At 48.4% G+C, this 57,671-nt stretch carries 55 protein-coding genes, 2 tRNA genes and 3 pseudogenes (2 of these 60 only partly in view); 35 read left to right on the forward strand and 25 right to left on the reverse strand.

Annotation, left to right across the window (positions count from 1 at the left end; all coding sequences use genetic code 11):
* The 3 genes and pseudogenes from HS1genome_RS05265 to HS1genome_RS05275 form a co-directional block, all read left to right on the forward strand.
* Positions 1–589 carry the 3' portion of an RNA-guided endonuclease InsQ/TnpB family protein gene (locus tag HS1genome_RS05265; protein ID WP_126449905.1) on the forward strand. The gene continues 617 nt to the left of window position 1, outside the view, so the window shows 589 of its 1,206 coding nt (coding positions 618–1,206); its start codon lies off the left edge, out of view; it ends in the stop codon at positions 587–589.
* 126 nt (positions 590–715) lie between these two features.
* Positions 716–956: pseudogene (locus tag HS1genome_RS12580) on the forward strand (zinc ribbon domain-containing protein); the annotation flags it as partial.
* 220 nt (positions 957–1,176) lie between these two features.
* Positions 1,177–1,743, forward strand: a complete 567-nt coding sequence (locus HS1genome_RS05275) for a TATA-box-binding protein (RefSeq protein WP_126451327.1) — start codon at positions 1,177–1,179, stop codon at positions 1,741–1,743.
* Here the strand turns inward: HS1genome_RS05275 and HS1genome_RS05280 are convergent.
* Positions 1,732–2,574: an N-acetylglucosamine kinase gene (locus HS1genome_RS05280; RefSeq protein ID WP_126449906.1), complete on the reverse strand. Its 843-nt coding sequence runs from the start codon at positions 2,572–2,574 to the stop codon at positions 1,732–1,734. The genes HS1genome_RS05275 and HS1genome_RS05280 overlap by 12 nt on opposite strands.
* A 149-nt stretch (positions 2,575–2,723) precedes the next feature.
* On the opposite strand from HS1genome_RS05280, the gene HS1genome_RS05285 reads away from it, so the two are divergent.
* Entirely contained in the window at positions 2,724–2,918 is a 195-nt protein-coding gene (locus HS1genome_RS05285; protein ID WP_126449907.1) for a DUF5622 domain-containing protein, read from the forward strand.
* A 414-nt stretch (positions 2,919–3,332) separates the two neighbouring features.
* Here HS1genome_RS05285 and HS1genome_RS05290 read toward each other — a convergent pair whose 3' ends face one another.
* From HS1genome_RS05290 to HS1genome_RS05300, 3 genes are read right to left on the reverse strand one after another with little or no spacing between them, the layout of a single operon-like run.
* Entirely contained in the window at positions 3,333–4,430 is a 1,098-nt protein-coding gene (locus HS1genome_RS05290; protein WP_126449908.1) for a tRNA pseudouridine(55) synthase, read from the reverse strand.
* Positions 4,396–5,739, reverse strand: a complete 1,344-nt coding sequence (locus HS1genome_RS05295) for a signal recognition particle protein Srp54 (RefSeq protein ID WP_126449909.1) — start codon at positions 5,737–5,739, stop codon at positions 4,396–4,398. Before HS1genome_RS05295 ends, HS1genome_RS05290 begins: the two co-directional genes overlap by 35 nt.
* A 1-nt stretch (position 5,740) precedes the next feature.
* Positions 5,741–6,136: a translation initiation factor IF-5A gene (locus HS1genome_RS05300; protein ID WP_126451328.1), complete on the reverse strand. Its 396-nt coding sequence runs from the start codon at positions 6,134–6,136 to the stop codon at positions 5,741–5,743.
* 133 nt (positions 6,137–6,269) lie between these two features.
* On the opposite strand from HS1genome_RS05300, the gene HS1genome_RS12245 reads away from it, so the two are divergent.
* Positions 6,270–6,416, forward strand: coding sequence for a hypothetical protein (locus HS1genome_RS12245; RefSeq protein WP_170166194.1), 147 nt, complete (start codon positions 6,270–6,272; stop codon positions 6,414–6,416).
* 49 nt (positions 6,417–6,465) lie between these two features.
* Here HS1genome_RS12245 and HS1genome_RS05305 read toward each other — a convergent pair whose 3' ends face one another.
* From HS1genome_RS05305 to HS1genome_RS05325, 5 genes are all read right to left on the reverse strand, one after another.
* Positions 6,466–7,635 (reverse strand): DNA topoisomerase IV subunit A, encoded by a 1,170-nt coding sequence (locus tag HS1genome_RS05305; RefSeq protein WP_126449910.1) that lies wholly within the window; start codon positions 7,633–7,635, stop codon positions 6,466–6,468.
* On the reverse strand, positions 7,632–9,224 hold the full coding sequence (locus HS1genome_RS05310) for a DNA topoisomerase VI subunit B (protein WP_126449911.1): 1,593 nt from the start codon (positions 9,222–9,224) through the stop codon (positions 7,632–7,634). The genes HS1genome_RS05305 and HS1genome_RS05310 overlap by 4 nt, the downstream gene beginning before the upstream one ends.
* 38 nt (positions 9,225–9,262) lie before the next feature.
* Complete coding sequence (locus HS1genome_RS05315; RefSeq protein WP_126449912.1) at positions 9,263–10,198, reverse strand: deoxyhypusine synthase; 936 nt, start codon at positions 10,196–10,198, stop codon at positions 9,263–9,265.
* The gene (locus tag HS1genome_RS05320) at positions 10,195–11,643 is read right to left on the reverse strand and encodes an RtcB family protein (protein WP_126449913.1); all 1,449 of its coding nucleotides are present in this window, start codon (positions 11,641–11,643) and stop codon (positions 10,195–10,197) included. Before HS1genome_RS05320 ends, HS1genome_RS05315 begins: the two co-directional genes overlap by 4 nt.
* 204 nt (positions 11,644–11,847) lie before the next feature.
* Positions 11,848–12,084 carry a hypothetical protein gene (locus tag HS1genome_RS05325; protein ID WP_126449914.1) on the reverse strand — a complete coding sequence of 79 codons (237 nt, stop codon included), beginning with the start codon at positions 12,082–12,084 and terminating at the stop codon, positions 11,848–11,850.
* Positions 12,085–12,170: 86 nt separating this feature from the next.
* Here HS1genome_RS05325 and HS1genome_RS05330 point away from each other — a divergent pair, with 86 nt between their 5' ends.
* Both HS1genome_RS05330 and HS1genome_RS05335 read left to right on the forward strand, forming a co-directional pair.
* Positions 12,171–14,927 carry a DEAD/DEAH box helicase gene (locus HS1genome_RS05330; RefSeq protein WP_126449915.1) on the forward strand — a complete coding sequence of 919 codons (2,757 nt, stop codon included), beginning with the start codon at positions 12,171–12,173 and terminating at the stop codon, positions 14,925–14,927.
* A 59-nt stretch (positions 14,928–14,986) separates the two neighbouring features.
* A complete protein-coding gene (locus HS1genome_RS05335; protein WP_126451329.1) occupies positions 14,987–15,307 on the forward strand; it encodes a ribonuclease P subunit p25 family protein in 321 nt (106 codons plus the stop codon).
* On the opposite strand, the gene rgy is transcribed toward HS1genome_RS05335, so the two are convergent.
* Positions 15,290–18,802, reverse strand: coding sequence for a reverse gyrase (gene rgy, locus HS1genome_RS05340; protein ID WP_126449916.1), 3,513 nt, complete (start codon positions 18,800–18,802; stop codon positions 15,290–15,292). The two genes, HS1genome_RS05335 and rgy, sit on opposite strands and share 18 nt — an antisense overlap.
* A gap of 416 nt (positions 18,803–19,218) precedes the next feature.
* Here rgy and HS1genome_RS05345 point away from each other — a divergent pair, with 416 nt between their 5' ends.
* From HS1genome_RS05345 to HS1genome_RS05355, 3 genes are read left to right on the forward strand one after another with little or no spacing between them, the layout of a single operon-like run.
* Positions 19,219–19,620: a DUF61 family protein gene (locus HS1genome_RS05345; RefSeq protein WP_126449917.1), complete on the forward strand. Its 402-nt coding sequence runs from the start codon at positions 19,219–19,221 to the stop codon at positions 19,618–19,620.
* 9 nt (positions 19,621–19,629) lie between these two features.
* Positions 19,630–20,532, forward strand: a complete 903-nt coding sequence (locus HS1genome_RS05350; RefSeq protein WP_126449918.1) for a helix-turn-helix domain-containing protein — start codon at positions 19,630–19,632, stop codon at positions 20,530–20,532.
* On the forward strand, positions 20,513–21,634 hold the full coding sequence (locus tag HS1genome_RS05355; protein ID WP_126449919.1) for a tRNA (guanine(10)-N(2))-dimethyltransferase: 1,122 nt from the start codon (positions 20,513–20,515) through the stop codon (positions 21,632–21,634). The genes HS1genome_RS05350 and HS1genome_RS05355 overlap by 20 nt, the downstream gene beginning before the upstream one ends.
* Here the strand turns inward: HS1genome_RS05355 and HS1genome_RS05360 are convergent.
* Positions 21,625–21,990 carry an RPC34 RNA polymerase subunit family protein gene (locus tag HS1genome_RS05360; RefSeq protein ID WP_126449920.1) on the reverse strand — a complete coding sequence of 122 codons (366 nt, stop codon included), beginning with the start codon at positions 21,988–21,990 and terminating at the stop codon, positions 21,625–21,627. The genes HS1genome_RS05355 and HS1genome_RS05360 overlap by 10 nt on opposite strands.
* 345 nt (positions 21,991–22,335) lie before the next feature.
* Here HS1genome_RS05360 and HS1genome_RS05365 point away from each other — a divergent pair, with 345 nt between their 5' ends.
* From HS1genome_RS05365 to HS1genome_RS05390, 6 genes are all read left to right on the forward strand, one after another.
* The gene (locus HS1genome_RS05365; RefSeq protein ID WP_478219190.1) at positions 22,336–23,109 is read left to right on the forward strand and encodes a DUF7121 family protein; all 774 of its coding nucleotides are present in this window, start codon (positions 22,336–22,338) and stop codon (positions 23,107–23,109) included.
* The gene (locus tag HS1genome_RS05370; RefSeq protein ID WP_126449922.1) at positions 23,099–24,154 is read left to right on the forward strand and encodes a DUF373 family protein; all 1,056 of its coding nucleotides are present in this window, start codon (positions 23,099–23,101) and stop codon (positions 24,152–24,154) included. Before HS1genome_RS05365 ends, HS1genome_RS05370 begins: the two co-directional genes overlap by 11 nt.
* A 151-nt stretch (positions 24,155–24,305) precedes the next feature.
* A complete protein-coding gene (locus HS1genome_RS05375; RefSeq protein WP_126449923.1) occupies positions 24,306–24,557 on the forward strand; it encodes an H/ACA ribonucleoprotein complex subunit GAR1/NAF1 in 252 nt (83 codons plus the stop codon).
* Positions 24,550–25,461, forward strand: coding sequence for a transcription initiation factor IIB (locus HS1genome_RS05380; protein WP_229768184.1), 912 nt, complete (start codon positions 24,550–24,552; stop codon positions 25,459–25,461). The genes HS1genome_RS05375 and HS1genome_RS05380 overlap by 8 nt, the downstream gene beginning before the upstream one ends.
* A gap of 92 nt (positions 25,462–25,553) precedes the next feature.
* Entirely contained in the window at positions 25,554–25,850 is a 297-nt protein-coding gene (gene albA / locus HS1genome_RS05385) for a DNA-binding protein Alba (protein WP_126449924.1), read from the forward strand.
* Between the two features lie 78 nt (positions 25,851–25,928).
* Positions 25,929–26,252 carry a hypothetical protein gene (locus tag HS1genome_RS05390; RefSeq protein WP_126449925.1) on the forward strand — a complete coding sequence of 108 codons (324 nt, stop codon included), beginning with the start codon at positions 25,929–25,931 and terminating at the stop codon, positions 26,250–26,252.
* On the opposite strand, the gene HS1genome_RS05395 is transcribed toward HS1genome_RS05390, so the two are convergent.
* Complete coding sequence (locus HS1genome_RS05395) at positions 26,224–26,505, reverse strand: hypothetical protein (protein ID WP_126449926.1); 282 nt, start codon at positions 26,503–26,505, stop codon at positions 26,224–26,226. The two genes, HS1genome_RS05390 and HS1genome_RS05395, sit on opposite strands and share 29 nt — an antisense overlap.
* Before the next feature lie 818 nt (positions 26,506–27,323).
* Here HS1genome_RS05395 and HS1genome_RS05400 point away from each other — a divergent pair.
* The gene (locus HS1genome_RS05400; RefSeq protein ID WP_126449927.1) at positions 27,324–27,833 is read left to right on the forward strand and encodes a hypothetical protein; all 510 of its coding nucleotides are present in this window, start codon (positions 27,324–27,326) and stop codon (positions 27,831–27,833) included.
* Here the strand turns inward: HS1genome_RS05400 and HS1genome_RS05405 are convergent.
* The 4 genes from HS1genome_RS05405 to cdvB1/B2 all read right to left on the reverse strand — a co-directional run bounded on the left by HS1genome_RS05405 (position 27,809) and on the right by cdvB1/B2 (position 33,900).
* Entirely contained in the window at positions 27,809–29,236 is a 1,428-nt protein-coding gene (locus HS1genome_RS05405) for an APC family permease (protein WP_126449928.1), read from the reverse strand. The two genes, HS1genome_RS05400 and HS1genome_RS05405, sit on opposite strands and share 25 nt — an antisense overlap.
* Before the next feature lie 632 nt (positions 29,237–29,868).
* Positions 29,869–29,953: transfer RNA gene (locus tag HS1genome_RS05410), tRNA-Leu, on the reverse strand.
* 865 nt (positions 29,954–30,818) lie between these two features.
* Entirely contained in the window at positions 30,819–33,158 is a 2,340-nt protein-coding gene (gene ppsA, locus HS1genome_RS05415) for a pyruvate, water dikinase (RefSeq protein ID WP_126449929.1), read from the reverse strand.
* 82 nt (positions 33,159–33,240) lie between these two features.
* Positions 33,241–33,900 carry a cell division protein CdvB1/B2 gene (gene cdvB1/B2 / locus HS1genome_RS05420; RefSeq protein WP_126449930.1) on the reverse strand — a complete coding sequence of 220 codons (660 nt, stop codon included), beginning with the start codon at positions 33,898–33,900 and terminating at the stop codon, positions 33,241–33,243.
* A 90-nt stretch (positions 33,901–33,990) separates the two neighbouring features.
* Between cdvB1/B2 and HS1genome_RS05425 the strand changes: the two genes are divergently transcribed.
* Positions 33,991–34,272, forward strand: a complete 282-nt coding sequence (locus tag HS1genome_RS05425) for a hypothetical protein (RefSeq protein WP_126449931.1) — start codon at positions 33,991–33,993, stop codon at positions 34,270–34,272.
* On the opposite strand, the gene HS1genome_RS05430 is transcribed toward HS1genome_RS05425, so the two are convergent.
* Entirely contained in the window at positions 34,261–35,706 is a 1,446-nt protein-coding gene (locus HS1genome_RS05430; RefSeq protein WP_126449932.1) for a UbiD family decarboxylase, read from the reverse strand. The genes HS1genome_RS05425 and HS1genome_RS05430 overlap by 12 nt on opposite strands.
* Positions 35,707–35,788: 82 nt before the next feature.
* Between HS1genome_RS05430 and thrC the strand changes: the two genes are divergently transcribed.
* From thrC to HS1genome_RS05455, 5 genes and pseudogenes are all read left to right on the forward strand, one after another.
* A complete protein-coding gene (thrC, locus tag HS1genome_RS05435; protein ID WP_126449933.1) occupies positions 35,789–36,976 on the forward strand; it encodes a threonine synthase in 1,188 nt (395 codons plus the stop codon).
* Positions 36,963–38,291: an aspartate kinase gene (locus tag HS1genome_RS05440; protein WP_126449934.1), complete on the forward strand. Its 1,329-nt coding sequence runs from the start codon at positions 36,963–36,965 to the stop codon at positions 38,289–38,291. Before thrC ends, HS1genome_RS05440 begins: the two co-directional genes overlap by 14 nt.
* Before the next feature lie 31 nt (positions 38,292–38,322).
* Positions 38,323–39,329 (forward strand): annotated as a pseudogene (gene asd, locus HS1genome_RS05445) (aspartate-semialdehyde dehydrogenase).
* Between the two features lie 2 nt (positions 39,330–39,331).
* A complete protein-coding gene (locus HS1genome_RS05450; RefSeq protein ID WP_126449935.1) occupies positions 39,332–39,994 on the forward strand; it encodes a CehA/McbA family metallohydrolase in 663 nt (220 codons plus the stop codon).
* Entirely contained in the window at positions 39,957–41,186 is a 1,230-nt protein-coding gene (locus tag HS1genome_RS05455) for an Nre family DNA repair protein (RefSeq protein WP_126449936.1), read from the forward strand. Before HS1genome_RS05450 ends, HS1genome_RS05455 begins: the two co-directional genes overlap by 38 nt.
* Here HS1genome_RS05455 and argF read toward each other — a convergent pair.
* Positions 41,176–42,095, reverse strand: a pseudogene (gene argF / locus HS1genome_RS05460) (ornithine carbamoyltransferase). The gene HS1genome_RS05455 and the pseudogene argF sit on opposite strands and share 11 nt — an antisense overlap.
* Between argF and HS1genome_RS05465 the strand changes: the two are divergent.
* From HS1genome_RS05465 to HS1genome_RS05490, 6 genes are all read left to right on the forward strand, one after another.
* A complete protein-coding gene (locus tag HS1genome_RS05465) occupies positions 42,013–42,741 on the forward strand; it encodes a helix-turn-helix domain-containing protein (RefSeq protein ID WP_162299807.1) in 729 nt (242 codons plus the stop codon). The pseudogene argF and the gene HS1genome_RS05465 overlap by 83 nt on opposite strands.
* Complete coding sequence (locus HS1genome_RS05470; protein WP_229768183.1) at positions 42,738–43,802, forward strand: ATP-NAD kinase family protein; 1,065 nt, start codon at positions 42,738–42,740, stop codon at positions 43,800–43,802. Before HS1genome_RS05465 ends, HS1genome_RS05470 begins: the two co-directional genes overlap by 4 nt.
* A gap of 87 nt (positions 43,803–43,889) precedes the next feature.
* Positions 43,890–44,657: a winged helix-turn-helix transcriptional regulator gene (locus HS1genome_RS05475; protein ID WP_126449938.1), complete on the forward strand. Its 768-nt coding sequence runs from the start codon at positions 43,890–43,892 to the stop codon at positions 44,655–44,657.
* 505 nt (positions 44,658–45,162) lie between these two features.
* Entirely contained in the window at positions 45,163–45,795 is a 633-nt protein-coding gene (locus HS1genome_RS05480) for a winged helix-turn-helix domain-containing protein (RefSeq protein ID WP_229768182.1), read from the forward strand.
* Between the two features lie 214 nt (positions 45,796–46,009).
* Positions 46,010–46,312, forward strand: a complete 303-nt coding sequence (locus tag HS1genome_RS05485) for a hypothetical protein (RefSeq protein ID WP_126451332.1) — start codon at positions 46,010–46,012, stop codon at positions 46,310–46,312.
* 11 nt (positions 46,313–46,323) lie between these two features.
* Positions 46,324–46,995, forward strand: coding sequence for a hypothetical protein (locus tag HS1genome_RS05490; RefSeq protein WP_126449940.1), 672 nt, complete (start codon positions 46,324–46,326; stop codon positions 46,993–46,995).
* Between the two features lie 8 nt (positions 46,996–47,003).
* On the opposite strand, the gene HS1genome_RS05495 is transcribed toward HS1genome_RS05490, so the two are convergent.
* The gene (locus HS1genome_RS05495) at positions 47,004–47,849 is read right to left on the reverse strand and encodes a DNA-methyltransferase (RefSeq protein WP_126449941.1); all 846 of its coding nucleotides are present in this window, start codon (positions 47,847–47,849) and stop codon (positions 47,004–47,006) included.
* Between the two features lie 404 nt (positions 47,850–48,253).
* Between HS1genome_RS05495 and HS1genome_RS05500 the strand changes: the two genes are divergently transcribed.
* Positions 48,254–48,838, forward strand: coding sequence for a CRISPR-associated protein Cas4 (locus tag HS1genome_RS05500; protein WP_338067370.1), 585 nt, complete (start codon positions 48,254–48,256; stop codon positions 48,836–48,838).
* A gap of 801 nt (positions 48,839–49,639) precedes the next feature.
* Here HS1genome_RS05500 and HS1genome_RS05505 read toward each other — a convergent pair.
* The 3 genes from HS1genome_RS05505 to HS1genome_RS05515 all read right to left on the reverse strand — a co-directional run bounded on the left by HS1genome_RS05505 (position 49,640) and on the right by HS1genome_RS05515 (position 51,149).
* Positions 49,640–50,128, reverse strand: a complete 489-nt coding sequence (locus tag HS1genome_RS05505; protein WP_158613724.1) for a tetratricopeptide repeat protein — start codon at positions 50,126–50,128, stop codon at positions 49,640–49,642.
* 585 nt (positions 50,129–50,713) lie between these two features.
* A tRNA-Glu gene (locus HS1genome_RS05510) sits at positions 50,714–50,802 on the reverse strand.
* 32 nt (positions 50,803–50,834) lie between these two features.
* Positions 50,835–51,149 (reverse strand): 4Fe-4S dicluster domain-containing protein, encoded by a 315-nt coding sequence (locus HS1genome_RS05515; RefSeq protein WP_126449943.1) that lies wholly within the window; start codon positions 51,147–51,149, stop codon positions 50,835–50,837.
* Positions 51,150–51,191: 42 nt separating this feature from the next.
* Here HS1genome_RS05515 and HS1genome_RS05520 point away from each other — a divergent pair, with 42 nt between their 5' ends.
* Positions 51,192–51,770: a helix-turn-helix domain-containing protein gene (locus tag HS1genome_RS05520; protein ID WP_126449944.1), complete on the forward strand. Its 579-nt coding sequence runs from the start codon at positions 51,192–51,194 to the stop codon at positions 51,768–51,770.
* Between the two features lie 42 nt (positions 51,771–51,812).
* Positions 51,813–52,727, forward strand: coding sequence for an aminotransferase class I/II-fold pyridoxal phosphate-dependent enzyme (locus HS1genome_RS05525; RefSeq protein ID WP_229768181.1), 915 nt, complete (start codon positions 51,813–51,815; stop codon positions 52,725–52,727).
* Here HS1genome_RS05525 and HS1genome_RS05530 read toward each other — a convergent pair.
* The 3 genes from HS1genome_RS05530 to HS1genome_RS05540 are packed head-to-tail and all read right to left on the reverse strand — an operon-like array spanning position 52,708 to position 54,749.
* Positions 52,708–53,784, reverse strand: coding sequence for a hypothetical protein (locus HS1genome_RS05530; RefSeq protein WP_126449946.1), 1,077 nt, complete (start codon positions 53,782–53,784; stop codon positions 52,708–52,710). The genes HS1genome_RS05525 and HS1genome_RS05530 overlap by 20 nt on opposite strands.
* Complete coding sequence (gene alaXM, locus HS1genome_RS05535) at positions 53,781–54,479, reverse strand: alanyl-tRNA editing protein AlaXM (protein WP_126449947.1); 699 nt, start codon at positions 54,477–54,479, stop codon at positions 53,781–53,783. Before alaXM ends, HS1genome_RS05530 begins: the two co-directional genes overlap by 4 nt.
* A 6-nt stretch (positions 54,480–54,485) precedes the next feature.
* A complete protein-coding gene (locus HS1genome_RS05540; RefSeq protein WP_126449948.1) occupies positions 54,486–54,749 on the reverse strand; it encodes an Hsp20/alpha crystallin family protein in 264 nt (87 codons plus the stop codon).
* A gap of 127 nt (positions 54,750–54,876) precedes the next feature.
* Between HS1genome_RS05540 and HS1genome_RS05545 the strand changes: the two genes are divergently transcribed.
* From HS1genome_RS05545 to prf1, 3 genes are all read left to right on the forward strand, one after another.
* Positions 54,877–56,202: an aminotransferase family protein gene (locus HS1genome_RS05545; protein WP_126449949.1), complete on the forward strand. Its 1,326-nt coding sequence runs from the start codon at positions 54,877–54,879 to the stop codon at positions 56,200–56,202.
* Positions 56,203–56,213: 11 nt separating this feature from the next.
* A complete protein-coding gene (locus HS1genome_RS05550; protein ID WP_126451334.1) occupies positions 56,214–57,209 on the forward strand; it encodes an acryloyl-coenzyme A reductase in 996 nt (331 codons plus the stop codon).
* Positions 57,210–57,457: 248 nt separating this feature from the next.
* Positions 57,458–57,671 carry the start of a peptide chain release factor aRF-1 gene (gene prf1, locus HS1genome_RS05555; RefSeq protein WP_229768180.1) on the forward strand. Its footprint extends 827 nt past the window's final position, so the window shows 214 of its 1,041 coding nt (coding positions 1–214); its start codon is at positions 57,458–57,460; its stop codon lies beyond the right edge, outside the window.

Consider the following 57,671-nt stretch of genomic DNA (forward strand, 5'->3'; position numbering starts at 1 on the left):
GAAGTATGGTGTGGAGTTGAAGAGGGGTAGGATACAATCTTTCGCTTCAAAGCACGGTAGGAAGGGGAAGGAGTTGTTGAGGAAGTATTCCCATCGAGAGAGGAACCGCGTGTTGGATTACCTTCATAAATTCGTGAACAAGTTGCTGGAAATGTATCCCATTACGATGTTCGTCGTCGAGAAGTTGAATAAGCAGGGGATGTTTGAGGATGCTAACCGTAAGCTGTCCAAGAAGATTTCCAAGACCGTGTGGAGGTCAATTCATCGCGTTCTAAAATACAAGGCCCCACTTTACGGTTCCTTCGTTAAGGAGGTGAGCCCGTACCTCACGTCTAAGTCCTGCCCCAGGTGTGGACGGGTTTCCCGAAAGGTCGGCGGGACTTTCAGGTGTGGGAGGTGTGGGTTCACACTAGATAGACAGTTGAACGCGTCACTTAACATCTACCTCAGGATGTGCGGGTTTCCCCACGTCCGCGACATTCCACGGGTGTGGGTCGGGGTCACCCCGCTAAGGGGGCGGAGGGGTGTGAACGGGTTATCCCGGGACTCTGGTGAAGCCCAAGGGTTGAGGATCGATATTAAATTATGAAATCCTATGAAGCCCAAACCCCTAAAGCTAGCTATACTCTAGACTTAGACAAAATGGTTGTTAGGATAACAAGTGTTGGTAAACTTAAATTCTAGGCTATCCTGGGAACATCAAGGAGTACTTAAGCAGAGTTGGTGGCAGGCTAAAAAGCACGGTCTACTAATTGAGAATGTTAATCCTAAAGTTATCCTTAGGTAACTTACCCTAAGTGTGGGCAAAAATTAGTGAAATTTCTCATCGTCGGTTTAAATGCTCTTATGGTTATGAGAATGATCGTGACGTTATAGTCATTATGAACTTAAATGGGAGGGTTTCTCCGACACCCTCGACTGCCCCTCAGATGAGAGATGTAACTCCGAATCGGTGAGGAGAACTCTTCCAGGGCGGGGAGGGCCAGCAAATGAGAGACCACTGGAAAGAGGCACCAAGCACGCACTAACAGAACCCAGCGAGAAGTGGTGAACGTCGACGGAGAAGAAACCCTCAGTGGGCCATGGACTATTAGAAGGGTGAGCCCTTTATAAACTAGCTTATAAGCCATTTAACATAGCTTATAAGAGGTGGGTAAAATATACCCTTATAAACCCATGATCAATATAGAGAATATTGTAGCGACAGTGACGTTAGAACAGGGGCTTGACCTCTATGCCATGGAGAGGAGCGTCCCAAACGTTGAGTACGATCCAGATCAATTTCCTGGACTAATATATAGGTTGGAGTCTCCAAAGGTGACCTCCCTTATATTTAAATCTGGCAAAATGGTTGTAACAGGCGCCAAGAGCACAGACGAGCTAATAAAAGCGGCAAAAAAGATAATCAGGTCTCTCAAGAGGGCTGGAATAAGCATAACTGGAAAATCGAAGATACAGATCCAAAACATAGTAGCCTCGGCCAATCTCCACCTTCACGTCAACTTAGATAAGGCTGCCTTTCTGCTTGAGAACAACATGTATGAGCCAGAACAGTTCCCAGGTCTCATATACAGGATGGATGATCCGCGAGTGGTGGTACTGATATTCAGTAGCGGAAAAATGGTAATAACGGGTGCGAAGAGGGAGGAGGAGGTCTACAGAGCAGTCAAAAGGATATACGATAAGCTCGTGGAGCTGGAATGTGTTAAACAAGTGGAGGAAGAGGGGGAGCTAGAGTTCTAATCCCAAAAGTCTCCCCAGACCTTTAGTAATTGAATTGCTGGGCTTAGCTTCGATAGAAGTTAGTTGCTTCTTGAACATTTCGGTGTAAATATGAGAATTGAACATGCCGCCATGGTAGTAGACTACCTGAGAGTTAACCTTTCTACAGACGCTTTCAACGTTTCTGGCCAGTTCCGTCACTCCTTGCTCCACAGTTAAACTAACTTCTTCATCATCCTCCACAAGCTCGAGTAAAGCTGGAGCAAAGGAGGCGATCCTATCTTGGAAACAGGAGTTGTTATAGAGAAACTCGATCAATTGCTCCTCTGTGGAGAAACCAATTGACTTAGATACCTTTCTAGAAGGCCTGACTCCTTGAAACTCTAGAAGGGCAAGCCTCAAGGCCTGACGGCCGAGCCAGAATCCGCCTCCCACGTCGCCGACCAACCAACCTCGATCTGCCATAACGTACCTAGATGAACCATCATAGCCGTAAGCAATAGTTCCAGTTCCCGAAATCACTATACAGCCCGACAGCGCGTTTGAGAGAAGAACCACATGTGCGTCGTGCTCAACCTTGACTAAACTGGAAACATCAGATAGTCCCTTTACGATGAGCTCTGTGGCTCGGGTTCTTAACCTCTCTGTATCTAAACCGGCCAACGAGATTGCAATTCCTTCTAGGTGACCGAAACTCCGTCCAATTTGGACTATCCTCTCTACCGCACTATCCAGACCTACTGTAGAAGCACTACTACTGGGAAATGATGATGACGAAATGTTCATACCGTCATATAAGTATACCTTTGTTGACGTTCCACCACCATCCATCATGAGATACTTGCCTACCATTAACTATAACTAATGAGTGACCACTAAATTAAGTGTTCATTTTCTCTAACTAGAGGACAGTCCACGAGGACAGAATAGCTCAAGTCAAAGAAGAAAGAGATGAGTCAATTATAAAAACACGTAGAGAGATACCGCTTTGGGTAAAAACTTTGAGCACTAAGCACGGAAAATACATCTATGTTGAAACAGGAGAGCGGGACTACGTCAAGATTAGGGTTCTCAAAGGAAGAGAGAAGGAAACAGAAAAATACGTAATGACTAGCGTAAGAGTAAACAGGGTTCCGCGTGGTGCTCAGAGAGTAAGTAAAGAGTCTCTTCCCGCAGAAGTGAAGGCTCTGCTCTAACTGGACTCTGTCGTGAAAAGTCTGAAATCCGTTGGGAGAAGATTTAAGTTGCGAAATAAGGAAAGTCTTTCTCTTTAGGGTATTAGCAATAATAATTTAAAAATGAACTCTATTCTCAGTGGCACTATTGCTCCTCTTAGGCTCGAAGTAGGGCTCTATGTGAGTGAGGGAAAAGTGAGCCTATCTCTTCTTATGGGATCCAGAGGCAGACGAGGGATCTCGTAGACTTGGTGAATTGTCGACCAACAAATGAGGTGGTTCTCGGTGTCTTGCCACTTAACCGGGTTTATAACCTCGAAACCATGTGGGAACTATGAACCGTCTGGAAGAGAACCTTTTCAGTGCAAGGAGAAGTCAACTACATTAATCCCTTTTACGGTTTCGGTTTTCACCCAACTACGTCTTCATGCAGTGTTAAACTCGATCTGATATATTAGAAGTTTTTGACTGTTGCATAATTCGTTTGAATTTACCTTCAGCTATCACCAAATCTACTGATAACACCTCTATGTTCATGTCATCAAGCCTACTCTTCAACTCCTCTGGCCCGGAGACGACCAATGTAATGTCATATAAAGGACCCGCCAAGTGAAATGACCCAGCAGGAGGCGCGTCAGACACTACGGTTACTCTATACATCCTTTTGGAGGGAGGGGCGGAGAATAGGAGCTTTCTATGCTTTCCCCTCAACTCCCCTAATTTGAGCAATCTAAAACAACTCTCTTTGGGTTCAATGTATTGGCCCTTAACCACAACTGGATAGTCTTCAAAGATCCGAGTCTCTGATAGCTCGGAGAAAGGAACTGAAAGCCTTGCCCCAATCGAACTCTCTAAGGACATGGGAGAAGTAGAGGCCCAAGATGATAGGCTCACCCCTCTACAGAAGCGTTTGTAACTAACGAGCAGCTCTTCCCTCTTTCTTAGAACTTGCAGTTCCCCCGTCTCTACTTGATATAGTAACTCCACTTCTGGGTTCTCGAAGTCTGGGAGGAAACCTTCCTGACTAAGGATCTTACCCACCTCCCTCTTTAGCTCGTTCTTAATGCTCTCGTAGAATAGTCCCTTTTCCTTAGATGTGAACTCCAATTCCCGGCCCTTCAGTTCACGACCTAGTTTTACCCCCAGAAGGAACCTCTTGAATCCTTGATGCTTTAGCACCATCCTCGCCTTATTAGTGAAATCTACCTTCATCCATTCTATCTTCCCACTACAGAGCCAACACGGCCTAGGCTCCATATCTTCCCCGAAGTAGAAGCGGTGCAGATCTCTTGCTAGCTCTCCAGTATTCACAAACAGCTCCTTAAGCTGGCAGAGATTAGGGATCTCATGGTCCTTGACTTTCCTGTCAATTTCCATAAGCAGAGTAAGTTTGATAGCCTTCCCCCTCTCGGCGTTGCTATGACCTCTACCGAGGGTCGCAAAAGCCCTACCCAAACAACTATCGCAGAGACTGTACGTAGAAAGGAGGTGGAAGGCCTTACTCAACACCTGTCTGTCCGAACAGCTTGCCAAGATCCTTCCTCCGCTTCATGGTCTTCAACATCTTGTTTATCATTTCATAATGGTTAAGTAGTTCTCGAATATCCTCTGGTGTAGTGCCTGAACCTTTAGCTATTCGCCTTATCCTACTCTTATCAATCACTGATGGATCGTCCAACTCCTTGTAAGTCATGGAGTTCATGATCGCTAGCCACCTTCTCATTCTCTCTTCTGTCATTTTGAGGTCCTCCTGAGTGGGTAGTTTAGGGAGCATATTCAAACCAGGTATCATCTGGAGAACTTTGGACAGGGGGCCCATTTTCCTTATGGCGTTTATCTGCTTATATATGTCCCTGAGGGTTATCTTTGTCCTCCCACTCATGGCTTCCTCCATCTTCTTTTGGACTTCATCCAATTCTCCCGTCGCCCTCAGTTTCTCAAGTATGGCCTCCAAGTCGCCCATTCCCAATATCCTAGAGACGAATCTCCTTGAGTTGAAGATCTCTAAATCTTCCACTTTTTCTCCAGTTCCTACGAACTTTATAATAGCTCCAGTGGCGGCTATGGCAGAGAGTGCTCCACCTCCCTTGGCAGTGCCGTCCAACTTGGTTAGAAGGATTGAGCCTATCTTAGTGGCCTGATTGAACTTAGACGCTAGATCGAACGCCTTCTGCCCTATCGAGGCGTCCATCACAAGGATCACCTCGTCTGGAGACACTGCATTAGATATCGACTTCATCTCCTCCAGCAGTTGCTGTTCCTCACCGTACCCATGTCTTCCAGCGGTGTCTATGATCACCACTTCAGCCCTCTCTCTGAGGGCCCTCTCTTTACCCTTGGAAGAGACAGCTACGGGATCCTTGGAGTCTGGTTCGCCGTAGACTGGAACTCCTATTTGGCGCCCTATTTGAGTTAACTGTTCGAGGGCAGCGGGCCTGTAAGTGTCAGCCCCAACTAAGAACACCTTGTAACCTCTCCTTTTGTAAAATAGAGCCAGCTTACCAGCTGAAGTAGTCTTCCCACTTCCCTGCACTCCGACCAACATGATAACGTAGGGAAGCTTAGGGGGATTGACGAACGGTCGAACATCGCCTCCAAAGAGGGCACTCAACTCGTCGTAAACTACCTTAATGAACCATTCCCGCCTCTCTATGGCGGAGGGAGGTCTCTCCTCTCTCAGCCTGCTTCTTATTCTTTCCGTTAGTTGGGCAACAAGTTTAACCTGCACGTCTGCTGAAATGAGGGCCTTCTGAAGATCCTTGATGAAGTCCTCCACGGACTTCTCGTAAACGTTACTGCCAGTTAGGAACTTCCTTACGGAATCCTTTAGGGAATCTAACAAATCACTTTACCCTAACAATTTTCTTCCTGTTCATTATAACCCAATACTCCACCTCAGCTCCTGGTTTTATCTTATCCTTGAACTCCTCTTCGGTTGGCATGTCTATGTCGAAAGTCTCGTAGGTCTCCAAGTCCATGAGCTGTATTCTGTCGCCCGTGTTAGCCAAGATCTGGCCTATGTGTTTCTCTACTATAGGAACTTCCACTTGTTGGTCCACTGGAGCCATGAGAGTCTTCTTGGCGTTGTTGAAGACGCTCACTGCCACTACGTTGGCCTTCGCAGCTCCATGCTTCCCAGTCTTCGCTTTAGTTATATCGACCACCCTACATGGCTCACCGTCTATAATTACGTAACTACCAACCTTGAGCTCGCCGACCGTAGTGTAATTGACGCTCATGATTCCACTATCTGACAGTCCGTACTTCACTTAAAACTCTTTCGCGCTCAGCGCTTTGGCCCCTCTTCACAGCTAGGTGTGGGTTCTATCATCACAACGCTAACTTAATTACAATGAGGACATACATAAAGCCATGCCATGGAAGGTTAAGTGCGATTCCTGCGGAACTGAGTGGAAACTTGGGGTGAGTTTCGACATTAGCAAACAGAAGGTTATTTACCAGTACTGCAGTGTCTGCAAGAAGAACACGTTCAACGAGATCCTCGGGTATGAGGACTGATGATGATTACGTATAAGGATGAACAAGTGATTTAACCTGTCTCGGCTGATCAACTTATCCAATCTTGGGTCTGTATCTTCTCAGGGATGTAGTTGAAAGCGAGGAACTTCAGCCCCTTGCTGGCCATAGCCTCTATCTCGAGTTTGGCCTTCTTTTGGAGGAAGGTTTCTATCTCGTTCTGCCAAGCCTTAGTCTTGAACCAGTCGTAGGACCTTATCTCTAGTGCCCTCTTCACGTCAGCGTCCTTCGCCTTTATAATGAAATTTCGCCTCTCTGCCTCTGAGAGGTAAGCCTTCTTGGTCTTAGAGCCGAATATATCATTCATGGATACCCCTAAGAACTTGCCATCGGGAGTAGCTAGCCTCTCACTTTCGTAGGACAACATTATGGATCCTATCCTGAAGACGCTGTAGATGTACCATCCATATGGGTCTGCATCAGTGAGGATGTAAACTGGAAGCTTTAGTTCTTCACTGAGCCGACGTACGAACCTCCTAGTTGCTCTATCCGGCTGTCCAGCACTTGTTATCAAGAGGCACTTGTATTGCTTCCAGAACCCCGCCCTATGTAGCTGTTGGAAAACTGCGTCCTTCTCCACCACGAGTACAAAATCGGCATTGACGTCGAGGAACTCAACTAAATCAGGCGTAGGCTCTATGGCATATGCACCGTGTCCCAACTTACTTAGGTCAATTACGTCATTACCGCTACGGATTCTCATATCTCCCACCACCTTTCCCTTTTCCTTACTTAGGATCAGCATCTCTTCCCTAAGTAGAGATGTGAAGACCTCTATGTCGACTATGACACTGTCAGACTCCTTCTGCTCGTCCCAAGTATTCTCCTCGTAAAGTTTTCCAGTCGTCTCGTCCTTTAGCGAGATTGAATGCTTACCTCTATAGTAAAGGTCCCTTATTGTCGGATACTCATCATTTACTAACGCATTATAAATTATGCTTGACATTAGAGCGGTCTGCATAAAACGCCTTGACTCGTTCAAGTCAATGAAGTTCCTTTTCAGTTTCTCGTCTCCCAAAAGGAGGAGTTTCCTCTGACTGTCGTAGACCGTATTAGATAGCGTTCTCTTCGGGATCAGGATCTCTGGCGGATTTCCCTTCTTTATCTGCTCTGCTATCTCAAGGAATCTAGATCTCAATACTTCAATCGCTTTTCTCCTAGCTTCCTTATCAGTCTTTGAAATCCGAGGGGGCTCACTCATGATATCTCCACCTTTAATTTCTTATACAGTTCGGCGTCATTTAACCCGATCTTTCTTGACACAATCTCTATCAACTTTTGCTCTAACTCCTTCGCCAATGGGTCGACTTTGTCCTCTGATGGGGCCTCAAAGATAGCTAGGCTTCTGGCCAGCTCTGGGATATACTTCATGTAAGTGAGCATTCTCTTTTTCTCTTCCTCTTGTTTCCTTTTCTCAAGCAGAAAAAGCCTGAGCTGTCTGGCCACGCTCATTATGGCGAACTTTATCTCCCTCTCTATCTCCTCAACGTCGGCTATGCTCTCCTTTCCAGCGCTCTTGTATGGAACCTTGGTACTGCAAAGGTGCACAAGGACGACTAGGGGAAATTGATTTTCTTCTATGCCATACCTCCTCCAATCAATTTCCTCAACTACCTTCCATATCACGTCTGATTTCTCGTCGTAGACGAGAGGTATTTTATTGGCATACCTGAGTACCGTCGGAAACTCGGCAGGTTGAATAGACCCGCCGTAGGCGATCCCAGCCTCTACTATGAATGGATGCCCCTGGTAGGCCTTGGGCTTTCTAGTCTCAGCTGCAACTAATTCTGGAGAGAAAACCTTGTTGAGTCCAATTGTGATTAATTCCTCCCCTAACGTTGAAAGAGCGTCAGCAGATGGTGGCCTGAACTTCTCGTACTTCTTCATTACTTCGACAAGCCTAGCAATCTCGTCGTCGGTTAGCTTTGACGCCGGTTTGTTAGGGGGCAATCCAGCGAGTTTAAGGATCTCGTCGGCTGTTACGTCGCCTATGCTTTGAAACTCATTTATGAGGAAGCCCCTCACGTCGTACTGGTACCTGAGGGTAGCTATGAGGTACTTCAGGAGCTCTATATCGACACCGTAGGGATGAGGTTTCACCTCTTCAGGAGGTTTGGGCAACTTGTTAGTAACGCGGGGGTAGTAAGTGACGTTCCCCTCTGGATCCCTAAACACGAACTCTGCGTATGGGGAAAGGATATAGGTCCTTTTTATATACTCATATATCCGTTGCTTGGATCTTAGCCAGTCTCCTACCAAGTATACTGTTATTATAGTACCATGCCATCCGGTGGGATTCTCTATGGACGATCTGTGAAATATTATTGGTTCATTCTTTGATATGTCTATTTTTAGTCTAAAGTAATAGACTCGATTAGATCCTTTAGGAGAAGTCTGGACTTCGAATGGCCTGTCTTGATACATTTGACTGTAAAGCAAGACAGCCTTAACTCCTAATCCATACATTCCCCTAGTTTGCCTTATAGTATACTTGGAGCTGTAGAGAACTTTCCCGAATGCATTGGGAACTATATGAGGAGGAATTCCTATTCCGTTGTCCTCAACGGTTAGCCTATAAACTTCCTTCTCAATTTCAACCCTATCTATCGATATCTTTATGCTGGGCAATATCATATGGATGTCGGTGGCATCTAGGGAGTTCTCTAGGGTCTCCCTAACGCTCTGGTAAAGAGCTCTTGCTGGATTAGAGAACCCAACTAGCTCTGGGTTCCTCTTGAAGAACTCCGCCGGGGAAATGCTGGCGAACCTCTCCCTACTCTCGCTTGACATGAAATCACCGTAACCTTGAAACATTACTTGGAACGTGTTCAGTCTAATAAGGCTGAGGCCAAAATGGGGAGAATAAGTGCAGCATCGCCGTAAACCGTGACGGTCTTTGCGTTAGGTTTCACCTTGTTCCAAGAGATGGCCTCTCGCGGTCTTGCTCCGCTCAAACTACCGTCAAACTCTTGGGCCGTAGTAACGTAAACCGCATAATCGAGACCATCTCTGAATTGACTCCACCATATGGTGTGATGCTTGCTTATTCCGCCCCCCACTATTAGGGCACCGCTCAGGTTAGAGGAGAACACGACGTCTTTAATGAGCCTCATATCCTCGAATAAGTTAATTTTAAGGCCTGTGAACTGGGACGAGATGAAGAGGTTAGTTCCAAAGGAGCCATCAACTATACCAGGTACTATTATTGGCACCTTGAGGTCGCTGCAGGCCTTCAGAATTGAGGCGTCGTCCTTTATCTTATCTCCGAACTCCCACAGCATCTCGTAAACTGGCCATTCCCTCTTAACCCTGGAGAGCTCTGGCGCGTATTCACGAACTACATTCTCCACTACCTGACCGTAAGATTCGTAAGGAATGAATATGTTACCAAGTCTATGAATGTTCAGCTCCCTTAGAGTCGAATCGTCTGCTTCGAAGAAGCCCCTGTAATATCTTCCACCGAAAGACCTAGCTATGTCGTGGTCTATAGTCCCCCCAGTTGTCACTAACATGTTAAAGAACCCATTTCTCACCATATCAGCCACTAGGCCCCTTAAGCCGGTGGAAACTAGGTTCGCAGTAAAGGAAAGTATCCTTAAGTCTGCCTCCTTAACCGTAGACTTAACCAGTTGAGAGGCTTTCACTATTGCTTCAGCCGAGAAACCGTAGACTTTCTCGTAGACCGTGATGAAGCTCCTATAGTCCCTTAAATCCCTCAGCCTCAGGTCAGAAATGGGTTCAATAAGAAGGTCCTCTCTCCTCATCCCTTAGTCACCCCTATTGGTCTCATCCTCATGACTAGCCTAGCTATTTTAGCCTCGTTCGCCACTCGAGCTACCCTATCTACATCCTTGTAAGCTCCTGGTGCCTCCTCTGCTACAACCCTCTTCGTGGCTGCCCTCACTAATATTCCCCTACTCTCTAAGCTCTGAACTACTGAACCCACTGGGTAACTTCTTACGGCTGCCTCCCTAGACATCCATCTACCGGCCCCGTGTGGGGCAGTGTACCAAGTTCTACGTCCCTCTCGAACGCCAACCATGACGAAACTCCCTGTCCCCATGCTACCTGGGATCAGAACTATCTGGCCTATCTGTCTATGATCAGTTGGTATCTCAGGACTCCCCGGGGGAAACGCCCTAGTTGCACCTTTCCTATGAACTAACAACTTCTTCCGTTTCCTCCCTACGTCATACTCCTCTATCTTGGCTATATTGTGAGCAACGTCATATACTATGTTCATGTCTAGCTTTTCTGGGTCGCTCTTGAAGACTCTCCCAAAACTTTCTCTGACCCAATGACTTATGAGCTGTCTATTAGTCCAAGCGAAGTTTGCAGCAGAAGCCATGGCCTTGACGTAGTCTTGAGCCTCAGGGGTTTCGAAAGGTATTGCAGCTAACTCTCTGTCTGGAACGAGGACGTTGTATTTCTTCATTGCCCTTTCCATCACCTGTAGGTAATCGCTCGCCACCTGATGACCTAGGCCACGGGAACCCGTGTGAACCATAACGAAGACTTGCCCCTCCTCCACTACACCTATCCTCTTAGCTATCTCCCAATCAAACACCTTATCCACTACTTGCACTTCGAGGAAGTGATTGCCGGCTCCTAAGGTTCCGAGTTGAGCCACCCCCCTCTGTCTAGCCACATTGCTAACCTTGCTTGGCTCTGCTAGATCCCAACTACCCTTCTGTTCCATGTGTTCCAAATCCTTGTCCCATCCCATGCCTTTCGAGATCGCCCACTTTACCCCCTCAGAGAGAACAACGTCTAACTGCTGACTACTGAGTTTGACTTTCCCTTCGCTGCCGACTCCGCTTGGAACGTTCCTGTAGAGTTCTTCCACCAGCTCTCCAAGCTTAGGTCTCACCTCTTTCTCCTCCAAGTTAGTTCTGAGCAATCTGACTCCGCAGTTAATATCGTACCCTATCCCCCCAGGGCTCACTACGCCTCCTTCGTCTATAGCAGTAGCTGCTATACCTCCTATGGGGAAGCCGTAACCCTGATGTCCGTCTGGAAGCACATAAACTGACTCTTGAACACCCGGTAAACAGGAAACGTTGACGGCTTGCTTCAGCGTTAGGTCTTGCTTCATTTTTTCAATTAGGAGGTCGTCTGCAAAGATGGTCACTGGGACTTTCATGCAGCTGTTCGGGTCTCGAAGTATCTGCCACTCATATTCTCCGACTTTAGTGGGAGTGACCTGCATTTAGGGTGTGAAGGGACCTCTACATAATTAAGTGTGACTTCTCTGCACTAACACCCTCTATACCAGAAAAAGCGTCGAAGTCGCGACAGTGGATGGGTCCTCTAACTAAATGTAGTGAAGCAGCGAAATACACAAAAAAGTCCACGATCCTCTGTTGGTGGATGAAGATTGTGGCGGACTCTGATCGATGAAGAGAGAAACCAATCAGATCTTTTTCTGTTTAGACTTTGCCGCCTCGTTGAGCCTTTCCTCGTAAAGATCAATGAGTCTCTTAACTTGACCAGATATACAATCTGAATCGACTTCAGTCACCAACTGCCGCAGGAACCTATAGGCGCAATCCTTATTGTGAAACTGAAGGTTCTTTCCCGCCAATTCCAAAGCGATTCCCTGACCCTGCGGAAAGGGTCTTCCGCAGACTGCGCAAACTAGTTTTCCCACTAGCCGAGAGGTTAACTTATAAGTTTTAAGTGTGACTCACGGAGTGCTGTGAAGGCCTTCGGCAACAGTAAAAGATCGGTGAGCAAATGAGGAACATCCTTTCGTTAGATAGAAGGATCTGTGAACTCCTGGAAGAGAGAAAGTGGAGCGGCTTCACCGAGGCCCAACTGAGGGCCATACCAGAAATATTGGAAGGAAAGAACGTTTTGATAGTCGCTCCCACTGGATACGGAAAAACAGAGGCCGCTCTCCTTCCGGTACTACACATGATGCTCAATAGTCCAACAAAGCCTGTCTCTTTGGTCTACATCACTCCTATGAAGGCCTTAATAAACGACCTGACGCTGAGGATTAGTTGGTGGGCTAACAAGCTCGGACTTTCGGTGAGCAGGAAACATGGAGAAGTACCCCAGAAGGAGAGGACCGGCCGGTTAAGGAACGCTCCGCATATAATGGTCACCACTCCCGAGGGGTTAGAGGTGGACCTAGATTGGGCCAACAAGTTCAGAGAGTACTACAGAAACGTCAAATGGATGATAATAGATGAGGTCCACGAACTAATACCTACGAAGCGAGGAGCTCAACTTTCAGTGCTGGCCGAAAGGCTCAAGGAGTTGGCTGGCTACGATTTTCAGAGGATAGGGTTATCAGCGACTGTGGGAAACCCAAAGACTCTCTCCGACTACTTGTTTGGAACCTCAATTAGAAGGAGAGTCGTGGTCCGCGTGAAAACCTCCAAACTAATAGATGTGAATGTAAACAAAGTACAAGAGGAGCTTGGATGGGAAGGTGGAGCAAAGGCCATAGCAAAAGGCCTGAAGCCGCCTACACTAATATTCACTAACTCAAGATTCTCCACTGAGAGGTTATTTGAAGAGATGGAGAGGTTAAAGGTGCAGAAAGTATACGTCCATCACTCCTCCATATCTAGGGACATGAAGAACATAGCAGAAGATAACCTCAGGAAAGGTGAGGCAGATGCCATAATTTGTACCAAGACCCTCGAACTGGGAATTGACGTAGGCAAAATAAGGAAAGTGATTCTCTATAGACCGCCTCCCTCAGTCGCTTCCTTCCTTCAAAGAGTAGGACGGAGCGGGCATAGTATTGACGGCAAGATTGAGGGAGAAGTGATCTGTCTCACTGACTTCGACGTGTTAGAGGCAATCTCCCTTATTGAGTTAAGCAAGGAAGGGAAGATAGAGGGACTGGAGCCTATACAGGAACCTCTAGACGTCGCTGCTAGGGAAGTCCTTGGAGTGGTATTACAAAAGGGCGAGGTAGAAGTTGGACAAATATACCGTATTATTAGGGGTTCCAAGTATTTTAGGAGACTGAGGCCAGAGACCTTCGACGAACTAATATCCTACATGGAAAAGAACGAATTACTAGTAGTAGAGGGTGGGAAGACGTCGTTAGGTAGGGGGTTCTTCAGGATATGGCAGTTCGATCATAAGAAGAGACTACCTTGGGTTAGGAGTTTCTCGGAGTTCTTCTCCATGATTAGTGGTAACGACGTTTTCCTTTTGCGTTACGAGGGAAAGCCGGTTGGTGAGATAGACGCTCCCTACGTCTACAGGTACATTAGAAACGGAGACGTCATTAGGATAAGCGGGAGACTTTGGAAGGTGATGAGAATAAATAACAACGTAATGTTAATTGATGTGATCCCCGTAACGAAGGGCGAGGCCGAGATTCCCATATGGCGCGGAGACAGTATAATTAGATCTTCACTTTTAGTAAAAGAGATTCCCAAAATACTCTATAATGAGAATGAGGTCGTGTCCAGAATAAGATCGTGGTACATAGAGCGAGGCCTTCCAATTCCAAGTAATAACGTCATTTTCGTCGAGAAAGGACAAGGAGAGACTGTTTTTTCGACATTAATAGACGAGAAGGTCTCCATGACTCTAGCGCATATGTTGATGTTCGAAGTAAGTAGTAAGGACACAATAAACACGTTTGCAAGGGCATCAATATACGGTTTCTCTATAAAGGGGGAGGAGGATCTTCTGTGGAAGTTAGCCAGTAAGAGTAGAGAGGAAGTAAAGAAGATAGCCCTAGCAGCGGTTAGGAGATCTCCTCTATTCTACTCAGTAATGAAAGAAATTCAAACTAGCTTCGGTAAGATGGGTAAGACGTCACAGAAGGAAGATAAACTCCTCATAAGGGAGGCACTTAAACAGACGGTGCAGAGATACTTCGCTATAAAGAGAACAGTGAGGTATCTAGAGCGGTTGAATAGTGGTGAACTAACTGTTGTGAACCTTGAGTCGCAATCTCCCCTGGGAAAGGCTGTGTTAGGAAGCCCGCCAATAAGGCCTTGGTTCTCAGATCCATTTAGGATAATAGCGGAGACGTTGGAAGGAGGGGCCTATACGGTTACAGAACTAAGTGAAATGGTTTCGCTACCTCCTAGCACTGTTGAGGCTAGGCTAAAGAAGATGAGGAGAGGAACGGGAGAGAGGAGAACGATAAGTTTCATAGACGTCGACGACGCTGAGATAAGGTGGTGCCTAGCCAAGGATCTAAGGAAGATCTATGGCTCGGACTCTTTCTACAGCTCATTTCATCCTAACGAAGTAGACCAGAGCGCAATAGCCATGATCAGGACGGGACAGGATGACGGTTTCCTTGAGATGCTTTTCACCCCTAAGGAAATAATCGAGGATCCTGACCTTTACAGGAGGAAGATCCCCTTTGAAGAAGTGGCCGAGCTTAGAGTCAAAGATCCGGCCGAGCCCATTTTACAGTCACCGCGATATTACTTCATCTCTAGGGATCTCCTCCCTATCATACTCCTTAACGCCACATCCTACATCCAAAGTTTAAAATATTCGTGAACCAAATGTTCCCTACAGATGATGAGTGCCTAACTCTTGAGGTGTGAGAGCGGCCCGTGATGCTGAGCGATGGATTTATTTTCCATGGTTTTCAAGGAAGCAACGACGGAACATTGAACGAGACTCACAGGATAATCGTTAGTAGTACTAAGAGTGTTGAGGAACATACATTAGAGGCAATAGTTCTGTTCAATCAGGGAGCAGATAAGGTAGAAATTAAGGGAACTGGGTTCGAAGTGAATAAAGCGGTTGACATCTATAACTCTATAGTAGATAGGTTGGGAAAAGGCGTAGAGTTAGAAGGGGTAGAGACTGGGAGCGAGGTGAAGGACAAGAGGAGGTTGTCCTTCATCCTGATAAAGTTAAGGAGAGTGTATTGAGAGCTCTGTCTCTGCTTTGCCTATCACATCAATGAGTTCCTCAAGCAGCTTGGAGATAACCTCCTCTGGTTCCTTAGAGCCCGACTCGACGGCCTCCATATCCCGTAACATCTCGTTAGTCCTCGCCTCTGAAATTACGTCTTCAGCCCTTGCTTTAAGGTATTGGAAGATTTCTTGCCCCCTCTTGGTGGAAACAAGGAGAGACCGCTTCTTACTCTCTACAACGTACCCGTGCCTTCTGAGCGACTCCACTGTTTTCGCGTAGGTGCTGGGCCTACCTATGGATTTGCTCTTCATCTCGGAAATAAGCTCGGCGTAAGTCATGAGCCTCACAGACGAACCTCTGTAAATTGACGATTGAGGCGTAACTTCTCCCAATGGAATATTGAAAGTTTTAGGTGGATAAATCTCCGAAAAGCCCCCGCTAGCTTTAACAGGAACCTCCACTGAAAACTTATCACCGAATCCCGTAATGGAGAACGTTTTGAGCACAATGCTCGCAGAATCGAGCTGACTAGCGATGAACCTCTTAAACACAAGATCATAAAGACGCAGATGGTTTCTAGTCAAGTTAGCTACAAACTTAAAGGGGTTCTGGGAGAGCTCCTCCCCAAGTTCTTCAGCATCCATTGGTTTAGTCGGCCTTATGGCCTCGTGCGTACCTTCCTTCCCCCATTCTCTGGGAGTGAAGTTAGCCTCCAACTTCTTCTTCTCAACATAAGCTCTTGCTATCGCTATCCCGTAACTAGAAACATGAACGCTGTCGGTCCTATGATAAGTGATGAGGCCGGCTTCGAACAGATCCTGAGCTAGCTTCATGGTGTATTGTGGATTGAAGTGAAGGGCAGTAGAAGACTCTATAAGAAGAGAATCGGTTGTAAAGGGTGGGAGAGGATTCCTCCTCTCGTTCCTGCAACTCTCATCCTTAACGTTGACTCTCCTAAACGTCCTGAGCCAAGATTCGGCCTCACCCCTAGAGGGGAAGAAGGTACGATGCACGTAATCCCCTAACTTGAGTGAGACATACCATCCCATGTTCTTCCTATACTGAGCTGTCCTATCCACCACCCACCCTAGTACCGGTGTCTGCACCCTTCCAGCACCGTGGTTACCGTCGTTGAACCTCAACTTCAACAGCCTACTCAGCTCAAACCCTGTCCACCTGTCTTCTATCCTCCTCACCAACTGGCTCTGCACTAGAAGCAAGTTTATGCTACCTAACTTCCTAAGGGCCTCAAGTATAGCCTGTTTGGTTACCTCGTGATACGTTACTCTAAAGAGCTTCTTGTTGTAGGGGGCAATCAGGGCCGCCACATCAGATGCTATCTTCTCTCCCTCAGCGTCTGGGTCAGTAGCTATGTAGACCTCATCGACTTCCGTGGATAGTTTCCTTAGTGCGTCAACAATTTTCCTAGAGAAGGAGGAGAGTCGATGTCCGCAGTATGGACAAACATCGTCATCGGTTGAGAGAACTCGCCTACAGTTATCACACCTCTTTATGAAGGAGAAGTGTGGCCTATACGAGTCCTCGTCGATCTCGACACCATGAAGCCCTATCTCAGAGAGGGTAACGTCAGTAACATGTCCCCGCGTAGCCACAACCGTAGCTATTAGGGCCTCGCCTCCTTTCTCATCGACAACGATAGTCTCGTGAGCTGGGACATCCCCAATATACCTCTTTACAGGTCTACCGAAGAGCTTTGATATCGTTCTTGCCTTAGTGGGAGACTCGACAACTATGAGTACACTCTTCATTTTAAGTTCATTCCCCTCTACCCCGCTTCTAGACGTATCTATCGCTCTAGAGATCTCAGTCAAATTCAGGTCGTCAAACTTCACAGGCTCAAACTTATCCATGTAATTCCCCATCCTAGTCTTCATTAGTTCGTAGACCTCTTGATCATCTACGACTGTCACCGACAAACCGAAGGAGAGCTTGCCGTTGATCATCCTACTTGCCCTCCCAGATCCTTGAATGTAAGTTACTACATCAGGAAAGACAACGTACTTCTCACTCTCTCCTGCTACTACAAAATACTTGCCGATCACCTTTCTTCTCCTCTTCAAAGCTTCTCTTACTAGTTCTCCCATCTCCTCTAGGGCTCTCTTCGCCTCTTTCAATTTTCCAGTCAATTGCTCGCCCCTCCACATCGCCACTTTGAGCATCTGGGCTTCGCTTGGGTTAAGAGATGAAAGTGTAGTTTGAAGTTCCCGAGCCTCCAAGTCCAAGAGAGAGGCGAGGGAGGACACTATGAATGGGTTGAACAGAGCCGCCTTAAGGGAGAGTTTAACTTTCGGAACTCCATGAAACACTACATACCTGATTGCACGTGGTTCATCTATCCCCCTAACAGCTACACCATAATAATTAGCGGAGCCCAGTAGTACGTCCACCTTCCCCTCTACTATGTCCTTAAGAAATCTCCTCCCATTGAGCGCCAAACCGACTTTGATTCCCTTGGACTCCAACCTCTCCTTAAGTTCCAGTATTCCAGCCTTGCCACGGTCCCTGGAGACGAGGATCAATCCTCCCTTGCCCATCTTAGTTACGATCTCTGTCGGATCCAGCTGAGTGTAAGAGTCCAAAACATTTCTCATATAGATTTGAACTGTAGAAGGTTCGAACCCTAAGAGGAATTTCATGGCTTTCTGTTTAATGCCTTTGGGCTTTGCAGTAGCGCTGGCTATAACGAATTGAGAGTAGGAGGACCTAGATTCTACCACCCTTCGCTCTATTTCCTCTACGTCCTTGGCTAGCTTCTCTGCCTTCTCTTGGTCGACAGTGATGTAGAACCTTAGAGCATTCCTTAGTTTCACTAGTCTTATGGTATCTTTATAAACTTGTTCAGGAATTCCTAGTAAAGGAACTATCTTGTCTACAGTCTTCCCACTCTTTATTATAGCATCGGCATCATCTACCGCAACGAAGTCGTACACCACTCCCATACCTCCTTCCGCCCTTCTGTTGAGGTACTGATAGGTGATGACGTCAATTCCCTCAAACCTGGGCACTCCACAACCAAGTCTAACGCTCATTTCCTTGATCTTGTCACATACCTGCTGCATTAGTGACTTGGTGGGAACAATATATACGGTCCGTTTACCACGTTGAGACAAAAGAGAGGCATATGTGATTAATGTGGTGGTCTTTCCTAACCCAGTGGGGGCCGACATGGAGAAACTATCGCCAGCCACAAGGCGCCTTAACCAGAAGAGTTGAAGGTTCCAAGGTGAATAGCCAACCTTTTCTTCGAAGAATCTCCTTGCTTCCTCGAACCTCTGCAATCTGTCGTAGAGCTCCCAGTAAGCACTCAACTTTCCGTTGTCAACCAACACAGAGTACACAGCTCGTATAACGTCCTCCCTGCTAAGGCCAGCAACGGCAGCGGCAGGGATGTCTGCACAGGCCTTACAAGGCAAACCAGAAGCGGCTACTTGAAATTCAATAGGTCCTCCACAGTTGGGACAACCTCCACTATAAACGGCAGTTATCATTGTCGAGAACTGTCTTCAATATGGTTGAGCTTTAAAGCGAGAAGACGAGGTGTTACAAAAAGGGGTTAAGGGGAAGCTTCACCTGTGGGGATGTACAGGTCCTAGTACGAGTTTAAACATCCTCGGAAAATCTAAGTGATGTGCACGTTCCAGCCCAATTGAGGAATCGGGCTGAGGGGCTATAAAACTTCGTCCCTTGGGATCTCGATCAACCATTGGATCCCCCTCGGGATCGTCGACTTCCTTCAAGTGAGGTGTATCTGAACGACCAATTGCTTGATTGAGACGTAAAAACCCAAAGCAACGACGGGAAAGATTAAACCTCCTGAGAGGAACACCTCCAGATGGGGAGGAAGTCGGTTTCCATAACCTCCTTTAAGAAAGCTTGAAAATAGCGAGAGGACGATCTTCTAACCGTGTTTGAGGATATCCTTAAGTTGAGCCTGGGTGCAATAGCGGAATCCATGCCTGCGGAGTCCTTCACTTTGAGGGAGGCAGTAGAAGGAAGGAGGACTTTGAGACTCAGAGACGGCTCCACACACCAGTTACGCAACGAGGAAATAGAGAGCTTGGCTAACAGGGTACCTAAATACCTTTGGGGTCTAGTTAAGCTACCTTTCGTGATAGTTAAGACTAACTCCTTGGGGGCCTATAAGCTAGGAGGGGACAGGTGGAGTGTTGAGGCCATAAATATTCTACTAAACAGAAAGGAGGGAGCAGAGAGGCTAAGTGGAATAGAGGTGGAGAAGTTGCTGAAAGAATTCAACTCCTTAATATTTATAGGCTTGGGAATAGACGATATTCAACTAGATGAGTAGTGACCCTAAATGGTTCTGGACCCTACTGAGGTTCTTAGGACCATAGAGAGAAAGGGGAGTTCTGGCTTCCTCCTCAATTACCCTGAGGAGGGGAGAAGGAGATCCATAGACATAATGGCGAGAAAAGGGAGCAGACTCCTTTTGATAAAGCTAGCCCAAGACAGGGTGGGAAAGCAGGAGGTCGCAGACCTCAAGAACTTTTCATCGGTTATGGGAGCTACTCCTCTACTCCTGACAGAGGAAGCTGAAGACGAAATGGCCGTAATAAGAGAGGGACTGGTAGGTGTGTCGAAGGAGGGTTTGGAAAGAATATTGGAGGATGACAAGATTCCAGTATTCAAGACAAAGGGAGGTATATTTGTGAAAGTTAATTCGGAACGCATCAGAGAAGAGAGGGAGAGATTGGGCTACAGTATAGGGGACTTGGCAAAGTACTTGGGTGTATCTAGGAAGGCAGTGTATGAATACGAGAGAGGACTCTCCGCAGTCTCAATCCAAATAGCAGAGAAGTTAGTGGGACTTCTCGGAGAAGAGGTAATAGGAGATCTTCTATCGGACTACAAGATAGAACCAGCGGGAGACTTTCCGTCAAACTTACTGAAGTCGAAGATTCTCAAGATAGCCAGAGACAGTGGGTACAGTGCAGCTGAACTCCAAATGACGGCGGCGGACGTAGTGGCTGCCAAGGGAGAGGCCAGGTTCATCGTAACCATAGAGTCAAAGAACGTGGAGCAAAAGAGTGCCAAACTGAAAGAAGTTACCAAGATGAGGGGAGGACTCGGCTCTAAGTTGGTTCTGATAACAAGGACTCATAGGTTCACCAAGGACGTAGATGGAGAGGACGTGGAAGTCTTATTAGAGGAGGAGGTCGACAGGCTGAAAGAGATATTGAATGAACCTAGTGGAGGTTAGGGAAGGGGAGGCAAATCTACTAGTCCCAGATCCCGCGAGCTATACAAAGGATGGAAAGTTCGACCCGAGTTGGGCCCCTGTCTTCTACAACCCAAGAATGAGGTTGAATAGAGACCTAAGTGTGATAATGGTCAAATTGAATAGAGTGAGAAGAGCCCTAGACGCATTCACGGCTTCAGGAGTCAGGGCAATTAGATATTCATTGGAGGGGAAGGCAGAAGAGGTAAACTTCAATGATATAGACCCTATAGCTCTGGAACTGGCGAGGAAGAACGCGGAGTTGAACGGTGTGAAAGGAAGATTCTTGAACTTAGACGCCAGAGCTGCTATGTTCAACGCAAGATACGATTGGATCGATATAGATCCCTTCGGCACTCCAGCTCCTTTCCTACTAGATGGAACGGCGGCAATTATAAGGAAGGGGATCTTGGCTGTTACCGCGACGGACCTTACGGCCTTAGAGGGAGCTGCTCCTCGGGCCTGTTTAAGGAAGTATGGTTCTGTTAACGACGGACTATCCTCCTCCAAGGAGATCGGAGTGAGGGTACTCTTGGGTTCCTTGGTTAGAGCGGCTGCTGTAGCAGAAAGGTACATAGAGCCCATGCTCTCCTTCTACGCTGATCACTACATCAGAGTGTTTGTTAGGGTCCTAGAGGGGGCCTCTAAGGCAGATCAGTCCTTACGTTCGATGGGTTTCGTTTACGAATGCCCTAACTGCCTTTACATGTCGACATCGAAAATCGCTGTTAGTAATTGCCCAAAATGTGGAGGAAGGACGAAGCTAGCTGGACCTCTTTGGCTGGACAGGATCGAGGATCAAACCCTCTTGGAGAACGTACAGCAGGAAGTCCTTTCCGGTCCTGAATATTCAAAGAAAGCCCTGGAAATAGTAAGCAAGCTTAGGATGGAGATTAACTTTCCGTACTGGAGATTGGACAAACTAGCATCAATGCTTAAGGTTCCGATGCCTAGTCGAACAAAGTTGTTCCAATGTCTAAGGGAAATAGGTAGACATGTGACTGAAACTCACTTCGACTACAGGGGCTTCAAGACGGATGCAAACTACGACGAAATTGTGAATTGCGTTAAAGTTCAAAGCTGAGAGATCAGCCAAGAGGCAAGTTTGGGACAGTTATGAGGGCCTATTTGGCTTCCGTTGCCACACTTACTAAGGATGTTGCAAGTGAAACAGGGGACGTCATGCATGCTCTTAACATTCACCACAATCCTTGAGTAATCTCTAGCAACGGCGAAAAGCTTCACGACGTTCTTACCATCCACCTTCATCGATCTCTTAAGCACAAGACGCTTCAAAATCAATTTCTTGAGGGCCGAGCTAAGTTCCTTATTCGATACACCGAGGGCTGTAGCGAGTTCGGTTTGCGCTATACCTTCATCACCAGCTTCCTTTATTTTCTCGTGAACTAACTCCTCCAATTGGACTGGGCTTATTTCCATAAAACCACCTATGCTAAAGATCTATATCGCTGCACCCTCTTATTTACTTTTCATAGCCTCTATATGTCATAGGCTAACTCGCTAGTTCCTAGTAAGACAACAGATCGCCAGATCGAGAGTCTACTTGGATCAGGGGATATATACAGGGTAATATCACATAGAGGCCATTAAACCCACACTTCTACCTCTGTGAACAGGACGCAAAATGTTTTTTACAAGGATAGTAGATATGGTCTCGATTTTGATGGGAGAGAGCGTTGAAGGAGAACAGCTCTACAAGAAGATAACGGAGTTAAAGGACGAGATAATAAGATTAAAGGGGAGAGAAACTCCGCCATAGAACAAATAAAGAAGCTAAGAGCAGAGAAGGCCCAAAAGCTGGAGACCCTAAGATCTTTGAGGGAAACTATAGATAAAATAAGGGAGAACATGAAGGGCAAACTGGACGAACTTCAATCGCTTAAAGCAAAGAAAGAGGAGCTATTGAATGAACTCAATCAAATGAGGGAGGCTCTTAAGGTGGACGACAAGGCTAAGACCGAAGGCGTCTCAAATTTGGCTGCCATACAGAGGAGAATAAGGGAGCTTGAGTGGCAAGTACAAACTAACTCGCTCGACATAGAGGAAGAAAAGAGGCTAGTCAAGAGAATAGAGGAATTGAGAAAGAAGGAAAACGAACTGAAGAAGTACGCCAAACTGAAGGAGAAGTATAAGGAGGGTAGGGCTCAGCTCTTAGCTAAGAAAGTTGAACTAAGCACGGTGAGATCCAAGATGACTGAAATAGTAGGCGAACTGAAGATACAGAGAGAGTTACTGGAGAAGAAGAAGGCAGAGAGGGATGCCATTGTCAATCAGATAATTGAGCTCAAGAAAAGGATAGAGGAACTGAGTGCCATGATAGACAAACTGGGGAACGACGTAAGTGAGAAACAAAAGGAATTAGGGAGTGCCATAGAAATGTCTAGGAGAGGTAGTCAGACGTGGTCGAGGCAGGAGGAACAGAGGATCATGGAGAAGAAGAAAGAGGAAGTGAAGGAGAAGATGAAGAAGACCAACAGGCTCTCGTTCCACGAGTTCCGGATACTTTACGACGGGGCTCAGGGGTCTGATGGGGAATAGAGTCCTAGTAATATATATAGATATTGATGATGACTTAGGTGTAGCAGGAGTTCAAACCCCAGTTATAGGAGCTGAGGAAGTTCAGAAGGCAATGGAGATAGCCTCCAAATACATGGCTACAGACTCAGACTTCAACAGTATGGTAGTAGCATACAATGTGTATCGAGGTTTAGTGGATGACGGAGAGGATGCGGAGATAACTTTTCTTGCTGGTTCCAGAGCAGGTGGGGTTAGAGCACAAAGGGCCTTCTCCAAGAAACTAGACGACGTACTTAACAAGGTTAGGCCAGACGAGGCTGTAGTCGTCTACGATAGCCCAGAGGACGAGAAGGCCCTCCCAATAGTTCAGTCCAAGGTGAAGATTGCTGGTGTTGAAAAAGTGGTGGTGGAGCAACACAGGGGAGTTGAGGAAACCTATGCAGTGCTGGGAAAATACCTCAGAAAGCTAGTGGATGACCCTCACTACTCTAGGGTGTTCGTAGGAGTACCAGGAATTTTACTGGTAACGGTCGCTATAATGAGTCTACTTGGTCTATTGAAGTATGTAGCAATAACAGTAGCGCTGATAGTGGGAGGAGCGATGGTGATTAGAGGCCTAAAGTTGGACGAGGTGGTAGAGAACTGGTGGGAGAACTCAGCCGTTATGACGGTGGCCGGGGTGTTAGCCGCCATTTCCTTTGTCTTGATGTTAGTTAACGTCGTGTTAGTAAGCGAGGCCTTGCCCAAGACGCCTCAAGCCTACGCAGCCGCCTTAGACGACGTTCTTCCCTATGGGGTGTTTGGACTCCTTCTCCTCTTCTTCGGTAAACTGATCTCGAAAGTGCTAGGTAGAGATGTGAGACTGTGGCACGATGTAATGGGGGTTCTAGTAGTTATAGTGCTCTACTATCTCTCAAACGGAATACTGAAGGCGATATCGTTGGGGCAGTATGTCATATCGCAACAACTAATATACGGTCTAGTAGCATCTAGCTTAGGGCTCATATCCCTCTACGTTGGGTTACTCCTCTTCGAAAGGAGGTTTCTGACTGAAAAGAGGTCCTGAAAACCCATAACTCTAGAAGTGGAAGCGAAATAGCTTAAATAGATGCCCCCGTGTAATATCGCCTCAAGTAAGGCATTTTCTTTGATAATACGATGTCCTCGGTATTATCTTAGTAGATTTATAAATGGTAGTTTCACCATGAGTATTAGATGTGAGGGTCAATCTAGGCCGTACAGTGAGTGTATATAAGGAAGGGCTCAGGGTAGTCTCCTTGGACCCTTCTTTAGATTACGAAAGAATTAACATAATTGGAAAGACGGTGAGGGATAAGTACGGCAACGCAGTTGGAAGAGTGCTTGACGTGATAGGGAATGTCAAGAATCCTTATGCGCTGGTGAAGACTACGGGTAAGTGGAACGAAGAAACCCACGTGAGGGTGGAGGGCAAGAGGAAAGTTGACTGAAGTCTCTTCCGACGGCTTCAAGGATCCTTATCAGAGCTGTATCACTGGAGGCCCACATAGGCCAATAATGGATTATGCGCGTGGCGAAGTCAAATGCTCAGAGTGTGGATTAGTTCTAGACCAGAGTGTAGTTGACCAAGGTCCAGAGTGGAGGAACTTCAACCAAGAGGAAAGGAACGGCAGAGAACGTGTAGGTAGGCCCAACGACCCTGGGAGTCACGATTGGGGCATGAGCACTGGAGTGGGAAGGAGTAGAAACCCTAGAAGAGACGCTAAGATAAAGAACCTCAATCATAAAATCAGGGTCTCTGCCAAAGACAGGAAGTTAGTCACCCTGCTCTCATCTCTCCACCAAGAGGCTTCTAAATTAGACCTACCTCGACATGTGAGAGATACTGGCGCTATGGTATTGAGAAAACTTTACAGCGAAGGTCTAGCCAAGAGAATAGAGCCAGAGGTACTGGTAGTTGGAGCCCTGCTCTACGCAAGTAGAGTGAACAGGATCCCCAAGACTGTACCCGAGGTACTGGCCGTAGCCAACGTGGACAAGAGGCAACTCTGGGACGCCATGGAAAGGATAAGTAAGATGTCTAAAGTGGGTGATTCCTTCAAACCTCACCTGAAACCGGCAGAATACGTTCCACGGATTGTGGCAGAGCTCAAATTGCCGGATCACGTTATCACGAAAGCGTCAGAACTGGCGGAAAAGGCCTACGAAAATGGCATAACGAGTGGAAGAGGTCATCTGGGACTGAGCGCGGCCTCAGTTTACGTGGTGAGTGCGCTGCTCGACGTCAAGAAAACCCAGAAAGAGATCGCGGAGGCAATGAAGATAACGGAGGTGACGATAAGGAATAGGTGCAGAGATATCGTGAACAACTTCGACATAACTGTCATGTTATGAGACGCTAAGAACCAATTCCTCCTTTTCCCCTTACGGTATGAGAAGCTTTAAATACCAAACATATGGTTGATACATGGCTATAGGTGAGAAGTATGGCAACCGCGTCTCCGACACCAAGTAACGTGGTGTTAGTAGGAAAGAAGCCCGTAATGAACTACGTGTTGGCTGCTCTGACCCTGCTGAATCAGGGTGTGAGCGAAATAGTGATAAAAGCTAGGGGAAGGTCAGTCAGTAAGGCTGTGGACACCGTAGAGATAGTCAGGAATAGATTCCTTCCCGACAAAGTAGAGGTAAAGGAGATAAGGATAGGCAGCCAAGTTGTGACGAGCCAAGACGGGAAGCAGTCTAGAGTTTCAACGATAGAGATAGCGATAAAGAAGAGGGCCTAAGGAAATTTTTAGCGCTGATTTTCTTTTGAAGCAGTTTTAAATAGGGAGAATCCTCACTCTACAGCTAAGTGTTAGTATATGGCTAGCCAACCTACGATAAGGGTTGAATTCGAAGGAAAGGCTAGGGTTGGAGAGGTTCTTGGTAATCTGGCCAACTTACAACTCAGAGCTGAGGACTTTTCGAGCCCAATTGCATTGCAGATGGCTATATCTAGAATCTACACAGAGATGATGAGACTGGCCGAACAGAGGCCGCAGGCCAAGTATGTAGGGGAAGTCAAATTCAATGACTCCTTAGGCAACCAAGTTGTCGTTGGGGTTGATTTAGGCGACAAGATACCTCCCCTAGGTAACAAGGAAGTAAAAGCGAGAGTTATCGTTGAGATCTACGACGAAGACTAGCTTTCCTTAATAGATAAGGGTAAACCACGTCTATAAATAAATAGTCCTCGAGGTCGTTCAACTTGAATGTGAAGTTATCGATCTCGGAAACTAGGCCGCTCTTTATCAAGTACCTTAAGACCGAGAGGACCACCTTAGGTGAGAAGTAGGGACGCATATGGGAGAGTGCGTCTCCTATATTGAAAGGGAGATAACCAAATTTTCTTCTCAACTCTAAGTAGATCGCCAACTCCCTCTTATTTAGCATCCTCAAATCTCAACAACCTGGTGAGTCATCACGGTTCAGCCCTTACAAGTTCTTTCATCCCTTTTCTCACACTACCTGAATTGATTAAGACTTCGGTTCCACGCATATGAACAGTTAAAGTTCCTCTTCGCCATCAATACGCCTCTCTGCTCAACTTAACGGTACCGAAAAGTTGCATGTGATCATTCGTTGAGCCGCGTGAAGAGAAGTCGTATAGACTCGTCCACAACCTCCCACTTGATTCCTTTTGGATAAAAACCTACTATCACATCGCTCCAAGCACTTTTTCATTTGATAACAATACTTTATAAAAGGCCGTCCGCCCTCGTCAATGCGATCTTTTGACTCACTAATTTACGTGAACTACCCCGCCCTCGCGGACGGGGCATCTCGCGGTGGGGATTTCCTGCTTCCCGGAGGAACCTCGATCCCCGTCCGTAGCGGAGGTTCAGTGGAACCTTTCTGTGAAAATCGTGGAAGGGGGGTCACGGAGGGTTTCCTCTCCACTGGCGTGAGTTCCCCCAGCCCAGAGGGTGCGACCCAGCTCTCACAGTAGAGGTCGTAGAAATAGTATTTTGACAACCGTAAAGAGGTTTACATAAGGGGGCTGTCCGTCCCCACGGAAGGGGACTTCCGTCCCCTCAACCTCCGTTAGTTAAAGCCCAAATCTTCCTAAGCGGGAGACCCAAACACCTTTCCCGCTATCTTCAAATTAAGTGAAATCGCGGAAAGGTGGAAAGTCCTTAACCTTTCGGAGCGTGGAGGGGGTTGATAAACACAATATCAAGCTAGTCTTTATAGCTCTATTCCAGAATCGACTGTTAATGCCATATCTGGACAGAGGAGTGAAGGTGTGTAGACCTAGAGAGGCTTCAGGACTTTGGGAAGGGGAGGTGGTCTTCTCCACCCCTATAACACTGTTGACTGAGAACGGACCTGTAGTCTTCCCTCCGCTCTCTAAAGTGGGAGAAGAATGTACTCACAAAACGCTCGCGATAGCTTGGGCAGACGGTATAATTTGGAGGGAGGGATTGGTTGAGGGGGTTGAGGGGGAGGTGGATGTTCAGGGGGAGGTGGAGGTGCTTGACACCCGATTGATTCCAGCTTTTGCGTTCAGGAAGATCGTGGGGAGAGTCAAAGTGAAAGTAGGAAAAATTCCAGGTGTGCCCCTGATTAAGGTGGAAGACCTTCCTCTGATTTCGTTCTTTCAAGGAAGACTGTTCGAAGCCACTAGGTCCTTGATGCCTTTGTTGAGGTTACTTTCAGCTTCAATACTCTACTACTACTTGAGAAACGATGAGTCCTTGGTTCAAGAAGGGGGGACCTCTCTATAGATCCGGTCCAATTGTACTCCGATTTTCTTACATTTCACTCTAGCCCGCAAATAGATCGACACACCAAGGCCGAGCAGAGAGACTAAGTAAACCAGGTTAATCCAAAGGAGGTTCCCCCGTAGACCTAAGTAAGGAGACATAATGACGGCCCATCCTAAGTAGGACAAGAGGGGAAGAGATAACGCCCCAGCAAATTTAACCGCCTTTCCAGAGAACTTAGTCGCAGCTATAGCCACCAAGCCCATGTAGACAAGTGACAGGGGGAGAAAATCATAGAGCGCAAGAACTCCCACTGATGAAACGAGCGGAACAGACAAGAACGATAGCGTAAGTAGGAGATCCAGAAGGTGAGCTGGGACGGGAGAGCCCCTAGAGTTGATCTGGCCTAGTAGCTCTGGCAGTAGCCTATCCAAAGCCATAGCAAGTATATACCTCGAGAACACTAGAATCCCCATAGAGAGCTCCAGAATTTCCCAAGCGATCAACCCGATGGCTAGAATCCAACCAGCACCGGGTCCAGCTGCATACATCGCCAAGGTCCAGAAGTTGTAAAGGCCTGTATAGAACAGAGAGGAGCTAACTGGACCTTTCATTAAGTAGAAGGGAACTCCTATCAACGCCAACGTTAATAGTTGGGAGAGAAGGACATTTAGTTTTAATGCTTTTCTATCTCGGGCTTCGGCAGCTACAGCTGGGCCAGCGAATACCCATATGAAGCTGAACGCCGATAGTAGTGGAACCGCTTCTAAGGTACCTGAAAACCCAGGTTGACCGTTAAGTCGAGGAACGAGAGAAAAAGTAGAGGCGAAAGAGTGTGAGAGGGGACTCACTCCTTTTAAGTATAGCACTAAGGTGCCATAAGCTACGGCGAAGCACGCGATAATGGAAAGGTAGGTGTTAAGTCTAGACACAGCAGAAGGCCGCCTCACGTTAATAGCAACGAGAAACATGAAGGGGATCGCCGCCACTAGATAGGTGGCCACTGCACCTAAGGAAGGAATTTGCCCTAGACCATCTATTTTGAACATTACTAGTAGAATTTGTTCGAAGCTTGAAGACCAGAAATACGAGGTTAAGGCAAAGTATGTAGGCATGTTAAAGGTCATTGCTACTGCAACTGGAACCGAGAGCTTAGGAGATAACTTCCTGCTTATCCACACATAGTCTCCTCCAGTTCTCGGTAACTGCATCGACATCAAGGTGTAAGCCAGTCCTAACGGTAGGGATATCAGGAACGTTACTAGTGCAGCCATCCAGAGTACGGCAACTCCACCGACATAAGGGGTAACTCCAAGGAAGAGTGCGCTCCCAGCTGACATGTTAGCTAAATTGAGTACCATTAAGTCAAACATCGAAAATCTCTTTACCAGCCCAGACGAATTCCGTATGAATAGGCTAGCCATATTGCAGCTTGAAGACCTTTTCCCTTATAAAGTCAAGGGAACCTAAATAATTTCTCTATTACTAAGTAAATCTAATGATGTATGTATTATTACTGTATCACAACTTAATTCCTCAAGCTTTATCTTCCTCTTTCCTCGCTAGAGACCCCGTCCGTAAGGGCAGGAGTCAAATATAAATGCTGAAAACCTCAATAAAAACTTAAGGAATGGCTAAGCTTGCCATAGGTGTGGGTATGTTACCCACGTGGAAGGCAGAGAATACAATGGCGTCCATAAACGTGGCCCGTGCCTTAACGAGAGGTACGGGTCGAGGGTAGGTAAACACCCCGAAGGGGATGAAGGTGCACCGTGAAGGTCGCCGGAAACCCCGAAGCCCCGCCCGTGAGGAGGGGGGAGTTTACTGAGCTACCCAGTTAAGTGTGGACGCTATCTTAAATTCGGAATGGAGGGCGTAGAGTAAGGAGTAATGATCCTGTGGTCCAGGCGAACTGCTCATAGACACTCTTAGGCTCGAATTTCCGTTTTTAGGCAACAAAACGACGAGTTATTTTTCATGATTTCTAAGAAATTTCTTGCTAACTATAACTATATTAACTCGTCTAGAACCTAATGGGAGCTCTGGACGCTCCCAGTGCGGAGGGTGGGACTCGAACCCACGCAGGCCTACGCCAGCGGAGCCTCAGTCCGCCCCCTTTGACCTAGCTCGGGCACCTCCGCTCATTTGCACCACAGCCAAGGCAGTTTAAAACGTTTTCAGTTTGATGGGAAGAGGTTGCAGAAGAGTCGACTTAGTCTCCCACTAAAGGGTGTATCTTCCCTACACGAAGTGTGTAGCTTAAAGGCCTAATTTTACGCTACAGATAATGGACGCCGTGGATGACACAGTATAGCTCGGGTGGAGCTCGCTAGTTTCGTAGGAGACTATTTGCCCAGACCTATTTAACTTTCATCAACGTCGAGGAAGAAGAGCTTTAACAGGACTACAAAGAAAGGGTATTTGGACTCCACTATTTGGGAGACGAGCTCACTTTTTACAAAGTTGGGGATTGATGGCGGAAAGCTTCACTCGAGAGGGGAGATGGATCCTTATAGAGAACTTAAAAACATGTTTGCCGAAAATCGGTTAGTGTGAGCTGACGACGTCCTTCCCCAACTCGACCGAGGGTTTAACGCGACTGAGGTGGAGGCGATCGGCATCTCCCTCCTACGTCCCTTTCGACAGGGACTAGAGGCCGTTCGACGAGAGTTCACTTCTAAGGGTGGCCCCCTCCCGAGTCCCCCTCTATAGACGTAACCCCGAACAGAAGGTGGGAACCACGAACCCTTGGAGGGGAACCCTCAACGGTGGGGAGGAAGCCAGATTTCTTCCAATCCTGAAGGGTTCTCTCACAACGCTCGTTCTTTCCTATTACCAGGTCGAGTTCACTTAGCTAATGAGTAGTGACTTAGAGTCCTATGTGGGGGCCGATCATTGGACGCCCCGAGAACCCCATAGGGGCGCGAGAAAGTCTATAGATGAGGTGATATAAAATCCATAGACTGAGAATTTATTAAGAAATGTTTTCAGAGCAAGTAAGTTGATTCAACGACTTCTTAGCTTATCCAGAACGATCTTCTGTTCCACTGAGGCTACAAGTCTTCGAGTTTGGATCACGGTGTCCGGGTTCACACTGACGCTATCTATTCCTTCTCTAACTAGAAATTCTGTCAATTCTGGGTAAACGCTTGGCGCCTGTCCACATATGGAGACCGTCTTACCATGTTTGTGAGCTGCTCGTATGAGCCTCTTTATAGCACGCTTCAATGCCTCATCCCTCTCATCGTAGTAACCCATGTTGGCCAGTAGTTCCGAGTCCCTGTCAACTCCCAAGGTAAGCTGGGCCAAATCGTTGCTTCCGATACTGAAGCCGTCGACAATTTGAGCGAACTCCTCAGCCAACATGACAACTGACGGTACCTCAGCCATTATCCAGACCTTAAAGTCTGGAGTCCTCCTCAAACCCTCCTCTTCCATGATCTCCATGGCTTTCTGTAGTTCCCACCTCGTCCGTACGAATGGATACATCACCCAAACGTTCTGAAGACCCATCTCGTCTCTGACTTTCAGCACTGCTCTTAGTTCCAACCTGAACGCCTCTTCGTATTGGGCACTTATGTACCTCGAGACCCCCCTCCATCCTAACATAGGGTTTCTCTCCTCTACCTCAAACTCCTCTCCTCCCCTTAGCCTTCTATACTCATTGGTCTTGAAGTCCGAGAATCTCACTACTACCGGTCTAGGCCTTATCGCAGAGGCTACCATTGCGATCCCCTGAGACAATTTATCTACGAAAAGGGACTGCTGGCCTGTCTTGATAAGGTAGAGAGGATGGTACTTAATCCATTCTGAGACAATGAACTCTATTCTCATTAGCCCAATTCCATCGAATGGTAAGTCCACATATCGACTTATCATGTCGGGTTGTCCCAGATTCATATAGATCTTAGTGGCGGTGATTGGATAGAGGTTAGTTAGGGCCTCCTTACTGACTCCCATTGAAGCTGGAACTTCGCTACTCAATACCCTAGGCACTAGGTTCGTGTCGCCTTCGTAGACCACTCCGCTAAAACCATCGACCGTAACGAGTTGACCATCCTTTATCACTTTGGTACCGTTCTTAACCCCTACTACCGCTGGCACTCCAAGCTCTCTCGATACTATTGCAGCATGGCTAGTCATTCCACCTTCATCGGTGACTAGGGCAGAAGCGAGCCTCATCACTGGCACCCAGTCTGGGTCTGTCATCCTAGTTACCAATACATCTCCCTTCTGGAAGTCCTTGGCCTCCGAGACGTCCAATATAACCCTAGCTCTACCTGCTCCGATTCCAGGACTAGCAGGTAATCCCTTCGTCAATATCCTGGCCGTTGCCTCCTTCTGAGGAACATCCGTCTCTTGAGTTCTCTTGGACCAGAAGGTTTCAGGCCTAGCCTGAACTATAAATATGTTCTCTGGAAAAGGAAGATCGGCGTCTATGGCCCACTCCAGATCCATGGGTCTTCCGTAGTGCTTTTCGACTTCCTTTGCCATCTTGGCCAGCTCTATTGCTTCCTCCTCTTTGACACTCATGGAGTCAGCCTCCTCTGGAGAGAGTTGGACCTCCTTGTTCTCTTTCCCATCATAGACTATCTTGAGCGCCTTGTGGGAGGTCCGCGCTTCTATCACAGTGAGGGTGTCCTTGTCTATCACCACCTCGTCAGGAGTCACTTTTCCGGCTGCGACGCTCTCTCCTAACCCCCAGTTGGACTCTATCACTATGTGGTTCCTATCCCCATTGGCAGGATTGAGGGTGAACATGACTCCGGCACTCCTGGCATTAACCATCATTTGAACTACGACGCCCATGGAGACTGAGGAACTACCTATACCCTTACTCCTTCTGTAGGAAATCGCCCTCTCGTTGAACAGACTGGCCCACACCATCTTCACCCTCATCATCAACTCCTCCCTCCTGACATTCAAGTAAGTATCCTGCTGTCCTGCGAAGCTCGCACCAGTTAAGTCCTCTGCTGTAGCTGAGGACCTCACAGCCACCAACACTTCTCTTGATACCTTGGAGGTCAGCTCTTCATATGCGCTGGCTATGGCCTGCTCCAAGTCTCTAGGGATCGATGAATTCATTATGAGGGCCTTTATGTCGGCTGAGGCCTGTCTATCGTCCTTTGATGAAAGGATCTCGTTTACTTTCTCGAAGATTCCATTGGATCTGAGGAAATAATTAAAGGCCTTTGAGGTCACCACGAAACCTGGAGGTACTCTAGCCCCCATGGCGATGAGCTCCCCAAGGTTAGCAGCTTTACCTCCCACAAGTCCGACCATGTCCTTGTTCACATCTTGGATCTTAACGACGTACTCCTCCTTTCCTATTAAAGAAGAGACCACAGTTGTGTCACAAGCGGGACAATGCACTGAATTTTAAAAAAGTTTATGCGGACCATTGTATGTAGTCCACGATAGAAAAGGATCACTTATGCTGGATGGAGGTCTCTTGACCTCCCGTGACAAACGAAGGCAAGTCTGGGAACTTCTCTTTCATTCTGCTCTCTGCAACCACGCTAGCCTCCTCCAATATCTTCCTAGCCTCGGCTGAGCTTGGCGCAAACTGGTAGCCTCCTCCGGCAAACTCCCCGGCCTCCGTGACCACTTCCTCCAACGTCTCCTGGATCTCTGTGAGCTCAAGGCCTATCTCTGGCATTATGGCCTTTATTGCACCCTTCAGTTCAGACACTATCGCCACCACTGGCTGTAGGCTGGTGAAGACGTCTCCTACGCTGATCACGGTCTCCAGTCTCAAACTGACCTGTTCCAGCGCGATCTGGGTTATGATGAGTTGCTTGGATATCCTGCGGAGCTCTGCCACCTCATTAGAGTACATCGACGCTCTGGCGTTGTCCTTGCTAGATACGGCGTCCACTACTCTCTCGAATAACGTTCTGTCCCTCTCTTGAAGCCTAGCTATGTATACGTCCAACCTATTCAGTGTCGTTTTAAGTTTGTATTGCGCCATCACAAGCCTATGCCTCAGGGGTTCCTGCGATCTGAAAGCGTTCTTCATTCTTTCTCCTATGCTGGGCTCCTTCTTTCCAACCCAACCCCTCTGGAACTCCTCTAGTCCATTAGCCATAGGGCTCGATCTCTTTAGTTATTCATGAAAACTTTTAAGGGAATGAGCCCATAGCCCCATTCTTATTATCGATAACACAGAGATGGAAATGTGGGAGCTCTAAAGATAGTACTAAATGGAGATAAGCTTATAATAAATAATTCTTCGGCGCTTACTCTGAGACTTCTGGAGGTCAGAGTAGGTTACAGGACTTCCGCAGAGGACTACGCTGGAAGGCCTACTACTAGGACCGTCACCGAGTCGACCATGCTACAGAGGGAGCTGAAAGCCGGCCAGTCCATAGAGTTGCGGCTAAGGTCCAGCGAAGTCAGTGTAGTCACCTTGATCTACAGTGACGGTAAGAAGGTGATGCGAGAGGATCTAGAGCCCTGAAAGGTGCCCTGAAAGGTATCTACTAAACAATGAGGAAATCCTCTCAGCGACCTTAGGATCAGAGGACACCTCTTCCGGCCATTCCCGCCCTGCCTCCTGCTTGAACTTCCTAGTTGCGTCTATGCCCAGCTTGCTCCCTAACGGAGGATTAGGTACCGTGTGATCTAGCGTGTCAGTTATGGTGTTCTCAACCACAACGACGTCCCTCTTGGGATCTACGGTTGTAACGAGGGCGAAAATGACCTTATTGATATCGTGAACATCCACGTCAGCATCTACTATTATTATAACCTTGAGTAGACTGAGCTGTCCGCTCCCCCAGAGTGACATCATGACTTTCCTGGCCTGCCCAGGATATTGTTTCTTTATAGAGAAAATACCTAAACCAGTGTATAGTCCGTACTCGGGCAAATACATGTCAACCACCTCAGGTACGAGCAGCCTGATGAAGGGAAGAAAGAGTCTTTCGATGGCCCTTCCTATCCACGCGTCCTCGAGAGGTGGCTTACCTACGCTGGTAACATGGAATATGGGGTCCTCCCTCACGTAAGTCCTCTCCAATTTGAAAGTGGGATAGGGTTCCGATGGAGTGTAATAGCCCAAGTGGTCGCCGAAGGGTCCCTCTGGTCGCTGATCCATTAGGTCGACATAACCTTCCATCACAAGCTCGGCCCTAGCTGGAACTAGGACTCCGTTTTCTAGTTTCGCCACCTCTAATCCCTCTCCCCTGAGGATCCCAGCGAAGAGGAACTTGTCGAGCCCTGGGGGCACGGGGGAGGCCCCCACTAACGTAGTAACTGGATCCACGCCATTGACCAAGGCCACTGGCACTCTGCCTTGGCCAGACTCTAGGTACCTTCGAGCTAGGTGAGAACCGCCCTTCATGGCCTGCCAATGAATGAGGGCCTCCCTCTGGTTCAGAACTTGGATCCTGTAGACCCCCATTCTATTGGAACCGTTCTCTGGGTCCTTCGCAACAGTTAACGTGAATGTCATGTACCTTCCAGCATCCTTGGGCCACGTTCGGATGGCTGGAACGTCTGCGAGTGTCAGGTTGGATTCCCTGAACTCCGCTCTCCTGAGCCTAGGGGTTATCCTCCCCAATTTGAGAGCACTGGAAAGCGAGGTGAACTTCTGAGTGAAGGTCACGGGTACCCTCATGAAAGACTTCACGAACTCCTCGGTAACCGCTTCTAACCTCTCCGTTCCGAACAGTTCCGTCAAGGCGGACATGGAATAGAAGACGTTTCCTAGGATCTTCCATCCTGGATACTCCTTTATTCTCTTTAACAATACTGGAGGAGTTCCAGAATAGCAGGCCCTCCTCATAAGCTCAGCGACTTCTAACTCTACACTTAGCTCCTCTTCAACCTCTATTAATCTGCCCCGTCTTCTCATATGGTCTAGGTACTCCCTGAGGTCCCGAAACACCATTGACAGGAATGAACACCAAAGCTTAAAACTTGTTCAAAAATAGCGAATGGGGAGTGGTGGATCAGTTGGAAACAAAGGGTCTATGAGATGCCTTCGCTGCAGTTTTGAATCCGACTTAGACCAAAGATTAGTAACTTGTCCCAACTGCGGCGGGCTTCTCGAAATAAAACTTGATCCAAAGGTTGATTTCTCCTTCAGCAGTGCGAGAGGGAGGGGAGTGTGGAGGTATTCTCCACTTATTCCGGGAAGGTATGATAAAGTAGTGAGCCTAGAGGAGGGAAACACCCCTCTGATAAAGACGTCAACCTTCGGTGGAAACTTCCTTGCTAAGTTCGAGGGCGCCAATCCCACGGGAAGTTTCAAGGACAGGGGAATGTCAGTAGCTGTCAGTAACGCTTCAAATTTGGGATATAGGGCTGTAATGGCGGCCTCTACTGGAAACACCGCAGCCTCGGCAGCCGCCTATGCCGCCAGGGCCGGAATGAGATCGTTCATAATCCTACCCAAGGGCAAGATAGCATTAGGTAAGTTAGCACAGTCTGTCCTCTACGGAGCGGAGGTGATAGAGGTAGAGGGAAACTTCGACGAGGGGCTCGAGGCCGTCTTGAACGTCCACAAGACCAACGGCACCGTTTACCCACTCAACTCTTTCAATCCTTGGCGCTTAGAGGGACAAAAAACGCTGGCCTTCGAAGTGGTTGAGTCGGTAGGGGTACCTGACACCGTGGTAGTCCCAGTGGGGAACGCCGGAAACATATATGCCATATGGAAGGGTTTCGTGGAATTGACGCAGGTGGGACTTACAGAAAGGGTACCTAGAATGATCGGTGTACAAGCAGAGGGGGCCTCTCCCATAGCTAGGGCTGTTCTAGAGGGGAGAGAGATTCCAGAGTTCACCGAATCTCCAGAAACAATTGCATCGGCCATTCGCATAGGTAAGCCAGTCAACTGGCCCAGAGCTATGAGGGCGATACGTGAGTCTAACGGAACGGCGGTCGTCGTCACAGACGAAGAGATCCTCTTGGCTCAAACTGAAATGGCAAGGAGGGAGGGGCTCGGAGTGGAGCCGGCCTCTGCCGCTACACTCGCGGGGTACGTTAAGCTACTTAAGCTAGGAGTCGTTTCCAAGGAGGAACTGGTGGTGGGAGTATTCACTGGACACTCCCTTAAGGATCCAGACTCCATGATGAGGGCTGGAACTAGGAGGTTCCTCGTTCCTCCCTCTGAAGTCCTGAAGCTTGTAGAGGGTGAGCTACGTGTTGGTCGTTAAGATAGGGGGTTCCATCCTCTCCGACCACGAAGTGTATGGAAAGATAGCCGACAAGCTTTCCTCGCTCGACGCGGATAGGGTAGTGGTAGTTACGTCGGCGCTCAGAAACGTCACAAACGAGTTATTGGCGGGGATGGAAAGAAGGGACCAGATAACGGAAATTGTCTCCTCCATATACGATAGACATCTCAACGTTTTGTCTAAAATCGCTGACGGTGTGAACTTCGAGAGGGCGTTCCAACAACTTTCGAAACTTTCGGACGAACTGTTCCGAGTGGCGTGGTCGGTGAAGGTCTTGGACGAGATAACCCCGAGGGTGAGGGACTACGTTCTTTCCTTCGGCGAGAGGATGTCCGTTGTACTACTAGACGCCGCCCTGAGGACTTACGGGCTCATAACGTCAGGTCTGCCCGAGCCAGTTATGGTAACTGACGAGAACTTCGGTGAGGCTAACGTCATAGAGTTTGACACTTCAGTGAAGTTAAGGGAATTGATCGGAAAGTCAGACTCCAAGGTTTTGGTCGTACCTGGATTCATAGGAGTTTCACCAAGCGGAAAGCTGACTACTGTGGGAAGGGGAGGAAGCGACTACACTGCGACCCTAGTAGGAAGGTTCCTAGGTGCAGAGGAAGTCAGACTTGTCACGGAGGTACCCGGCATAATGACAGGAGATCCTAAGAGGTTCCCTGGTGCTAAGACCATATCTAGGCTCTCTTTGGAGGAGGCGCTAGAGCTAGCACTACTTGGCGTGAAGAGATTCCACCCGCGCACCTTCGAACCCATGTTCCAGACCAATCTCAGAGTTAGGGTCGAGAACCTCACTGAGCCTGGTTGCACTATAGTGGAGGGAACGTGCTCCGACTATGGTATCAAGGGTGTTGCCATAATAGACGACGCCAAGGTATTGAGTGTTGAGAGCACAAGAATGGCGGGTAAAGTTGGATCTGCGGCGGCTATAATGAGTGAAGCCAAGGACGCCCAAGTCAACCTCATCTCGTTCTCCCAACCTGCTTCAGAGACGACGATCCAACTACTGGTAAACTCGGACTCGTCGACGAAGTTGAGGGAGAGGCTACGTACTATGGAGGGGAAGCTCATAAAGGCGGTCCATGAAACTGACGCTAGCGCAGTGAGTGTGGTGGGGTGTGGGCTGCGAAGCCGAGAAATGTTCAAGAGGGTATTGGAGGTATCCTCGGGCTACGACGTCCTCTCTGTTTCTAGAGGACTTAATAGGGTTAGCGTCACCTTCGTGGTGGAGAGGAGCCAAGGTGAACAACTCGCCAAAGAATTACACAGGGTGGTCGTAAGTGGATAAGTTGAAGGTTTCTCTACTTGGAGCCACCGGCATGGTGGGCCAGAAGATGGTGAGAATTCTTTCTAAACACCCGTACATAGAACTGACCAAGGTAAGTGGTTCTCCTCCCAAAGTAGGTAAGAAATACGCTGAGTCTGTGAAGTGGGTGGAACCTGGGGAGATCCCCGAAGAGGTGGCCGAAATGAGAATGTCGTCCACCGATCCTAACGACCATAAGGATTCCGACTTCGTGCTCTCTGCCCTTCCAAACGAAGTGGCGGAGGAGGTCGAGTTGAAGATGGTAAAGGAGGGATTGAAGGTGGTCTCTAATGCGAGCCCGTTCAGAATGGATGAAGACGTCCCACTAATTAACCCAGAACTCAACTGGAATCACCTCGAGTTACTGAAACATCAGGGGAAAAGGAAGGGATGGAAAGGATTGATGGTCAAAAACCCCAACTGCACCTCGGCCATAATGGCCATGGCAATGAAGCCCGTCCTTGACGCCGTGGAACACGGCAGAATACACGTTACTACCCTCCAATCAGTGAGCGGGGCAGGTTACTCTGGACTCTCATTCATGGCCATGGTAGACAACGTTATACCATACATCAAGGGGAGGAAGACAAGGTACACAGGGAAAGCGAGAAGATGTTAGGTACGTTGGAGGACGGAAAGGTAAAGAGGAGGTCGTTAGATATGGAGGTGACTACGGTCAGGGTACCAGTGAGGGTCGGGCACATGGGAATAATAACGGTAGAGACCAAGGCCGAGGTGGATATAGAGGAGGTTAAGAGGACGCTCAGAGATTTCAGGTCCTTCCCCCAACACCACAACCTCCCAACGGCTCCCAAGGCACCCATAATACTCAGGGAGGAGGAAGACAGGCCTCAACCAGCTAAGGACTTAGGGGTGGACGATATGGCCGTCTACGTGGGCAGGATCAGATACAGCGGCAGAGCACTCAGGCTGATAGCCTTAGGCAACAACCTAGTGAGGGGTGCTGCCGGAATCACGGTACTCACCTTGGAAGTGATGAGGGAGATGGGGCTCGCCTGAGCATGTCGAGTCCCCTCAAGTTGGACCTTCACGTGCACACTTACTATAGTGACGGGAAGGAGTCACCAGAAGAAATGATGAGAGCCGCTAGAAGAGCTGGACTCCACATGATCGCCGTGACCGATCACGACACATTCGATGGTGCCAAGACCGTAGCGGGAAGGATAGTGATGGGGATGGAGGTAACCACACAATACGGTCACGTAGTTGTCTTGTGCTCAGAACCGATGCCCTTACCTAAACTCCTTCCAGATCTATTGGACGCGTCCAAGGACCAGAATTGCTTGGCCTTCCCCTCCCACCCTTTTGACGTCACCAGAGCAGGGTTAGGAGAGAGAATCCATCATTTTAAGTTTGATGCGGTGGAAGTGTTCAACTCCAAAGCACCTCGTTCAGCTAACCAAAGGGCGCTAGAGGTGTCTAGAACTCTATCGCTTCCCGGCCTAGCTAACAGCGATTCCCACGTTAAGTCCGCGCTGGGCTCGGCTTACAACCTAGTTTACGCAGACTCGACCAAACCGGAAGACATTCTAGAGGCCATAAGGAAGGGGATGGTCACTCCCGTGGGAATCGGACTGGGAGTAAAAGCTAAGTTGGAGATCGTCGAGTGGTACGTGCAGAGGAAGATTGCGCACAATTTCCGCCGACCTATGCGTCAGATGTAAGGGATACAAGTACCTCTGCGGACTCCCCGTCTGTCCACTGATGGAGAGGTTCAGGGCGATCACGAGGACCATGGCCAGCGTCAAGGTCGACGGAAGTTCTTCAGCTGTGAGCGGTGCCACCCCTCCTAGCGCTATAGTTGGAGAGAGGGGTTATCCTAAAGTAGCCGTCCTCTACAACGTCCCACCTGGAGTGGGAGAGCAGGAGGCTAGGCGTTTCGAAGATCCAGAGAATTGGTGGGGAAACGTTGGACTCACAGAGATCTTACGGCTTAGGTCCTCGATGATCTCCTCAGTGTACTCTCAAGTTAACGTGTCAGAACCTTGGAAACTCTACGAGAGGGAGATATCCCTCACATCCATCTCCTCTAAGCCCGTTGACTCGGAAGTGAGAGTCAAGGGGGTGATAGAACCAAAATTGAAGTTCGATGGGCTTCTGTTACCTCGAGGGCCCACAGCTGAGGCTGAGAGCATAAGGCTCGTTGGCAATCCAAAGCTCAGTAAGCCCTTGGAGAGACTCATAAACGACGATGTCAAGGTGGAGCAGGCAATCAGGGAGATCTACGGTCAGGAAAGTCGCTACACCCTCATAAACGCCTTAGCATTCGGCCTTCTTGGAGAGAGGAAGTCTAGGAGGATAGTACCTACGAGGTGGGCCATAACCGCAGTCGACGGTGCCCTCGGCAAGTACTTTTTGAATAAAGTGAGGAGACACCCGTTGTATAATGAGCTGGAGGTTCACTTCAGCTCCTACTTAGGTAACGACTTTCACGTGATCCTAGTCCCTTCTCCATACACCGCAGCCTGGGTTGAAATATGGCATCCCACTACTCCGTGGGCCCAAGAAGTGACTGTGGTAGAGTTGAGGGAGGATCACTTCGGACACTACGAGTTCTTGGACGGTGGATATATGGCCGCGAGGTTGGCAGTGTTGGAGTACCTGAACTCCTTGGGCAGGCAGGCCACCGTGATCATTGTGAGGGAGATTACCAAGGAATACTTCGCTCCCGTGGGGAACTGGCATATAAGGGAAACTGTGAAGCGAGCCATGGGAAACGTGGTCCTAAAGGGTGTTGAGTTGGAGCAGGCCCTCAAGTTCGTGAGTCGAAGGTTGAGGGCGGCCGTTGATCTCACCAAACTAAAAACAATCTCCTCGGTTAGGGGGCAGAAGAGGATAGACGAGTTCACAATGTGAAGACTAGGGCGGCCATAGCCCCAAAGAACTTGTTCTCGGCTTGGGTCCAGACTAGGCTCCTCGGACCATCTATCACAGAGCTCTCCACCTCCTCACCTCTCACCGCCGGCAGACAATGCATAAAGACCGCGTCAGATGACGCGTACGACATAAGGTCGTTCGTCACAGCGTAGGGCCTGAGAATGGACCTGCGCCTATCCGCCTCCGACTCCTTGCCCATGCTCACCCAGACGTCAGTGTACACGACCTTCACTCCCCTCACGGCTTGATAGGGATCCTCGAAGAACTCGACAGTCGCATCAGTCAGTTCGGACTCCTCCTCCACCTTCCTTAACACGTCCTCCGAGGGCTTGAGTTCCTTAGGTGAAGCGACGTTAAGTTCTAATCCCAGCTTGGCTACTGCACCCATGAGGCTAGCCAGCACATTATCGCCACCATCACCCACGAAGGCAATTTTCGGAATACGGCCGAAGTGTTCCTTCATCGTGAATAGATCCGAGAGGGCTTGGAGTGGATGTTCCGCGTCACTGAGTAAGTTGAGGACTGGGACTCCGGAGCTCCTACTCAACTTGATCAGGGTTTCGTGGCGTAAAACCCTAGCTCCTATGCCGTGCACATACTTCCCAAGGACTCTCCCCGTGTCTTCAACTGGCTCACCCCTGCTCAGTTGAAGATCCATCCCGGTGAAAACGATCGGATGACCCCCTAACGCCGCTACGGCCGACTCGAAGCTCACTCTCGTTCGAGTGCTGGGCTTCTCCAACAGTATTGCCACCCTCTTCCCCTGGAGAGTTTGAGGCGCCCCCCTGCCAAGTAGAGGTTCTTCATGAAGGTTGTGGCCTCTAACAGGGATTCCAGCTCTCCCCTGCTCAAGTCGAAGACGCTAAGCAAACTCCTTCCCTTTGACATAATTTATTTGGTAGGAGATACGGATTATATAAGCGAGATGAACGTCGTCGAGGTGCTCGACAACATCATGAGGGAGAGAAAAGGAAACAGACCTCGTGCAGAACAGTGGCAGATAGTGCAAGTGCTCCTCGAGATAGAGAGAGAACAACCGGTGGGTAGACTAAAATTAATGGAGAAGGTGGGAATGAGCGAGGCCACGGTGAAGACAGTGGTTCGTAGGCTCAGGGAAGCGGGACTGGTGGAAGTTGATAGGGTGGGCGGTGTCCTCCTGAACGAAAGGGGAAGGTCAGTTGTGGACATATGGAAAGCGAGGTTCGAGATCGCTGACGTAGAGTTGAGGACAATTGGATGGGTCGGAAACTTGCTCCGCGTCGTGGGGGGCACAGAGCTACTTTCAAAAACTTCGGTTGTTGAACTTAGAGACTTAGGGGTTAAATCTGGGGCTACTGCCGTACTTGTGGCTGTGTTCAGAGACGGAAAGGTAGAGCTCCCTCCAATGACAGTTGAGGAAGTTGAACCGCTTTTGAGAGAAGTGCGGGACTCCTGTCCTCGTTGTTCTGACGGTGACGTGGCCTTCATAACTACTCCTAGGACTCCACAGGTGCCGTACAACCTCTCAATTTGGCTTCAGAGGATCATGCAGTGACGTTGAAGTTAGGTTTCCTAGTTAACCCATATGCGGGAGCAGGAGGAAGGGTAGGTAAGAAGGGTAGTGATGGGCTCAGACTGATCAATCCAGAGACTCCCAATAGGGCACTCAGATTCCTTCAGGCCCTCGAACCTAACGTTAAGATTTTGACTCCCCAGTTAAAAATGGGTGAGGACTATGTCTCGGTTATTACCACCAACTACGAAGTGCTTCCGGTTGGTGGAGTAGACACAACTGCCGAAGACACCGTCAGAGCGGTTCACCTTATGTTGGAGGAAGGAGTCGGCTTGATAGTCTTTCAAGGAGGAGATGGCACTGCGTTCGACGTGATGAGGGGCCTAAGTGAGAGGAAGGTTCCAGTAGTTGGTGTCCCTGGCGGTGTTAAAATGCACAGCGGAGTGTTCGCCTCGTCTCCCGAGAACGCCGCCCGATTAGTGATAGCCTTCCTGAAGGGACTGGCCGAACTAGTTGAGGCGGACGTCTTAGACGCTGATGAGGAGGCGTACAGGAGAGGAGAGTACAGGATTGTAAGGAGAGGAACCCTCACTTCAATCAATGCGCTCAACTTACTCGTCCCTAACAAGGACGAACTTCCCTCAGAACAAGAGGAGCTAGACGCAGTGGCCAACTACATACTCGAAAAAATGGAGAACGGAGTTAACTACATCATAGGTCCAGGAAGGACGACGAAGAGAATCGAGGAGCTCTTGGGGATCCCTACCAACTTCATGAGTGTGGATGTAGTGAGGGACGGAAAATTGTTGTTGAGAGGTACAACATATTTCGACCTCATGAGACTTGAGGGCCCAACGAAGATAGTGGTAACCCCAATTGGAGGACAGTCCTTTCTCTTTGGGAGGGGAAATCAGGAAATAGGTCCTGAGATCCTGAAGAGGGTGGGAAGAGAGGGGATTATCGTAGTGTCGAGTCTGAGGAAGGTTCGCTCAATTCAGTGTCTAAGAGTAGACAGTGGAGACCCCCAAGTCGACTCTTCAATGAAGGGCACCTATTGGGTGATCGTGGGGTACAATCAATTCTTCCCCATCAGAACCTGCTAACAGATCAAGAAATTAAAGTGAGTTGGTATAGAATTAGTTGCCGTTTCATTATATCAATGTTTTAAGCTCAGACTTAAAGTGTGAAGAGTGGACCGGCTCGACAGCGAGATCCTTTTCACTGTGATGAGGGACGGCAGGATCAGTGCTAGGGAAATAGCTAGGTTACTAGGCGTCAGTCATTCCGTTATAAACTACAGAATACGTAGACTCTTTAGGTCTGGTATATTCAGAGGTTTCGCGCTTTACGTGAGTCCAGTCCTCATTGGGTTCAAGGTAGCCTACGTTAAAAGCGAGAACCCGATTAACGCGAGCTACTCCGTTAACATTAAGCTCAGCCGGTCTAGACTCTACGAGGTATATCAACCTCCTTGGCATGAAGTCAGGAGATCCGTGTTTAAGAAAAAGCAGGAGACTCTCACAGACGTCGATTTGAGGATTCTCCGAGAACTAGCCCTGGATCCGCGGGCTAGTCAGGCCGAGATAGTCGAGAGGGTGGGCGGAAACGAAAAGGTAGTAAGAAAGAGGATGGATAGGATCCTGTCCTCTGGGATGGTTAAGGTGGTGCCTCTGCTAGCAGTCTCGGAGCTCCCGTGGAAGTTAAGGGCTAGTCTCTGGTCTCCTACCACCACCCAACTTAAGGTCCTAATTAGTTTCGGAAGGAGAATAGCACTAATAGAAGGAGATGTTCAAGCTGGTGAACAGGACCTCGGTGAAGTTGAGGAATATGAGGTGAGCGCACTCGGCCTAGAGGGAGGAGCTGCCCCTATAGATCGCTGGCCAGACGGAAAGTATGAGGAGTCCATTGAAGATAAACGAGACTGGATGGAATTTCAGAGAGCTGTAAAGAAGATATAATATTACTTCCTCTTAAAATTAGGAAAATGATTTCTAGATATAATTTTTACTTCCTTATAGAATTCCTTATGGGAAAGATTAATATAATCTTCAAATTTAAGTAAATGAGCCACTATTTTACTGAATCAAACCTTGATCAATTCAACTACGGAAAACTTCTGCCTAGGAGACAGCCTTGCTTGGGTACATATTGAACGTGGGATTTCACTGGGATTTCACAGGGTGGCCCACCGAGCTAGGAGTAACTAAGTGAAGACGTTTAGGTAGTAACAAAATTAAACATCTTAAAATTAAATATAAATTTCTAATATTAAATAAGGCCCTAGAACAATTGGGGGACGCGTTGTAATACAGTATGAAGCAAGCGAAGAGGTATTCAGGGCTCTTAAGTTACTAGGTGTTATAAGTCGTTCTCACAAATAATTAGAGGGGCCCCTTGGATCGAGAGGAGATTATCAGCTCGAAGGTTGAGACGGTCGAAAAGTCGGGGCCCCGTTCTAAGACCATGGATGCAATACTCCTCCTTCTATATGCGAGACCGCTCAGGGCTTCTGAGATAGCAGCAAACCTGGGTTTCGAGACTAAGTACGTCAGTAGCTATCTCAGTTACTGGAAAAAGAGAGGATTGATCTATCAGGAAGGTGGTAGGTGGCACCTGACTGAGAGAGGAGAGTCCATAGCTAGGGACCTACTTGAAGGATTCTCAAACTCCAAGTTCAAGGAAATGATGGCCATAGCAAAGCAACTGATCTCGGAACAGGTTTCGGATACAAGGAATAACAAAAGAGATACTAAAGAGGACAAGGTGGGACAAAAATCCTTGTCGTTTATTGCTAGCAAAACAAGTTCAGAGGACAAAAAAAGACAAGAAAATGTGTGTGGTGAAGCCCTCCTTTCTAAATTAGATGGGGATGAGAGGGAGCTCATGAGATATCTAGTTAGTAAGTTCAGAGAATGGGGATCAACCTACGTCTACTTAGACCAGATTCAAGAGGAGTTAAAGGCCGACCCCCACTGGACCCTGAAGACCCTTAGAGGATTACAAACCAAGAAATTAATCTACCTATACAACGACCCGAAACTAGGGATGAGGGTGGGGTTCTCACAAAAGTTCAAGGACTCTATGGATAGTTGCTAAAAACAGTTTACAGAGCGTTGTCTACCTCGTCTGCTACTACTTTCTACTACTTCCCTCATTCTAGGCCTGGAACTTCTTGGCTAAACTACTTGTAATTAGACAAACTTAGAATAACGATTCAAGGTCTCAAACGTTGTAGTAGTAGTAATCTATTTAACTATTGTCGGGAAAGAGTAAACCAAGGGTGAGCTTTTTGACGAATAAGCCAGTGAAGATGACTGAGGAGGAAATGAATCGTGTGCTAGCGAAGTCGGAGAAGGAGGCTGAGAAAAAGGACCAGAAGAAACAATGGGTAGAAAAGATAGTAAAGAGCGCCAAGACGTACTATAAGGTCTGTCCATATTTCGATAGAAAGACGTCAAAGTGCTTCATTATGCTTAAGGACAGGTGTAATAGAGATGGAAGGTTCGAAAATTGCCCAGTCTTCATAGGATTTCTAGAGGGTAAGTATGAGCAGATATCTGCAAAGAGTAAAATCCTTCCAATGGATTTCATGGATGTAATAAGCGCCGCTTGACGGGTACTGGAGTGCTCTGTACCAAGTGTGTGAAGAGGGAAGCCTCAATAACAGTGGGTGGTAGGAAGCTCTGCGAGCTTTGTGCCAACAATGAGGTAACAAGAAGGGCCTACAGAGTCCTACTCGATTCAGGAGCCATTGACTTGAAGCATGTCACAGTTCTAAGTAGTCCCCAGTTCAGTGGAGCAGAACGTGTCCTATCAAGGCTATTTGCCAGAATGGGGAGAAGGCATAGTCGAGAGCTCGAAGTTGTTGAACTTGCAGCTAAGGGAGGTTCCGTAGACACTTTAATCCACTCTTTCCTCACTGCAAAGGGAGATCTCGTCCTGCTTCCATTTACCTCAGACTTCCTCACCGCTTACCTGATATATAGTATCTCTAAGGGTAGGGGACCCATCTACGTTAAACTTTACTCTCCTTATTTCCACTTGAGGGGAACTCTCTTCGTTTCTCCTATGATAAGGACCTCGATCCTGGAGTTGAAGGGAATGGGAAGGGTGGAGATAAGGACGGGGGAGGAAGAGTTCGACGAGCTTCATCGTTGGGTCCTTGACCAGCTCGCCGAAAACCCAGAGCTCCTATTTACTGCTCCCTCCTCAGCTAAGTTATTTGAGGGAGCAGAGACGTGTCAGACATGTGGGGCCACCTTGGTTGGTGGCATATGCCCAATGTGTGCTCTTTAACTGGGGAGTTAAAGAGAAGGCGAGGAGTCGCTAGGAGTTCTTTTCGTCACTGCAGCCTTGAGAGTTGTCCTTAGCCTCTTCGCGTCGCTCCTTTTCACCACCTCCGCTTCTCCGACTCTCTCTCTTATCACTTCCTCTAGTTCCAAGTCGACCTCGTAGCCAACGAAGTCCCTCCTCAGGGCCCTCGCGACCGCTGCCGTGGTTCCGGTGCCCAAAAATGGGTCCAAGACTACGTCTCCTACACAGGAATACAGGGTGATCACCCTCTTGGCAAGCTCCTCAGGGAAGGCCGCTGTGAACTTGCTCCATCGCTGGCTCGGAAGGACGTTTGTCAACTCCCACACCGAGAGATACCACTTCTCTCTTTGAAACAAGTTGAGGTCAACTTTCGACTCCTCCCTATTGATGAGTTGTGGCTTGCCTTCCTTTCTGAAGACCAGTACGTCCTCGTATACGTTGTCTGGGTAGAAGTACAGAGGATATGGGTGTTGAACGAAAACGCCACTTCTTCGGCTTATTCTTATGTAGCCCTCGGGTTTCCTCCATATAATCCTGTCCTGATACCTTAACCCTATTTCCCTAGCTAACGAAATGAGATCTGCAGTTATTGGATAAAGCTCACCGTCTATCCTAACGTCCTGAACTACGAAAACTGCAGCCCTTCCACGCTGAAGGACTCTTCTCACTTCAAAGAGAACCTCCCTCAAGGTAGAGATGTAGCTCCGGTAGTCTCGGAAGAGGTCGGGAAAGTCGTACGGAGCGTTGTAATAAGGAGGTGAGGAGAGAACCAGTCCCACGGACTCGTTCGAGACCTCCCTCATGTCTCTAGAGTCGCCAAAGATTACCTTGCCCACGTTAATGTTATTGGAGGTGTCCAGATTATAAGCGGAGATTTGAATGTGTGTAGTGATATAATTAAGTAGAGAAGATCAATATTTGATTCATTATCTCTAAATGAATGTTGACGTGGGCTGAGTCGGAACAGGGTGGAATTTCAACATATAATAGACGATGTTGTGTATCGACGTTCTTAACTAAGCATATTTTAAAAATACGTCATCCAATTCCATAATGTTATAGATGGACAGTCCGCGTAGGAAGGGGGTTAAGGTTCCTATCGTTGTGGAGTCACAGACCAATTCCCGTTCAACTGAGCTTGGTCTGGTGTTCAACAGTGGTCCTTAAGGAAGTCGTCTATAAACATCTGGCTGAGCGGGGGTTTAGTGAACCATTCGAGGGCGAGTATTGGCCGTCCCAGGTGTGGGCTTGTCTCAGGAAACAATTCTACGATAGATTGTTCCCCGTTAATGCAGGTTACGATAGCGCTAGGTTAACTGCGCTGGGAACCGTCCTCCATGAGTTGATAGCTGATTTGCTCAAGAGGGAGGAGTCTGTGCGGGTGAGCACTGAGGTCCCCATTAGAATCCCACATCCCACTAACCACGAGATCGTGTTATCGGGAAGGGCAGACGACCTTATCGTGGTGGAGTTCACCAGGGAGAGGTACCTAGTGGAGGTGAAGAGTGTAGACGACTTGCAGGAGAAATTGAGGAAGAAGTACCTACCTAGGCTGGATCATAGGGCGCAATTGAACTTGTATCTGAAGGCTTTTCCCAAGTCTAGGGGGATCCTCATGTATGTGGACAGATCCAACTTGGATATCGAAGAGATCCAGCTGGAGTTCGATGAGGAACTTTACAAAAGGACCTTAGAGCGCGTTGAGAGGATCCATGAACTTCTCAAGAGGAGAGAGCTGCCGGAGGCCGAGGCCGCCTTGAGCGGTGAGTTGTCGTGGCAGTGCAAGTATTGCGTTCACCTAGCCAGGTGTCAGAGAGATGGATGAGAGCTGAGTAAGGGACCTACTTTCAGGTCAACTTATCAGTACGACAGACAAGTCAGCAAACTCTCGAGAGTAGGGTCACCCACCCCTCCTGCCCGTTTCGCTCCGATTTCACCGAGCCCTCAACATCCCGAAGAAGGTAAATAGCTTCTCAATGAACTGGTTTCCCCTTCCTCCTAAATCCACACAACCAAGTAGCGCCAGTAGAGCGGCCGTGTAACCCTTAAGACCTCGAATGGACTTACTCCTTCGTGAAAGGGTTAGAGCTCAGTAAATATACAAGTCTGTTAATATTTTGGTTTAAGAGGAGCGAATAGAACTCTTCGAATTTTCCACTTTGACAGAGATAAGAACGTCAAGGTATTGGAGTTAGGCTACGACGAGGCTAAGATCAATTAGAGGATTCGGTAGGGGGCTCCCTTCTAATTTCCATTCCCTTCTAATTTCTATCATGTAGGCAGATAAGAGGGCGGTGTTTCAGTTGCCTGCAGCCGAGACGTCGCTACTTAAAGATGGTAAACTCAGTGCTCGAGATATTAGCTAACGAGTTAGTCGAGGCCGATAGGGATGCCTCCATAAAGAGGCGCGAGAAGAGCAGAAGGGATAGTGGATACTTTGACGATAGATTATAGTGAGGTAGCGAGGTATTGCATACGGCCAAACCTCCCAACAATACAATCTATCTAAGTATTTTAGATTTAATCTTTAAAAGAGAGAAAACTCTCGACAACGTTCGGTATATATGAACTTAGGTGGAGGGAGTTTCGGTTCTTACACACAGGTGAGATAGATTTGTAGGAGATTCTACTCTTCACTCTCATCACTTCCACACATCTCTTGAAAGTACTCCTTTAGGGCACGTTTATAGTTAGGTAGTAATCCCTCGTTCCCTTCTAACAGCCGAATTGCCAAGAGACATATCGCTCTCTCTTTCCTCCCCATATCGCTGAGAGTGAGGGCCAGGAAGAGCAAGGAAGACGGATCTCTAGTCCTCCTATACACTTCCTCAAGTATTGTGTAACTTTCTTTCAGTTCACCTACTACTCTTAAGGAACTCGCGAGCTGTATGAGGCACATATCCTTGCGTTCTCCCACTAATCCCTTCTCTAACGCCCTCTTGTATAGGGGTATAGCATCCCACTCCTTTCCTAGATAGTCTAAGACGTTGGCGTACTCGTATATGACTCTGGGGTCTTCCCCATATCTCTCGTAAAGTCCTTTAAAGTACTCCTCGATCTTTCGATCAGGTTCCTCGAGTCCCTTCCTTATCAACTCCTCTATGTCATCTTTCACACATTTTATTCGGAACACCTTGTAAAAAGGGTTAGGATATGTTCTTAGACTTCCCGCTTAGCACAGATTCGAACTCCTTCGCATCCTCCTCGTTTACGATATATATACTAGTTTGGCCCTTAGACGTCCCCATTTACTTTATATATTAAATTAAACGTTTAGGAGAAAGTTCCGAGATCCTTATGCTACTAACACTTCACATAATATATCGGGAATGGAGCAGAGTGTGCTCTCGGAGTTCAACCTCATACCGTCTTTGGCTCATAAAGTGTTTCTGAAAGGTCCTCTGTACTGAGCGTCTCACCAACGAATAAAACGACCGCGTCTGGACCTTCTTGACCTCCCCGTAATATATTTATAATATGCCCCTGTTTATGCCAACCTTTTATGCGACTCTACTCGCATCTTTCCACCACCTTATTTAAGATTATAACCTTTTACTGCTTGTCTAATTTGCCGATAACGAGGTTTGCCGTAAATAGTTAGCTTTTCCTCAAATTGATGGGTTGCAAAATGTCCTTCGTCGTTGCAATTCTCTATTATCTACATAGAACGTAAGTCCCTTTCAATTTCGTTAAAAATTAGTGCCGCGGCCGGGATTTGAACCCGGGTCACGGGCTCGAGAGGCCCGTATACTTTCGGCGCGAGGCTTGACCGGACTATACTACCGCGGCATCTAAGAAGTCTTAGACGGGGTTAAAAATGTTCACGGTGGCTTGACGTCTATTGCCGCGACTGGACAGACGTTGACGCAAGCCATGCAGAATATGCAGGCTTGTTCGTTTATTGGATCGGCCTTCTTCTCCGAGACCGGGTGTCCCGGCGTGTCGAACCACTGGAAGACGTTGACCGGACACGCCGTTATACAGGACCCGTCAGCGTTACATATGTCGAAGTCCACGCCCACTATAGTCCCGTGGATGCCCAAGGTCTTGGGCGCTTCGACGGGTCCATATACCTTATGGCCCTCGTGCTCCTCAACAACCTGTCGGGCCGTCCTGAAGTTTGGATCTATGCCCACGTTCTCACGCGAGGTTAGGTAGGGGCAATATGGATAAATAACTTGATCCCTAATCTATTCGGGATGCTTCTCCACGTCACTTTAGCGGTCCCGGTTGACTGGAAATCTGAGGTTGACCTCACCGTGGTCCGTGCGAGATCCATGGGGGAGGAACTCCTTCTCTTAGCCGAAGTCGGAGAAAACGACTCCAGCATCTTGGAGGGTCCTGTTAAGGTGGGAAAGGACAGGGTGTTAGGTGTGATTAGAGTGAGGTCCAAGGTCCTAGGGGTGGTGGCGAATCACATGATCTCGAGGGCGTTCGTGAGGGGAGGCAATGTAACTATATCGATGATCTTCGTTGGATATGATGAGTTGAGGGACGTCCTGAAGGACTTCCTCAAAGTTGGAGTCAACGCCAAGGTCTTAAGGGTCTCCAAGGTAAGTAGGGAAGAGCCTCTTACCGTGAGACAGGAACAGGCCCTGGTAGCGGCCCTAGAAACTGGGTATTTCGACTACCCTCGGCGGGTCAGTCTGTCGGAGCTAGCAAATAGACTCGGGGTAAGTGCGTCTACACTTGACGAAGTTCTCAGGAGGGCCGAGAAGAACGTTATATCAAGGTACTTGCAGGGGAGGGAGATCTGAACGCACGGAGGAGTTAGATGGATCAACGGTAAGCCAGAGAAGTTGAGGGACTTCAGCGTCAACTTGAACCCTTTAGGTACGCCCAAGTTCGTGGAGGAGCTCCTCGCTGAAGCGGTGAGGGAGGGTGTGCACAGAGTTTACCCCGACGACTACAGGCCCCTAAAGGAGACCATAGGTGAGCTTTACGACGTCCCACCAGAATCTGTTGGTGTGTTCAACGGCGCCACCCAAGCTCTCCTTCTACTCCCACCGTCTAGAGTTCCCGAGCCTAACTTCTCAGAGTATAGAAGGAGCCAGTCCTACTTAGCCTTGGAGGAAGAGGACGAGTTTAGGTATCCGCTTCAGGGTGACAGGGTAATCACTGGTAATCCCGTGAATCCGACTGGTTCGCCCTTAGATGAAGAGGACGTGATCAGCTTCCTGTCAAGTGGCGGGGTGCTCACACTTGACGAGTCCTTCGCCGACATAAGTCCCGTCAGGAGACACGCTAAACTCACCCAGGAGTTCGAAAATTTACTGGTAGTGTCCAGCCTCACCAAAATGCTAGCCGTCCCAGGACTCAGAATAGGAATCACGTTAGGCTACGCCTCCTCTCAGCTTGAAAAATTGGCTGGGCCGTGGAGAGTCAACAGCCTCATCTATTACGTCTTGGTCAACGCTAGTGTAAAGGAAGTGAAGAACTTCATTGACAGGTCTAGGGAGAGGGTATCTCAGCTCTTGGCTAAGGTCGTTCGATGTCCACTGGTGCCATATAGGAGCTCCGCGCCTTTCTTTCTGGCCAGATCCCCGATCCCAGCGTCGGTCCTTAATCACGAGCTCAGAAAAAGGGGATTTGTAGTGAGGGACGCCAGCGACTTCATCGGGCTCTCTCCTAGGCACGTCAGGGTAGCTCTTAGAGATGACCTGGATGACCTCTGCATCGCGATCTCTGAGGTGCTCACTGATCCCCCAATCTAAGCCTCAGCTTCTTCTCTAGCTCATTCACATACTTCACGTAATCCCTGAAATCCTCAGGATCTTCTAGGGGCTCCCCCACCTGTCCCAGAGCGACCCACTTCCCCTTCTCGCTCAACCACTGCTTCACATCTTCTAACGCTTCAGTCTTCTCTATAAATAGGACGCTAAGAGAACTGTGGAACAGCGGGCTCCACCTTCTGGTGCCCACGTAAACTATGAAGCCATCTCCCCTAACATAACCCTGAACGTCGTGACCGTTAATCCTCAGCTTAGCTGGTGCCTCTAGGGTACCCAACACTTGGGAGTGGAACCTCTGGAGGGTCTGGGACCTTGGGTCGAACTTGAGGATGGTGGGGGGTAGGTTGTAGCCCTCTAGGAGGACGTACGCTAGGTTGGACGAGGTGACTGCGTCTAAGACCCTGTGCTCCGTCTTCACGTCCCTGAAGATCCTGAATGGCTCGTCGAAAACCGAAACCTTGGAGGAGGTGAAGAAGAGCATCTTCCCCTTTGAGGCCCTGATCCCCAACACGTCCTCACCCTTGACCAACGTCCTCAAGTTACCCCCTTGATAGGCAAGGATGGAGTCGCCGGCCTTTATGTAGAGCGAAGAGTCGGAACAGGTTACCTCCTCTCCTTCTGTTACTTCCTCCCTTTCAGACACCACCTTCCCGTCCCTGAGGCCCCAAAGTGTATCTCCCAACTTGCAGTTAGGCCTAAAGTTGAGTTTACCCTCCTCCCTCAGGTCCTTTGACAGTACTGTCCCATCAGCGAGTACTACCCTCTCGTTCAGTGTAGTAATAGGGGGGGAGGGCAGTCGAGTCACAGAGAGGTTGGAGAGGTCGATCAGAGCCCCCTTGTCTCCCTCTGCAACTGAGAGAATCCTCGGAGACAGGAAGGCCACTGGCCAAGAGTCCTCAGGAGAGCAAAAGGCCAAATAGCTCCCTGACTCCCCCACCTTGACTTGAACCGAGTAGTTCCCCGTGACGTTGGTAGCGAACGCGAGCTGGTTATCGACTGGGGACGCCACGAGGTTCCTTATCTTGGGTACCGGGATCAAGGTTCCACTGTGTAGTAAACTCTCTTTCTGCCCTTCCCTTTATTTTCGACCCTCATGACCTTCACATTACCTATCTCGGCCGTATTTGACACATGTGGTCCGCCATCTGCCTGAACATCTACACCCTCTATCTCCACTATTCTCCATAGGTCGACCTCTGGTGGCATCCTCTCGGCCAACTTAACTACCCCTTCTATCTTCGCTGCCTCTTCTCTGGGCAGGAAGTACACCTTTACCTTCCTCCCCTCCTTCGCTATAGTCTCGGCCTCCCTCATGAGGTCCTCAAGAGTTCCCTTATCTTCGACGTTGAAGTCGTCTTTTGCGTACTCTGGAGTTATGTGTCCACCTGTGATTAATGCATTGAACTTCCTGTAGGCTAGAGCCGCTATGATGTGGGAGAGTGTGTGAAGCCTCATCATCCTATACCTCCTGCTCCAGTCCACCCTACCTACTACTCTCTGCCCGCGAGCCAGCTCCCTTGATACAATATGGGCGATTTCGTTTCCTTTCCTAGTAACCTTAGTGACCTCTATCTCACGTCCTTCTACCTCAAGCCACCCGACGTCGTTCTCCAGTCCACCTCCCCCTGGGTAGAACGCCGTCCTATCGAGGAACACCTCCGTACCTTCAACCTTCGTAACTACGGCCTCGAACTCCTTAATATAGGAGTCCTTGAGGAAGAGCTCCTCTGCCACATCCTATTAGTTGACTCTCCTCATAAAAACACTCACAGTTCCGTTGCGCACTTCCAAGCTCACTGATTTAGGGTCCACGTCATCGGGGAGATTGACTATCTTGACTACGTTGTTGCTCTTAGTGTCGAACACGTAAAGTCTGTGTTTATCGGCCCTGGCCACCAGCCAGCGCAACTCTACGTCCTTGCCCCTCAGGTCTATGTAGATCCTGACTCCATCTTGAACCTCCAACAGGTCCACGTCTGGATCCTCATCCTGAATTATGGGCAACGTGGTACCCCCAACTTATGGTAAATATCCTCACCACCTTAAAAACTGGTGGTTAGGGTTTGGTCCTAGATCAGTATAAGATAGCGTTCGTTAGTATTGTTAATAACCCCGATTCCACTTTTCACAAGTGGAACAGATCTCTGAGAGGAGTAGGGAACTCCTCTACGGTACGTGGAGGAAGCAGCGTGGATGGTCCCCCATTAACGTCGTATCGGCAGATGGAGTTTACTTCTTCGACAGCTCTGGAAAGAGGTACCTCGACTTCTCCTCGCAGTTGGTTAGCACTAACCTAGGTCACAGGAACGGTGCTGTGATAGATGCTATAGTGGAGCAAGCCAAGAAGTTGCCTTACGTCTCCCCCGCCTTCACCACGGAGGTCAAGATCAGGGCCGCTGAGGCACTCCTAAAGGTCGTCCCGAAATCCATAAGGAAGTTCTTCTTTTCAACATCGGGGGCAGAGGCAAACGAAGCCGCCGTGAAGTTGAGTAGGATGGTTAAGTCTCCAGCGTACAAGGTGTTAGCTCGCTATAGGTCCTATCACGGTTCCACATACGGCGCAATATCCCTCACTGGTGACTATAGGAGGTGGCTAGCAGAGCCTCATACCATGCCTGGAATAGTTAGGTACCCTGAACCGTATTGTTTCAGGTGTCCGCTCAAACTCAATTACCCGCAATGTGGCTTAGCCTGCGTCAATTACGTAGACTACGTAATCAAACAGGAGTCCAACGTTGCTGCTGTGGTGGTAGAGCCCATAACTGGCACTAACGGCGTAATAGTACCTCCACCAGAGTACCTCCCTACCTTGAGGAAGATAACCTCAGAGAACGGGGTTCTATTTATTGCCGACGAAGTGATGACGGGGTGGGGAAGGACAGGAGAGTGGTTCGCGGTCAATAGGTGGGGAGTTGAACCCGACATCCTCACTACAGCCAAGGGTGCTAGCAACACCTACGTTCCTCTGGGCGTGACTGGGACCTCGAAGGAGGTAGCGGACTTCTTCGAGGATCACCTCTTCGCTCACGGCCACACCTACGAGGCCCATCCCTTGGCCTTGGCCACAATACCCGCAGTTGTAGCCGAGTTCGAAAGGATGAAGTTACTGGATCACGTTAAGAGATTGGAGAGCTATATAGGGAAAAGATTGAATGAGTTGAAGGAAAGCCATAGGTCTGTCGGGGACGTGAGAGGAGTGGGCTTCTTTTGGGCCTTAGAGTTGGTGAAGGACTCTAGGAACACTCCGTTCTCAGACTACCCCCAAAGGGCAATAGGTGAGCCAGGTGAGGTCGATAGGTTGGCGGCCAAGTTGCTTGAAATGGGGGTATATGTTTATAATGGTCCATCTTGGCTGATAATTGCACCTCCCCTCGTGGCGACGGAGGAACAGTTGGATGAGGGGATCAGGGCGATTGATAACGCCCTCAAGTACACCGACGATAAGTACTCGCAGTGAGAGGTTGGGACGTGAAGGCGTTAATTGTGCCCTCAAAGGGTTCGGGCTACGAACTTAGAGACGTGGAGGAACCCAAGAGGATGCCTGGAGAACTCAAGATAAGGGTTCTCCGGGCTGCACTGTGTTACAGGGACCTCCTGCAGCTAGCTGGCTTCTACCCGAGGATGAAATACCCTGTTATTCTAGGGCACGAGGTCGTAGGGGAGGTTGTTGAGTCGGATGGTATGTTCCGGAAGGGAGAGAAGGTAGTGTCTACCCTCTACGCTTTCGATGGTATATGTAGGTTCTGCAAGGAGGGAGACGAAGCTCACTGTGTTAATAAATTGGGGTACTCGGAAGAACTTGATGGCTTCTTCGCTCAGTACGCTATTTTGAAGAGTGAAAGTGCGGTGAGGGTTCCCGAGAACGCGAGCGATGAGGAAGCAGTGGTGGCTCCGTGTGTTACTGGCATGATACTCTCGGGCTTACGGAGGGCTGGCCTCAAGCACGGGGAAAGCGTTCTTGTCACCGGTGCTGGAGGGGGAGTTGGGATTCACGCTGTTCAGGTGGCATCAGCGTTAGGGGCTAGAGTTATAGGAGTGACCTCGGATGAAGCCAAGGTCGACAAGATAGCGAAGTTCTGTTCCAGCGTGGTGGTGGGACCCAAGTTCGCTGAGAAGGTCAAGAAAGAAGAGGGAGAGGTGGACGTAGTGATAGATACTGTAGGAACCCCCACCCTCGAAGATAGTTTGAAGTCTCTGAGGGCTGGAGGGAGGCTACTTCAAGTGGGGAATGTGGAACCTACGACGAAATACGAGCTCAGGCTCGGATATGTGATCCTGAAAGACCTGCAGGTCATAGGCCATGCCTCAGCTAACAGGAAGGACGTGCAGGATGCGATGGAACTTTCGGCCCAGGGGAAAGTAAGGGCAGTTATAGCGGGAACCTATAAGCTCGAGGAGACCAGTTCAGCGTTCGCGGCCCTCAAGTCAAGAGAAAGAGTGGGCAAGGTACTCTTCTCGCCGTAACAGGATTTTATGGTTAGAGATCCTTACATCTCATTTCAGATGGGATTTTGTGTTGTTAAGAAGAAGGCTGAAACACAATATCCAGTTATTCAGACCAGAGAAGATCGGAGAAGCAATGTAAAGGAACTTAGTCTGGCCCTCCGTGGAACAGTTTTATATACGGCAAGCTCATCACTTCACTTGATCAGGGATGAGTCTTTGAGAAGTATGTAATAAGTAGAAACGAACTTAAGCCTCTGGTAAAGGACTTGAAGAAGTGGAAAGCGCCTGCGACAGTCCTTCTTTCACTTTACGTTCCGCCAGGTAGACCCATAGCTGACGTGTTGAACAACCTTAGGCAGGAGCTCTCTATATCGCAGAACATAAAATTGAAAAGGACGAGGGACGCGGTTGAGGCCGCTATATCTGCTGCCATAGACAGGTTAACTCAGCTCCCCAAAGTGCCAGATAATGGGATCGTTC

The sequence above is a fragment of the Sulfodiicoccus acidiphilus genome (genome assembly GCF_003967175.1).
In the GTDB taxonomy this organism is placed as follows: Archaea; Thermoproteota; Thermoprotei_A; order Sulfolobales; family Sulfolobaceae; genus Sulfodiicoccus; species Sulfodiicoccus acidiphilus.

Coding starts and splice junctions, on each gene's coding strand:
- HS1genome_RS05275 (WP_126451327.1), top strand. CDS start 1,177: ATGATCAATATAGAGAATATTGTAGCGACAGTGACGTTAGAACAGGGG.
- HS1genome_RS05280 (WP_126449906.1), bottom strand. CDS start 2,574: ATGGTAGGCAAGTATCTCATGATGGATGGTGGTGGAACGTCAACAAAG.
- HS1genome_RS05300 (WP_126451328.1), bottom strand. CDS start 6,136: ATGAGCGTCAATTACACTACGGTCGGCGAGCTCAAGGTTGGTAGTTAC.
- HS1genome_RS12245 (WP_170166194.1), top strand. CDS start 6,270: ATGCCATGGAAGGTTAAGTGCGATTCCTGCGGAACTGAGTGGAAACTT.
- HS1genome_RS05305 (WP_126449910.1), bottom strand. CDS start 7,635: ATGAGTGAGCCCCCTCGGATTTCAAAGACTGATAAGGAAGCTAGGAGA.
- HS1genome_RS05310 (WP_126449911.1), bottom strand. CDS start 9,224: ATGTCAAGCGAGAGTAGGGAGAGGTTCGCCAGCATTTCCCCGGCGGAG.
- HS1genome_RS05315 (WP_126449912.1), bottom strand. CDS start 10,198: ATGAGGAGAGAGGACCTTCTTATTGAACCCATTTCTGACCTGAGGCTG.
- HS1genome_RS05320 (WP_126449913.1), bottom strand. CDS start 11,643: ATGCAGGTCACTCCCACTAAAGTCGGAGAATATGAGTGGCAGATACTT.
- HS1genome_RS05330 (WP_126449915.1), top strand. CDS start 12,171: ATGAGGAACATCCTTTCGTTAGATAGAAGGATCTGTGAACTCCTGGAA.
- HS1genome_RS05335 (WP_126451329.1), top strand. CDS start 14,987: ATGCTGAGCGATGGATTTATTTTCCATGGTTTTCAAGGAAGCAACGAC.
- rgy (WP_126449916.1), bottom strand. CDS start 18,802: ATGATAACTGCCGTTTATAGTGGAGGTTGTCCCAACTGTGGAGGACCT.
- HS1genome_RS05350 (WP_126449918.1), top strand. CDS start 19,630: ATGGTTCTGGACCCTACTGAGGTTCTTAGGACCATAGAGAGAAAGGGG.
- HS1genome_RS05355 (WP_126449919.1), top strand. CDS start 20,513: ATGAACCTAGTGGAGGTTAGGGAAGGGGAGGCAAATCTACTAGTCCCA.
- HS1genome_RS05360 (WP_126449920.1), bottom strand. CDS start 21,990: ATGGAAATAAGCCCAGTCCAATTGGAGGAGTTAGTTCACGAGAAAATA.
- HS1genome_RS05370 (WP_126449922.1), top strand. CDS start 23,099: ATGGGGAATAGAGTCCTAGTAATATATATAGATATTGATGATGACTTA.
- albA (WP_126449924.1), top strand. CDS start 25,554: ATGGCAACCGCGTCTCCGACACCAAGTAACGTGGTGTTAGTAGGAAAG.
- HS1genome_RS05390 (WP_126449925.1), top strand. CDS start 25,929: ATGGCTAGCCAACCTACGATAAGGGTTGAATTCGAAGGAAAGGCTAGG.
- HS1genome_RS05400 (WP_126449927.1), top strand. CDS start 27,324: ATGCCATATCTGGACAGAGGAGTGAAGGTGTGTAGACCTAGAGAGGCT.
- HS1genome_RS05405 (WP_126449928.1), bottom strand. CDS start 29,236: ATGGCTAGCCTATTCATACGGAATTCGTCTGGGCTGGTAAAGAGATTT.
- cdvB1/B2 (WP_126449930.1), bottom strand. CDS start 33,900: ATGGCTAATGGACTAGAGGAGTTCCAGAGGGGTTGGGTTGGAAAGAAG.
- HS1genome_RS05430 (WP_126449932.1), bottom strand. CDS start 35,706: ATGGTGTTTCGGGACCTCAGGGAGTACCTAGACCATATGAGAAGACGG.
- thrC (WP_126449933.1), top strand. CDS start 35,789: ATGAGATGCCTTCGCTGCAGTTTTGAATCCGACTTAGACCAAAGATTA.
- HS1genome_RS05450 (WP_126449935.1), top strand. CDS start 39,332: ATGTCGAGTCCCCTCAAGTTGGACCTTCACGTGCACACTTACTATAGT.
- HS1genome_RS05465 (WP_162299807.1), top strand. CDS start 42,013: ATGAAGGTTGTGGCCTCTAACAGGGATTCCAGCTCTCCCCTGCTCAAG.
- HS1genome_RS05480 (WP_229768182.1), top strand. CDS start 45,163: ATGGATGCAATACTCCTCCTTCTATATGCGAGACCGCTCAGGGCTTCT.
- HS1genome_RS05485 (WP_126451332.1), top strand. CDS start 46,010: ATGACTGAGGAGGAAATGAATCGTGTGCTAGCGAAGTCGGAGAAGGAG.